Here is a 57464-nt window from a genome sequence, read left to right as displayed (position 1 = left end):
GTCGGGTACGGGCTCGATAGGGGCGAACCGGTGACGTTCACGTTGACTGTGCCGGACAGGCGGCTGAAGTCGACCGTGTTGCCGGTGGTTCCCGTGGCGTTGATCGTCGCGCTTCCCGTGCCCGGCTTGAACGTGCTGTTGTTCCCCGTGGCGGTGAAGGTGTCCGCGCCGGACCCACCGGTGAACGTGTTACCGGACCCCGCCGCTGTGAAGGCGTACGACGTGGGCCCCGGCCCGGCAGTGAAGGTGTTGCCCCCGGCTGACGATCCCGTGATGGACGTGATGCCGGAGACGTTGTCGGTGCCGCTCGGGACAGTGACTTGGGCCGGGGAGCCGACCGTGCCGGGCCCTGCGTGCATGTCGACGTTGACCCCGGACGTCGCTGCGAAGAAATCGGCCGTGTTGCCGCTGCCGTTTCCTAAAAAGGTGTATCCCCCTGCATTGCCTGCGGCAAAAGTGGTGGATCCGCCGGACAGCCCGGTGAAGCTCGTGAAGTCGGCGCCGGTGCCGGTGAAGTCATAGGTGTAGCTGACGGCTGCGCCCGAGTCGGTGAACACCGCCGTCGAGGCAGCGACGGACGGCGACGAGCCGAACGAGGATCCTGTGGTGTTGACGATCAGGGAGCACGGGCCCGTCGCGCAAGTGACGTTTGACAGGTCGATCGCTGTGTTGGCCGTCGCGGACCGGAACGTCTCGCCACCGGTGCCGGCGACGAAGATGACCGAACCTGTGACCGGGTTGGTCCCCGATCCGCCCTCGGCGGAGAGCACGGTACTGCCACCGGTACCCTCCAGTTTCCACGTGCCGATCCCTGTCAGACTTCCTTGCGCGGCCGTGCAGGCGTCGAGGTTGATTCCGTCCGAGCCGACGGTCACTCCGGGCCCGTTGGCGGCGAGGATGTCGAGCAGTCCGCTGCTACCCGATGAGACCAGCGATCCCGACAGGGAGGCGGTGCAGGGGATTGCTCCGCCGGCCTGGGTCATGTCGAAGATGACCGTCTGGGTCGTGGCGCTGCCGGTGAAGGTGATCTGGGTAACCGTGGGGAAGCTGCCACAGGCGGTGGGGGTGCCGGTGCCGGTCGCAACCTGGAGGTTGTTGCTCCCATCGACGCTCAGGGTCACGGTCGTCCCGTTGAGGCTCACATTGGCTGTTGCGCCCGCGTTGCTCGTCGTACAGGTCGTCACCGGAGCCGCGGAGGCTGCCCTCATACCGAGCACCGAGCTGCCGGCCATCGCGGCAAGTAGGGCGAAGACCCCGCCGGCGACAACCATTAGGAGGAGCCGGACTGCACGGATGATCAACCGCTGGCTCATCGGCTCATCCCCACGATCGGTTGGTTCAGCGGCGAACCGCCGTGCGAGCCCTGGTAGGTGGCGTCACCGAAGTTGAATATCCCGCCGTCTGAGGCGACCAACCAGTAGCCGCCCCCGTCTGACGACGGCGCCATGCCGACCACCGGCTTGTTTAAGTGGGCTCCCCCCTCGGACCCCGCGAACGGGGCATTCCCGTAGGTGAAGATCCCCCCGTCGGACCCGACCAGCCAGTAGCCCTGCGCAACCGGGTTGGCGGCCATGCCGACGATCGGCGCGTTCAGGGGACTGCCGCCGTGGGAGCCGAGGTAGGCGGCGTCACCGAAATTGAATATCCCGCCGTCAGAGGCGACCAGCCAGTAGCCACCCCCATCCGGCGTCGACGCCATACCGACGATCGGTTTGTTGAGCACCCGCCCCCCGGTCGATCCGAAGTACGGTGCGTTGTAGTTGAAGATGCCCCCGTCGGAGGCAACCAGCCAGTAGCCACCAGTAGCTGGATCCATCGCCATCCCTACGATGGGCTTGTTCAGCGGCTGACCTCCGTGCGAACCGTAGAACGGCACGGGGCCGAACGTGAACACACCACCGTCAGAGGCGACGAGGTAATAGCCGTAGTCGCCGAACAGGGCGGATGCCATTCCGACGATGGGTGCGTTGAGGTGTTGGCCCCCTTCAGAGCCATAGAATGGAGCACCTCCATAGTTGAAGATACCGCCGTCGCTCGCAACCAACTCGTAGCCGGGGTAGGAAGGAACGGGTCGGACAATGGCGGTCGCTGATCCGTTGGTGAGGCTAGGAGCCAGGCCGTTGACATCCTGGGCCGACAGAGTGTCGAACGTCTCGCCATACGGGTTCGTGACGTAGACGTTGACTGGGACGTTCACCACCTGAGCGCCCGCCGGAATCTGGACGATGTTGCACATACCACCGCCGTTAACCGAGTCCGAGACCGACTGCAGGCAGAACCCGGCGTTGACCGGCCCTGGAAGCGGCTCGTCAATGGTGGCGGTGAAGTTCACCGGAACCGGCCCGCCGTGGGACGTCTCCACTATCGCCGGGGTCTGGACTGAGAGCGACGGTCCGTACACCCGTACGACCGCCGCCTGGGTGTTGCCCTGGGTCTGGTACGGGATGCCGCCCGCCGCGAGGACCTTTCCGTCTCCCTGCGGGGCCAGCCCGGCAACGAAGGATGGGCCGGCGAAGCCAATCCTCATTACACCTGCGCTACCGAACGCCCCGATGATCGCTCCTGTCGCGGCGTTGAACTGCTCGATGAACATCTGCTCCGCAACGCCGCTACCAGAGGTGCCTCCGACATAGATGAGCCCTCCGAATGGCTGGTACGCAACTGCGTTGGCCCACGCGGCAGTGGGCTGCTGCCAGACAAGCATTCCCGCCGAGGTCAGCTCGGCGAGGTGCGTGTTGCTGACAGCCACCAGGTTCCCCGACGGGCCGATCGTCAGGCCGGTGATCTGTTGGCCCGAAACAGCCGAGGTGAAGCCGGCGGAACCAAAACCGGTGTCGACACCTCCGGTCCCGAAGGCGCCGAGCTTCGCGGCGCCGCCGCTGCTCCCACCGACGATGGCGTCCGTGCCGGAGAGGGTCACGGCATTGACACCAGCGAGGACGCTCGATGTCTGGGTGGCGGTTACGGTGCCGCTCGAGCCCGAGGCGTCTATCCAGTCGACTATCGCCTGCGTGGCGCCGACGTTCCCGGCGGCGACGACGGTGTTGGGTGCCGAGACTGCGACGGCTGTGAACTGCGAGATCCCGGTGGCGTCGCTCGGGCACGAGCCCCGGTAGCTCGACACCAGGCCCCCGCTCTGCGTGTACTCGACTGCCACCGGCACCTGGTACGAGCATCCCGACGGAAACTCGTAGCCCACCGCGACGACGTTGCCGCCGCTACGGACCGCGACGGTGTTGGCAGATCCGCTCAGCGTCGAGTCAACCGTTTGGGACCAGACGAGGTTCCCCCCGACGCCGTAGACGCTGACGGCGAACCTCGAAGTCGACCCACCCCCACCCAAGGACACTGCGAAGTCCCCATTGGGCATCACAGCAACGCCCGTGGCTTCGGTATCGGGGATCGCCTGACCGTCAGGAGTCAAGATGGCCCCACCGGATCCGAAGGTCGGGTCGAGTGACCCTGGTGATGCGGATGCCACTCCGGCGGGGAATCCCGCCAGCACCAACAGGGGCGCGACTAATGCAACCGCTCCGCCTGCTGCCGCCAATGCGCGCCCGCGGCGGCGAAAGCCCCTCGCCCCCGGTAAACCCATCATTGCCCCTGGCCACGCCCCAAGGTGCCCCTCGTGATCACGTCGTGCGGTTCTAGTTCACGCCCTGGGGTCGCTCAACGAATGCGGGCAAAGCTTGCACGTTCGTGCATCAAGTTGGCCTTTAGAGGCAGGCAGCCGCTCCGAGACCGAGGTTGGAGTAGATCTCTCGCGTCGCCCGTGAACTGTTGAGCGTGTAGAAGTGCAGCCCGGGCGCGCCCGCGTCCAGAAGGTCCTGGCACAGGCGCGTGGCCATCTCAATGCCAACGGCACGTACCGATTGCGCGTCGCCCGCGGCCTCGAGGTGGGCGATCATGTCGTCAGGAACGGCTGCGCCCATCTGGGCGCGGCGAGGAATCGCCTCGAGGCTCGTGACCGGCATGATGCCTGGAAGGACCGGTTTGTCGATGCCGCGCGCTGCGAGGTCCTCCACCAGACCGAGGTACTCCTCGATTCTGAAGAAGAACTGCGTCGCCGCGAAGTCCGCAATTCTCATCTTCTCCGCGAGCCGGTCGCGGTCGAACTGCAGATCCGGCGAGCGCGGGTGGCCGGCCGGGTGTGCCGCAACACCGATGGAGAAACCCCCGATCGCACGAGCGAGTTCGACGAGTTCGATTGCGTGGGCGAGTTCGCCCTCGGGCGCGTCGGGATCGGTCGGTGGATCCCCGCCCAGCGCCATGAGGTTCTCCACCCCGGCCTTGCGGAACTCGACGAGAATCTCGGCAAGCTCGAGACGGGTGTGCGCCACGCAGATCAGATGCGCCATCGGGTTGAGCGTCGTGGTCCGGAGCATGCCGACCACCAGGTCGTGGGTCCGCTGGCGCGACGACCGCCCACCGCGGTAGGTGACCGAGACGAACGACGGCCGCAGCGGCTGGAGGTCCGCCAGCGTCTGCACGAGCCGGGCGTGCTCGGCGTCGTTCTTCGGGGGGAAGAACTCGAACGAATATGTCCGGCCCGCGGCGAGCAGGTCGGCGATGCGTGCCATACGAGAAGGTTACGGCCTTTCGGCTAGCGTCATCTTGTGATTGACGGATCGCCCCGCCTCGGGGTCCTGGCGTCGGGGGCAGGCACGATCCTGGCGGCGATCCTCGCGGCCGGCGTGCCGGTCGACCTCGTGGTGCTGGACCGCGACTGCGCCGCTGAGCGCCTGGCGATCGACGCCGGGGTGGAAGTCGAGGTGGTGGCCCGGGAAAGCTTCGGGCCCGACTTCGACAGGGAGGCATACACAGCCCGGATAGTCGACGCGCTGAAAAGACACCAGATCGACGTGGTTGCGATGGCGGGTTTCGGCACGGTCCTCGCCGGACCCATCTTCGACGTCTATCCGGGGCGCATCCTCAACACGCACCCCGCCCTCCTGCCGGCGTTCAAGGGTTGGCGCGCGGTGCGAGACGCGCTGGAGGCGGGCGTGAAGGTCACCGGCACCACGGTGCACGTCGCCACAGAGGAGGTCGATGCCGGCCCGATCCTCGCCCAAGAAGCGGTTCGGGTCGAGCCCGGCGATACGGAGGATTCTCTCCACGAGCGGATCAAGTCCGTCGAACGACGGCTCTACCCCGAGACGATCCGTCTTTTCCTCCAGAACCTGCCTACCGAATCGAGCAATGGAGCCACCCGATGAGGGTCCTGCTGTCCGTGTACGACAAGACCGGTCTCGCAGACTTCGCCCGCGACCTGGTGGCTCTGGGCCACCAGCTGATCGCAAGCGGCGGCACGGCCGCGGCGCTGGAGGCCGCCGGGATCGCTCACTCGACCGTCGAGTCGGTGACCGACGCACCAGAGATGCTCGGTGGGAGGGTCAAGACGCTCCACCCGCGGCTGCACGGCGGGATCCTCGCCGACCTCTCCAAGCCGGAGCACGTCGCTGATCTCGAGGGACAGGGCATAGAGCCGATCGGTATGGTCGTGTGCAACCTGTACCCCTTCCGGTCGAAACCCTCGATCGAGCTCATCGACGTCGGGGGCCCGACGATGGTGAGGGCCGCGGCGAAGAACTGGGCGCACGTCGCTTCTGTCGTCGACCCCGCCTATTACGAGGAAGTCTTGGACGACCTGCGGCGTGACGGTGCGGTGTCGGAAAGCCTCCGGCGGCGGCTGGCCGCTGCCGCGTTCGCCCACACCGCCGCCTACGACGCGGCGATCGCCAACTGGTTCGCGGAGAACGAAGCGGGCGACGACCTTCCGTCGACCGTTCACATATCGCTCGAGAAGGCGCAGCCTTTGCGCTACGGAGAAAACCCGCATCAGCGGGGGGCCCGCTACCGCGAGACGGGCCGCCCGAGCTGGTGGGACGAGGTCGTCCAGCACGGAGGGATGGCCCTCTCCTACTTGAACCTCTACGACGCCGACGCGGCTTGGCGCCTGGCCCACCAGCTCGCCGACCTCGACACGGCCGCCGCCGTGGTGGTCAAGCACGCCAATCCGTGCGGGGCCGCCGTCGCCGGGGACCCGCTCACCGCCTACGACCGGGCCTTCGAATGCGACCCGATGTCGGCGTTCGGTGGCATCGTCGCGCTGACGTCGCCCGTCACCGAAGCGGTCGCCGCCGAGATGGTCGGCAACGCCAAGGCCGACGTCCTCATCGCTCCCTCGTACGAAGAGGCCGCTCTGGAGCTGTTCGCCGCGAAGCGCAAGAACATGCGCGTCCTTTCAGCTCCTCCGCCCGGCGACGTTCAATGGCACGTCCGCCAGATCAGCGGCGGCTGGCTGGTGCAGGATCCCTATGTGTTCGCCGCGACCCGAGAGAGCTGGAGGGTCGTCACCCGGGCACAACCGACGGACGACAACTGGCGTGACATGGAGCTCGCATGGCGCGTGTGCGCCTGGGTCAAGTCCAACGCGATCGTCCTCGCCGCCGGTGGTATGGCTGTCGGAATAGGCGGCGGCCAGCAGAACCGGGTCACCCCGGGTGAGATCGCCACAGCCAGGGCCGCCGGACGGGCAAAGGGAGGTGCCGCCGCCAGCGATGCCTTCTTCCCATTCCGCGACGGGCTCGACGCGTGCGCCGCGGCGGGCGTCGCCGCTGTGATCCAGCCTGGTGGCTCGATGCGTGACGAGGAGGTCGTCGCCGCCGCGGACGAGCACGGCCTGGTCATGGTCTTCACAGGGGAGAGGCAGTTCCAGCATTGAGCGCCATAGTCATGTCCGGTGCCCCCGTCGCGGACGCCATCATCGCGGACGTGCGGAACAGGGTGGAGAAGCTGGCCGCGGAGGGTCGTTCGGTGGGCCTGGCCACGGTGCTGGTCGGGGACGACCCGGCGAGCGCCGGTTACGTGGCCAAGAAGCACCAAGCGTGCGAGGCCGTCGGGATCACGTCCGTGGACGTCCGCATCTCAGCAGACGCTTCCCAGTCCGAACTGCTCGCGGCCGTCCGGCAGCTGAACTCGGACCCGGGCGTCGACGGATACCTGATCCAGCATCCCGTCCCACCCGGGTTCGACTTCAACGAAGCGGTCGCCGCGATCGACCCAAGGAAGGATGCCGACGGACTCCACCCGACGAACCTGGGTCTGCTCGCACTGGGCGACACCGAAGCCCCGCGGCCCTGCACCCCCTTGGGCATCACGGCGATGCTCTCCCACTACGACGTCCCCGTCGCCGGGCGAAACGTGGTGATCGTCGGCCGAGGACCGACACTCGGCCGGCCGCTGTCGATGCTCCTGTCGCTCAAGGAACCCGGCGCCAACGCCGCCGTGACCACCGTCCATACGGGCGTGCCGGACTGGGCCGAGTACACCCGAAGAGCCGACATCGTCGTGGGCGCTGCCGGTGTCCCGTCGATGATCACCCCCGGCGTGATCCGTCCGGGAGCATGCGTGATCGGGGGAGGCATGAGCTGGGAGGGGCGCCGCGTCCTGTCCGACGTGGAAGAATCGTGCGCCGAGGTTGCGGGATGGATCACCCCGAGGCTTGGCGGCGTCGGGGTCACCACCGTGGCGATGCTCCTGCGCAACACCGTCGCCGCGGCGGAGCGCAGAGCCCGCTGAACCCCCGCGCTCTGTAGAAATGCCCGTTCGGGAAAGCCCGACGGAGTTACATTCGTCGGTGACATCGTCAGGGGGTATGCGGTGCCTTCGCTTAGCTGGCTCGAGGGACAGGAACGCGGAGGAGCCCGCGGGGGGATAAAGCGGTGAGCCGAGAGCGCGCGAGGGTCTCCGTCGGAGCGCCGACAACGACGACTCAGTCGACCCGAGCGTCGGCCAAAGACCCCGGACCTCAGGTTTCTCACGCCGAACCCATACTCCAACTCCAGCGCACCGCCGGCAACCGGGCGGTGTCCGGGCTCATCTCCTCGGGCCACGCCCCGTCGACGACGGGCGCGTTGGCACTCCAGCGCGGGATCGGCGACCTCTTCAAGAAGAAGCCCAAGCCTCCCAAGCAGACCTGGGAGAAGACCAAGGCCAAGCACATGACCTCGGAAGAGGGCACCACAGAGATGGGCAGGGTCAAAGACCAGGTTCAAGGCTGGCTGGACCTCAGGGACAAGCTCATCTCCAAGGGGATGTCTCCCGAAGTGGCCGCCAAGACCGCTTTCTCGCAGGCGCCACCCGACATCCAGCGGTATCTCCCCCTCTTCAGCGAGTTCGACGTGGTGAAGAGGGAGATCGACCAGACCAGGAACACAGAGGGCGGCGAGAAGCAGTCGAAGATCTCGGAGGCGCTGACCAAGCGCTCGGAGGAGCTCGGCTTCAAGCCGGGTGTCGGCGACCCGATGGAACTGTCCCCCAAGGACATCGTCGACGAATTGGAGAAAGACGTCGCCTTCAAGCGCCAGATGCAGCGGCGCGCCGAGCGTCTGATCTCGGGCGAGGTCGAGGCTGCGAACGCCGAGCTGGAAACCGCCAAGGAGTCGAACAACGAGGAGGGGATCCGCAAGGCGGAACAGAAGCTCACCGACCTCAAAGGCCCCGGCGCCCTGCAGCGCAAGCTGTTCGAGATGGCCATGGACGCCAAGATCGCTATCGACGAGTCCTACCAGAAGAAGCTGGAGGAGGTGAAGGCAACCCTCGGCGTGGACCGGGTCAGCGACGCCGAGAAGTGGCGCCTGCGCGAGGAGGCCAAGAAGTCGGTCCGCAAGAACATGGAGAGCAAGTTCGACTCCCACCTGAGGGACGCGGGGACCGCGGTCGGCGTGGTCGGCACCGTCGGGAGCATCGGAACCAAGGCCGGCACGCTGATCGGCAACAAGGCGGACAAGAACACGCTCAACACTGGTCAGAAGTCACTGTTCAAGGGGATCATGGGAAGCATCGGTGGCGGTCTGAAAGCCGTCGGCGGCATCTTTTCCAAGGCGGTCAAGATCGCTCGCCTCGTCAACGACCGTGACAACGACAAGCTGGACAAGGACGCGAACGTCAAGATCGCTCTGCAGTCGGTCGGCCTCGTCAAGCAAGCCGTGACCGCTGCTCGCAACACACTGAAGGTCATCACCAAGTTCAACGAGACGCTTTCGCACGACCCGGGTTTCGCCAATGCCATCCCGGGCGTCGCCATCGCTGCCGGGATCGCCGGCTACGTCGGCAACGTCATCGCGGTCGACCCGCCGACGGAGCGCCTGGCCAACACGGCCGCCGCGGAAAAGGACGCTTCGGAAGCAGGCAACCAGCCCTTGGCGCTCGCGCTGACACGCACCACTGTCGAGAACAAGATCCAGATCAGCACAGAAGTCGTGGGGGCGACCGCGAACGGAATCCGCATCGGGGCGAGCATCGCCGAGATCGCCACCGCCGGCGGCATGGGCATCCCCGCCGCCATACGCAGCGGTGCATCAGCACTCACGATCGCCAACAAGGTCGCGAACTTCGTCGCATTGGATGTCTACCGATCGAAGACCCAGGATGCCCGCAAGGAGGGCGCGCTCCAGGTCGAAGGATCAGGCAAGAAGCTGATCAAGACCGACATCGGCTACTCCGTCGACACGGTGATCCTCGCAGCGAAGAGGGCTCTCGAGAGACTGGCCGGAGGCGAGAAGCTCACCGAACCCGAGAAGGGAGTGCTGAATGTGCTGGCGGCCTACGGCATCCCCTTGGGGGAGGCACAGCGGCTGTCGATGGCGGAGATCCACGAGCGGATGCTCGACAAGCTCGGCCAGGACGACGAGCAGCAGACGGCTCGTATGAAGCTCGCCAACGGGGTCCAATCCGTTGGCGACGCCCTGGCATCGCTCGGGGGGGGCGAGAAGGACGAGACATACCAGGATCTCGATACGTACGCCCGCCAGCAGGAATCCAATGCGCAGGCGGAGGCCAACCAGACGACCGGGGACAAGATCAAGGGCGGTTTCGAGAAGTTCGGGGGTTATGTCAAGAAGGCCGTCACCGCACCGTTGAAGCTCGCCAAGCTCGGGCAGATGGCAAGCGAGAAGACCGAGAAGCTGCGCCGGTTACGGGAGATCAAGAACCTCGTCAATTACAAAGAGCGCGGTGACCGGGGCCGCGGCTTCCTTGTCAGTCAGTTCGGCGCCGACCTGACCCCGAGCATCGAGAAGTTGCGCCGCTTCATAGTCGCCACCCAGCCCAAGGACAAGGCGTCGCTGTACCTGAAGGAGCTCAACACTCTCTCCGAGCAGACCAAGGTCACCAAGAAGGTCGGCGAGAAGAACGCCCAGAAGGAACGAATGGACGAGAGCATCACCGACCGCGTCATCACGCCGGCCTTGTACGAGGCCGGCAAGACCATGACGTTCGAAGAGGTCCGGGAGCGCCTGGCGCAGGGTGGCCTCGGCAAAGCGGACCGTGAGTATCTCAAGATGCTGCTCGCGGAGAAGTCCCCGCTTAGAGCTTCCTAGAGATCAGAGACCTTTGACGATCTCCGCCATCTTCTCGCCGGCCTCGGTCGGATTGTGGACGACGTGCACGCCGGCAGCGGCGAGGGCTTCCATCTTCGCCTGAGCCGTCCCTTTCGACCCGGAGATGATGGCGCCGGCGTGGCCCATCTTCTTGCCGGGAGGAGCAGTGACGCCGGCGATGTAAGCCACCACGGGCTTCGTGACCTCCTTGGCGATGAAGTCCGCTGCCTTCTCCTCTTCGGAGCCGCCGATCTCCCCGAACATGGCGATCGCCTTCGTCTCCGGATCGGACTCGAACGCTGCGAGGCAGTCGACGAAGTTGGTACCGGGAACCGGGTCGCCGCCGATGCCGACGCAAGTAGTTACACCGATGCCGAGCTGCTTCAGTTCGTACAACGCCTGGTAGGTCAACGTTCCCGAGCGTGAGACGATCCCCACGGGGCCGCCGGGCAGCGCGATCTCGCCGGCGGTGATCCCTATGTTGCACTTGCCGGGGCTGATGATCCCAGGGCAGTTGGGCCCGAGGAGCCTCGTAGCGGGATACGACTCGACCAGCGTGTTGAACACGCGCGCCTCGTCGTGGGCCGGGATGCCCTCGGTGATGCACACGACGAACGGGATGCCAGCTTCAGCAGCCTCGAGGATCGCTGCCGCCGCCCCCTTGGGCGGCACCGATACGAACGAGGCGTTCGCCCCCGTGGCCGCAACGGCTTCGGCCACGGTGTCGAAGACCGGTATTCCCTCGACGTCCTGACCACCCTTTCCGGGGGTGACGCCGGCGACTACCTGCGTCCCGTACGCCTTGTTGCGCAACCCGTGAAAGCGGCCCTGCCCGCCCGTGAGGCCCTGCACCACGACCTTGGTCTTCTCGTCAACAAAAACACTCATTGCACAGCTCCCGCGAGCTCGACGGCCTTGCGGGCCGCATCCAACATCGTCGGCGACGAAAGCACCGTGTCCGAGAGCACGGACTGCAGTATCTGCCGGCCCTCCTCCGCGTTGGTCCCGTCGAGGCGGATCACCATCGGCGCTTTGATCTCTACTCGTCCCAGAGCCTGCACGATTCCGGTGGCGACCTCCTCCCCCCGGGTTATGCCTCCAAAGATGTTTACGAATATCGACCGGACCTTTGCGTCCGAGCTGATCACCTCCAGGGCGTTGGCCATCACCTCGGCGTTGGCACCGCCGCCGATGTCGAGGAAGTTCGCCGGGGATCCGCCGACCTGGTTGACGACGTCGCAGGTGCTCATCGCAAGACCGGCCCCGTTCGCGATGATGCCGACGTAGCCGTCTAGCCCTACGTACTGCAGACCCTTGCTGCGGGCGAGCCGCTCACGCTCGTCGAACTCGTCGATGTCGCGGAACTCGTCCCACTCGGGATGGCGGAACGACGCGTTGTCGTCGAGGGTCACCTTCGCGTCGAGCGCGTGCACCTTCCCCTCAGGAGTGAGGATGAGCGGGTTGATCTCGACGAGATCCGCGTCGCCTTCGACGTAGCAGCGGTAGAGGTCGACCAGGATCTTCGCCGCGCCTTCGCGTGCCTCGGGATCAAGTCCGGCTTCCTCGACGAGCTTCGCGGCCGCACCCTCGCTGAAACCCGATGCCGGATCGATGTACAGGCGCGCTATCGCGGTCGGGTCCTCCTCTGCGACCGTCTCGACCTCGACGCCTCCCTTCGCCGAGACCATCGCCAGGTACTTCTTCGCACCGCGGTCGAGAGTGAAGCTGGCGTAGTACTCCTTGGCGATGTCCGAAGCGTGCTCGACCCACAGCCTCCGGACGACGTGGCCCTTGATGTCCAGGCCGAGGATGTTGGAGGCGTGGGTGCGGACCTCGGCTTTGTCGTTGGCGAGCTTCACGCCGCCGGCCTTGCCGCGCCCACCCACCTGCACCTGCGCCTTGACGACGACCGGATAGCCGGCCTTGTTCGCCGCGGCGACGGCCTCCTCGACCGTGTCGGCAACGCCACCGGCTGAGACGGGTATGCCGAACCGGGCGAAGTACTGCTTGCCCTGGTACTCGAAGAGATCCACTCTTGCTCCTGTTTGATTTCGGTATTGGGGGGAAAGGGGGGGCCGGGCGCCGCGGACTAGGTGACGCTCTTCTCCCGCTCGTCGAGGGCCTGCTCGAGCCAGCCTGTGATGTCGCCCAAGGGAGCACCGGGCGTGAATATCCGCGCCACCCCCGCCTCGGCGAGCCGCTGTATGTCGGTGGCCGGGATGATCCCGCCGGCGAAGACGAGCACATCGCCCGCTCCCCGGCCGGACAACTCGGCGATGATCCGGGGGAACAGCGTCATGTGGGCCCCCGACAGGATCGACAGGCCGACCGCGTCGGCGTCCTCTTGGATCACGGTCTCGGCGATCTGCTCCGGAGTCTGGTGCAGGCCCGTGTAGATGACCTCGAACCCGGCCTCGCGCAAGGCGCGGGCGATCACGCGTGCACCTCGGTCGTGACCGTCGAGTCCGGGCTTGGCGACCACCACCCGGTAGGGCCGTTGCATCGACACCGATGATCGCAGGTCACCGCCTGGGCGGGCCAACCCGAGTCCCGCCTGGTGGGGCCGCCCTGAAGCCAACGCTGACATCATCACAGGTAAAATCGTGGCATCGGATCCTCCGACGACAAATCCCCCCGCACCGTCTACCGTCGGCCGCCCGTCGATGAAAGTTGGGGCCAGCGAGAGCGCCCACGACGTGGGCGGCACGCGCCCCAAACAAGGCGACCGCCGTCTCTGCCGCCGCGCCTCGCCGCAGGCGGCGAGCTGATCAGGCCCAGGCGGTGGCCGCGGCGTGTCCTTGTCTTGGCCAACGTCCTCGTCGCTCTGACGGTCGTCGGGGTGGCGGGCGCCTACGGGTACGTGCAGTGGCGCTTCGGCCAGATCAAGACCAAGACCATCCCGACGCTGACGGGCACCGACACCAGCAACGGGAAGCCGTTCACGCTCCTGATAGTGGGAAGCGACAGCCGCGCCGCGATCGCGGCCGGCGGTGACAACACCCAGTTCGGAGGCGCCTCGCAGGTAGGGGGCCAACGTTCGGACACGATCATCCTCGTCAGGGTCGTGCCGTCAACGCGTCAGCTGATGATGCTGTCGATACCGCGCGACCTCTGGGGGCCGATCCCCGGCCACGGTTCCAACCGGATCAACTCCGCGTTCGACACAGGGGCCTCGCTGCTGGTCCAGACGATCACCCAGGATCTCGGCATCCCGGTCGACCACTACGCCGAGATCAACTTCGACACCTTCCGCGATATCAGCAACGCCGTTGGCGGCGTCAAGTTCTACTTCCCGACGCCCGCCCGTGACCCGTACTCGCTGCTCAACATCCCGACCCCCGGTTGCTACACGCTCGTCGGCGACCAGGCACTCGCGTTCGTCCGGTCACGCCACTACCAGTACAAGCTGGACGGCTACTGGCACTCCGAGGGCCTCAGTGACCTCGCTCGAATCCAGCGCCAGCAAGCTTTCATCAAGAAGATGATCAAAAAGGCGGAGAGCGAGTTCACCAACCCGATCGCGCTCAACAACGTGATCGGCGGTGTCACCAAGAACCTCACGGTGGACAGCAAGTTCAGCACCAGCCTGATGCTCGACCTCGCCAAGGACTTCCGCACGATGAACACGTCGGCGATACCGAACATCACGTTGCCGACGTACAGCTACGTGACGGCCGGCGGCGCGGACGTGCTCGGATTGCAGCAGCCGCAGGCGAAGGAAGCGATCGCGGCTTTCAACGCGTTCGGCACCACCCCGCCACCGGCCGGCAAGCCCTCGTCATCTGCACCGGCGTCCAAGACCCCCAAGATCAACATGCCGTCGGTCACAGTCGCCCCGTCCTCGGTGAACATCGAGGTCGCCAACGGCACCGGGGTAGGCGGCCAGGCGGGGCAGATGAGTCAGTGGCTCTCGGGGCTCGGCTACTACACCAAGGTGGACTCGGCGTCGCCCGGCTACAACCACTCCACCACCGAGATCCACTACGCGCCGGACTCGCTGACCGCCGCTCAGCAGGTAGGAGCGAAGATGCCGGGAGGCGCCACTCTGGTCGAGGACTCGAGCCTGACCCCCACCCCTTACAACCTCGAGGTCATCACCGGGTCGTCTTACACCGCTGCCTCCGGGACCGGCGGCCAGTCGTCCTCATCGGCCGGCTCGACGGCCGGATCTACCGGTGGGTCGACGACCACCGCCACCACGGTCCCCGGGACCAACAGCTCGGTCTACGAGCTACCGGGAGCCAGCGGCCCCCCGCCGGCCAACTGCTGACGCTCTCGCAGGTCGCCGACATCCCAGCGGCGAACAAATAGGTCGTGGCCGGACACAAGAGAAATCTCCGAAGGCTGGCTGCGGGCGCTGCAGCGCTCATCACAGTCGCCCTCACGGGACCGGTGGCCCGGGCGACCGAGTCGAACTCCGGCGCCTGGGTTCCGGAAGCGGCGACCTTCGGCTACGCAGTCCAGACCGACCAGCCCGTGAAGGCCCACGACGGCACCGTCCTCCGTGCCGACGTCTACTACCCCACAAACCCCTCGACCGGTAAAGCGGCATCCGGTTCGTTTCCCGTTCTCCTCCAGCAGACGCCGTACGGCAAGGAGTCGTTCGCGCCCGGCAACTCTTCGTCGGTCGGGGCGTCCATCGCCAACACCGACATCCCCTACCTGGTCGATCGGGGATACATCGTGGTCATCGCCGACGTGCGCGGCACGGGCGATTCGGGCGGAACATTCGGCTTGTTCGACCCGGTCCAGGCAACTGACGGCGCGACCCTCGTCAACTGGGCAGCGCACCTGCCGGACTCCGGCGGCGACGTCGGGCTGTTCGGTGAGTCCTACATGGGCATCGACCAGTTCCTCACCGTGAGCGCCCTGCCTCAGAACTCGCCGGTCAAGGCCATGTTCCCGATCATCTCCGGCCACGACATCTACTCCGACACTGTCACCCAGGGCGGGATCCCCGACATCGAGTTCAGCGCGTTCTACCTCGCCCTCGTCGCCGGACTCAACGCAGCCAATCCTGCCCTCGAACCGCTCTCAGAGTCCGGCCAGTCGGCCTCGCCCGCACCGATAGCCGGCGGGCTGCAGAATCTCGCCCCGCTCGAAGTGGCACACAACCAGGCGCTCGCCAGCTACGACGCCGCGACTCTCGCCAACGTCGAGACGGGGGGCGACGAGTCCTACGACGGCAGCTACTGGCAGGCGCGCAGTCCGGCGACCTACCTGCAGGATGTCGTGGGCGACAACATCCCCGCCTTCCTCGTCGGCGGCTGGAACGACCTATTCCAGCAGGGTGAGCTCCAGAACTACGCAGCTCTCCAGAACCTCGCCAGCGGCCGGCCCGCAGATGCTGCGATGCTCGCCGGCCAGCCCGCCACGCCGAGGTACCAGCTGATGATGGGACCGTGGCAGCACGTCACAACGGGCACCGGAGTCAACCTTGCTGCGATCGAACTGGAATGGTTCGACACCTGGTTGCGCGGCGAGCAGACGCCGCTCGCCACCACGACCACGCCGCTCCATCTCGAGCAGCTCCACTCCGGCAAGTGGATCGACACCGCCGACTGGCCTCTGCAGGAGGCGTCCACCTCCACCTACTACTTCGGACCTGGCCGCACCGGCACGGCGCAGACTTCGACGAACGACGGCGTTCTCAGCTCCACCGCGCCGAACACCGCCGGCGCAGACCCGGTCGTGTGGACCTCCGCAACGAGCCCGTGCAGCGTGCAATCCGACCAGTGGAGCGGAGGTTTCCTCGCGCTCGCGGCCCAAGCACTCCACACCACCAACCCGTGCGACACCAACGACGCCACCCTCGAAGCAGGCCCCGGTGCGCTGACCTACACGACCGCGCCGTTCACGCACGATGAGGTGATCGGCGGGCCGATCGACGCGACCGTCTACGCCACGTCCACCACCAAGGACACGGAGTTCGTCGCCACGATCGAGGAGGTATCGCCAACCGGCCAGTCCGTGCCGTTGACCTCCGGGGCGCTGCTGGGATCCTTCCGCAAGCTGGACCCCGGCAAGACGTGGACCGATGGCAACGGCAACCTGCTGATGCCCGTCCACCCCTTCACCCAGGCGTCTAGCGAGCCGGTGACGCCGGGCCAGGTCACCCGCTACGACATCGCCGTGTTCCCGACGTTCGCCGAGATCCCGGCCGGCTGGGCACTGCGTGTCACCCTCACGACAGGCGACTCCCCGCACCTCGGACCTACGGCGGTGCAGACAACCGGTCTCGTCGGCGGCGTCTACCAGGTGCAGCGAGGCGGCGCGACCCCTTCGCACATCAACGTGCCGGTGGCTCCGGCGCCGGCATTCGCCGTCCCCTGTGGGGTGCTCTGCAGCACGGCCGGACCCTGAAGAGGTTCGCAGAACCCCTTCAGGCCCTCTTGAGCGGGGCCAACGACAGCGCCAGGTGCTTCTCCCCCACCGACGGGAACCGCACCTTCGCCTCCGCCTTGTCGCCTTCACCACGGACCGAGATCACCACACCCTCGCCCCACTTGGCGTGGACCACCGTCTCGCCGGCGCGCAGCCCGAGCTGATCCGCGCCGCTGCCGTGCACCGGGCCCGCCTTGGCGCGCCGCATCGCCGCCTCGACTATCTGGTCCCGGGTCCGCAGCCCGCCGGCGCCCGCTCTGACCGCGGATCGCCTGCCCCCTTCCGCTGCATGTAGCAGCACCTCGGGAATCTCTTTTATGAACCTGCTGGGAGGGTTGTACTGCGTCTGCCCCCAGAGCGTCCTGCACCAAGCGTTCGACAGGTACAGCCTCTCGCGTGCACGGGTGATGCCCACGTACGCGAGCCGGCGCTCCTCCTCGAGTTCGTCGGGCTCGCCCAGCGACCGCAGGTGCGGGAAAACCCCCTCTTCCATGCCGATCAGGAACACGACCGGGTACTCGAGTCCCTTCGCCGTGTGCAGCGTCATCAGCGTGACCTTCGACCCGTCGCCGTCCACTTCGTCCGCGTCGGCGACGAGGCTCACCTGCTCGAGGAACTCGTCGAGGTCGTCGGCTTCCCCCGCGGCACCGATCAGCTCCTCGATGTTCTCGACTCGCCCCGCCGCCTCGACCGTGTTCTCCGCCATCACCTCGGCGAGGTAGCCGGTGCGGTCGAGTACCGCCTCGAGCAGCCGAGCGGGCGTCGCCTTCGGCTCGCCACGCGCTTCGTCTCTCAGCTCTTCCAGCAGCTCCTGCAGCGTGCGGACCCCGCCGAGCGCCTTGCCGCTGACTCCGGCCTCCTCGGCGTGGGGGAGCGCCTCGGCAAACGAGACGCCGTGCCCCTTCGCCCACCTGTCCATCCTGTCGACGCTGGTGTCGCCGACACCACGCCTCGGAGTGTTGACGATCCGCTTCAACGACACCTCGTCATCCGGGTTGGCGACCGCCCGCAGGTAGGCGAGCAGATCCTTGACCTCCTTGCGGTCATAGAAGCGCGTACCTCCGACGACCTTGTACGGGATGTCGCGCCGTACGAGTTCCTCCTCGACCGCGCGGCTCTGCGCGTTCGCCCGGTAGAAGACGGCAATGTCACCCCACGCGTAACCCCCGGCGCCCTCGGCGCGGTGCAGCCGCGTCACCTCTGAAGCCAGCCACGACCCCTCGTCGTGCTCGTCCTCCGCGTGGTAGTGCACCACCAACTCGCCGCCAACCTGCTCGGTCCACAAAGCTTTCGGCTTGCGGATGGCGTTGTTGGCGATGACCGCGTTGGCCGCGTCCAGGATCGTCTGCGTCGAGCGGTAGTTCTGTTCGAGCACGACGACGGTCGCGTCGGGGAAGGCCTCCTCGAACTGCAGGATGTTGCGGATGTCCGCACCGCGCCAGCCGTAGACGGACTGGTCCGAGTCTCCGACGACGGTGACCTGGCGGTGCTCGCCGGCGAGGAGGAGAACGAGCTCGTTTTGCGCCCGGTTGGTGTCCTGGTACTCGTCGACCAGGACGTGGCGGAAGCGGTGACGGTAGTGCTCCAGCACATCTGGGCACGCCTGGAAAAGACTGACCGTCACGAGGAGCAGGTCGTCGAAGTCCATGGCGTTCGCCGCAAGAAGGCGCTGCTGGTACTCGCGGTAGACCTCCGCGACCTTGCGTTCCATGAGGGTGCGGGCCTGGCCCGAGAACGTCTCGAAGTCGACGAGCTCGTTCTTGGCATTCGAGATGTAGGCGTGGATCGCTCTGGGTGCGAATTTCTTCGAGTCGAGCCCGAGGTCGCGTACCACATATCCGACGAGGCGAACCGAGTCGGCCTGGTCGTAGATGGTGAAGTTGCTCTTGTACCCGAGCCTGGCTGCGTCGCGACGCAGTATCCGGACGCACGCCGAGTGGAACGTGGACACCCACATGCGCTGAGCCACGGGGCCGACGAGCGCCTGCACCCGCTCACGCATCTCGCCGGCCGCCTTGTTCGTGAAGGTGATCGCCAGGATCTCGTAAGGAGAGACGCCCTTCTCAGCGATCAGCCAGGCGACCCGCTGGGTGAGCACCCGTGTCTTGCCGGAGCCGGCGCCGGCGACGATCAGCAGCGGCCCTTCCGGGTGGGTTACCGCGGCCTCCTGCGCCGGATTCAGGCCGGCGAGCAGCGCGGAGGGGGCTCCGTCGAAGGGCCCCGCCCCGCCGGCGGTGGTTGGTTCCTCGATCACCATTGCCCGATCCACGGTACTGGTTACATGTGACCCGGCCGCCGTTGGCGTGGACTGGACCCGGTACGGCAGGCTTACCCGGCACGCATACACGGAGGAATAAATGATCGGGATCTGCCAGGACCGGGTTGTCGTAATCACGGGCGCCGGCCGGGGAATCGGCCGTGAGCACGCGCTCGAGTTCGCCCACCAGGGCGCCAAGGTTGTCGTCAACGACCTCGGTGCCGAGGTCGACGGCACCGGCAGCTCCGAAGGCCCCGCCGGCGAGGTAGTCGAAACCATCCGCTCCATGGGGGGCGAGGCCGTCGCCAACGGGGACGACATCTCGGACTTCGAAGGCGCCACCCGGCTGATCAAGACGGCCGTCGACACGTTCGGCGGCCTCGACGTCGTCGTCAACAACGCCGGCATCCTTCGCGACCGGATGCTCGTCAATATGACCGTCGACGAGTGGGACGCGGTCATCAAGGTCCACCTGCGCGGCACCTTCGCAACCAGCAAGGTCGCCGCGGAGTACTGGCGGGAGCGCTCGAAGGCAGGCCAGGACAACGACGCCCGCATCATCAACACCTCCTCCCCCTCGGGCATCTACGGCAACGTGGGCCAGACCAACTACGGGGCTGCCAAGGCGGGGATCGCGTCGTTCAGCATCATCGCTGCCATGGAGCTCGAGCGCTACGGCGTGACCGTGAACGCGATCGCTCCCGTCGCCCTCACCCGCATGACCGAGAACCTGGGAATGGGCGCCGCCATGAAGGAGCGCCAGCCGGACCAGTTCGACTCGGGCTCGCCGGCGAACATCTCACCGCTCGTGGTCTGGCTGGGCAGCCCCGAGTCGCGCGGCATCACTGGCCGGGTGTTCAACGTCCACGGCGGGCACATCAGCGTCGCGGAGGGCTGGGCCGCCGGTCCGGCGATCGACAAGGGCGAGCGCTGGGACCCGGCGGAGCTCGGGACGGTCATCCCGGACCTGGTCGAGCGGGCTGCGCCGAACGCCAACATGAGCGGCCGGCGCAGCTAGTCGCCGGCCCGGTGGCGCCGGCCCGAGCGGGTGGCGCCAGCTGCCTGCCGGGCGCCGGCCTGCGGACCTCGTGGGTAGCCTAAATGTTCTCTGGGGATACCTAAGTTACCCAGTTGCGGGTGCAATGACCCCGGGCTTTCAGGCCGGCTGCCGGGCAACCGCGCCGGCCGCCTACTCCCATTCAATGGTGCCGGGTGGCTTGGACGTGATGTCGAAGGCGACGCGGTTGACGCCGGGAACCTCGTTGATGATCCGGCTCGACAGCCGTTCCAGCACGTCGTATGGAAGCCGCGCCCAGTCGGCGGTCATGGCGTCGTCCGAGGTGACCGCCCGGATGACGATGGGGTACGCGTAGGTGCGCTCGTCGCCCATCACCCCGACGGTGCGCACCACCGGCAGCACGGCGAAGCTCTGCCAGAGCTCCCGGTACAGACCGGCCCGGCGGATCTCCTCTGTGACGATCGCGTCGGCCGCCTGGAGTATCGCCACCCGCTCGGCGGTCACCCCACCGACGATGCGCACCGCCAACCCGGGTCCCGGGAACGGCTGGCGCCACACGATCTCCTCGGGCAACCCGAGCTCCTCGCCGACGGCGCGCACCTCGTCCTTGAACAGGTTGCGCAGCGGCTCCACCAGCTCGAACTGCATGTCGTCGGGCAACCCGCCGACGTTGTGGTGCGACTTGATCTTCGCCGCGTCCTTGGTGCCCGACTCGATGATGTCCGGGTACAGGGTTCCCTGGACCAAAAAGCGTGCGTCGCCGAGGTCCGCGGCCGCCTCCTCGAAGACCCGGATGAATGTCTCGCCGATGATCTTCCGCTTGCGCTCCGGGTCGATCACGTCGTCCAGCGCGGCCAGAAAACGATCCCCCGCCTTCACGTGCACCAGGTCCACGTTGAACTGCTCGCGGAACGTTGCCTCCACTTGCGAAGCCTCGCCCGCTCGCAACAACCCCGTGTCGACGAATACGCAAGTCAGCTGCGAACCGACCGCCTTGTGCACGAGCGCCGCGGCGACTGCCGAGTCGACGCCGCCCGACAGCCCGCATATGACGTGCTCCGCACCGACCTGCGCCCTTACGGCCTCGACGGACGACTCGATGACCGATGTCATCGTCCACGACGGCCGGCAGCCGCACACGTCGTAGAGGAACGCCTTGAGGATCTCCTGGCCGCCGTGGGTGTGCACCACCTCGGGGTGGAACTGCACGCCGTAGATGCCACGCGAAGGATCCTCCAGCGCGGCTACAGGAACGTCGGCGGTCGAGGCGGTCGGGCGGAATCCCGCCGGCGCAGCCGTGATCCCGTCGAAGTGGCTCATCCACACGTCGAACGCCGGCGGCACGCCGGCGAACAGAACCGAGGGGGCCGGACCGTCCGACGCGACGTTCAACGCGGTGCGCCCGTACTCGCCGCGGCCCGTCCGCTCGACGACACCCCCCAACTGGCGTGCGATCAGTTGCGCGCCGTAGCAGATGCCCAATACCGGGACGCCGGCGTCGTACACGCCCGGATCCAACAAGGGCGCGCCGTCGACGTTGACCGACTTGGGCCCGCCCGACAGGATCACACCTGCAGGGCGGCGTGCAACGATCTCGGCGGCGGTGATCGTGTGCGGGACTATCTCGCTGTACACGTGAGCCTCGCGCACGCGCCGCGCGATCAGCTGCGCGTACTGCGCCCCGAAGTCGACGACGAGAACGGGCCCGTCGGCGGACAACGAAAGCCCCGAACCAGTGAAGCTCAAAGCGCTAGTGGCCCATCCCGACGCCCTGCGAGCGCTGCAGGTTCTTGCCTTCGGTCTGAAGCGCCGGCGCCACCATCACCTCGGCCTTCTGGAACTCCTTGACCGACTCGTAACCGCACGTCGCCATGGAGGTGCGGAGGGCGCCGAAGAGGTTGAGGCGGCCGTCGTTTTCGTGGGCGGGCCCGACGAGGATCTCCTGCAACGTCCCGCGCACCGTGGTCTTGACCCGGGCGCCGCGGGGCAGCGTCGGGTGGAACGTCGCCATTCCCCAGTGGTAGCCCTTGCCCGGCGCCTCGAGAGCGGCGGCGAGGGGGGAACCGATCATCACGGCGTCCGCGCCGCAAACGATCGCCTTGGCGATGTCACCGCCGGTGCCCATCCCTCCGTCCGCGATCACCTGAACGTAGACACCCGTCTCGTCCAGGTGCTGCGCGCGAGCCGCACGCGCATCGGCGATAGCAGTCGCCTGCGGGACACCGATGCCGAGGACTCCGCGGGTCGTGCACGCGTGGCCGGGGCCTACACCGACCAGGACGCCGACTGCGCCGGTGCGCATCAGGTGCAGGGCCGCCTGATACGACGCGCAACCGCCGACGATCACGGGGATGTCGAACTCGCGGATGAAACGCTTGAGGTTCAGCGGCTCCACGGTCTTCGACACGTGCTCGGCCGAGACGACCGTTCCCTGGATTACAAACAGGTCCAGCTCGGCGTCGACCAACGCCTTCGCGAACTGCTCGGTCCTCTGCGGTGTAAGCGACGCACAGGACACGACGCCGGCGTCTTTTATCTCCCTGATCCTCTGTGTGACGAGCTCGGGCTTGATCGGCTCGGTGTAGATCTGCTGCATCCGGGCCGTCGCCTTCTCCGTGTCGAGCTGGGCGATCTCCTCGAACAGCGTCTCGGGGTCCTCGTAGCGGGTCCAAAGCCCTTCGAGGTTCAGCACGCCGACACCGCCCAGGCGGCCGATCTCGATAGCCGTCGCCGGGCTCACCACGCCGTCCATCGCCGATGCCATCAGCGGCAACTCGAAGCGGTAGGCGTCTATCTCCCAGCTGATGTCGACGTCCTCGGGATCCCGGGTCCGCCGGCTCGGCACGATGGCGATGTCGTCGAACCCGTACGCCCGCCGCCCTGACTTGCCCCGTCCGATCTCTACCTCGGCCACCTCATCTCCCTCGTGCGCGTCCCTGTGTTGCGCACCAGCCTAGTGGCCGGGGCGGCGGCTCAGACCGGCATCCCCGCGGCGGCAGCGAGTATCAGCACGGTGAAAGACGCCAGCGACGCGAGGCACCAGGTTCTCGCCAGCCTGCTGGCCTTCGCGGCCCCTGTCCGGTCCCCGGCCTGCTCGCGGCGGGACACCAGGAACGAGTACCCGACCGCCACCGCGGCAGTGGGCAGAAAGAGGAACAGGCAGGCGAGCGACTGCCAGAAATAGGTGGGGGGCGGCTCCTGGGTGGATGTGCGCTGCTGCCACGGCAACGTGTTCGAGATGCGGCTGCGCAGCGCGGCGGTCCCGGTCCAGTTCCTCGACGAGCTCGGTGCGGGTGAGGGCTGGCTGGTCGCGGGTCCCGGAGGAGGAGGAGGCGCCCAGCGACCCGGTCCCGCGGGTTCCCACTGCGCCGGCGGCGGCGGCCAGTTCTCCGGCGGCACGGGCGCCGGGTTGCCGCCGCTCGACGGGGGCGCCGGCGGCGGGGGGTGCGGCGGGGTCCACGCCGGCCGGGGCTTGGGCCGGGCGAGGACCTGCGGGGTGACTCCGGCTGCCCTCTGCGCCATCTCGCCCCGAAGGGTGGGCGCCCTGGGCACCGGCGGTTCGGGGTGGTCGGTGTTCTCGGGGCGTGCGAGACCGCCGCCGCACCGAGCGCACTGTGTGGGCGGCTGTCCTGCCGCTACCGTTCCACAGCGGGGGCAAAACATCTCATATAAACGGTACCGGTTGGGCTTGTGCCGACGGTAGCGGTTCCGGGTTACTTATCCCATTATCAGGTCGAGCAGCTCGGTGAGCATCCGTGCGGTGGCGCCCCAGACGGTGTCGCCGACGAGCTCGAAGAAGCTCATCGGGCGCTCCACCCCGTCCGGGAACATCCAGAGCTCCTCGCGGTAGACCTCCGGCAAGGTGAGCTCGACGAGCCGGACCGAGAACGCCCTTTCGACCTCAGCCGGGTTGGGGCGGAGTTGAGGCCTGCCCGGGAGCTGCCCGACGAAGGGGGTGATGGGCACCGGGTTCGACACGGTTTGCAGCTTCGACAGCTCGCCGAACACCTCGACGGTCGCCGGGTCGATCCCGACCTCCTCGTGCGCCTCCCTCAGAGCGGCCTGCACCGGCTCCTCGCCCGGGTCGATCCTCCCCCCGGGAAACGACACCTGATGCGCATGCGACCTCAACTTCGACGACCTCCGGGTCAGCACAACCTCGCACTGGCCGTCCTCGTCGTCGTACAGGGCGCACAGGACGGCTGCCGGCCGGCGCAACTCCCCGGGGATGACCGGCAGGGTGATGCCCGGCAGCGTCGAGGGCAGCGGAGGCGGGGCCGGAGCTTCGCCCAGCGCGCGGCGGACATCGGCGACGGCGATCCTGCCGGGCCGGCTCGCACCTGCGCGACCCCACGGGGAGCCGCGGCCGGGTCTGGTCCGGGCCGGTCGCGGGATGATCTGCAGCCCGCCGCGCATCTCGGGCGACGGCGGCGACGCGGGTGCCGGCGCCTCAGACAACGGGCGTCCAGGCCTCCGCCGGCGGTGGTTCGCTATCGCCGGCTGGCTCGGCCGCCGGCGCCGCCTTGGCCGCGAGTTCCTCGAGCAGTTCCCGCATGCCAGCCGTCTTAAGGTTGGACATCACCCGGCCGGGCGGGTTATCGCCGCGCTCCCACTCCATCCAGGCGTTGAGGAGCTTGGCGGGGTCGGGCGGCGGCTTCTCCATGGCCTTCAATGTACGGGACGCTGCGGCGGGTCCTGTCGGGCATGCGGTCCCTCCCGCCGCCTGAGGCGTCGGGCCCTCCCATGCCCGCCACCCGTTTCCGCGCGACGAGAGCCCGATCCGGCATCCTCGATGCGGACCGGGCCCTCTGCCGTACGTCTGATTGGCGGGCTTTAGAAGCCCATCCCTCCCATGCCGCCCATCCCGCCGGCGGCGGCTGCCGCTGCGGCGGCGGCCGGGTTCGCCTTCTCGGGCTTGTCGGCGACCAGCGCCTCGGTCGTCAGCAGCAGGCCGGCGATCGAAGCCGCGTTCTGCAGCGCTGAGCGGGTCACCTTGGCGGGATCGATGACGCCGGCCTTCACCAGGTCGACGAATTCGCCGGTCAGCGCGTTGAGACCCGTGTTCCCGGTCTCGTGCTCTGCCTGCTGGATGATCACCGAGCCCTCGAGGCCGGCGTTGAAGGCGATCCACTTGAGCGGCTCCTCGAGCGCCTTGCGCACGATCGTCGCGCCGGTCGCCTCGTCGCCGGTCAGGCTGGACACCACGTTGTCGACGGCGCCGCGGCTGCGGAGCAGGGCGGTGCCGCCACCGGGAACGATCCCCTCCTCGATGGCCGCCCGCGTCGCGGACAGCGCGTCCTCGATGCGGTGCTTCTTCTCCTTGAGCTCGACCTCGGTCGCCGCACCGACCTTGACCACTGCAACACCACCGGAGAGCTTGGCCAGCCGCTCCTGCAGCTTCTCGCGGTCCCAGTCGGAGTCGGTCTCGTCGATCTCGCGCTTGATCTGAGCGATCCGGCCCTTGACGTCGGCCTCGGTGCCGGCGCCCTCCACGATGGTCGTGTTGTCCTTGTCGACCACGACCTTGCGGGCCCGGCCGAGCAGGTCGAGGGTCGTGTTCTCGAGCTTGAGGCCGACCTCCTCGGAGATGACCTGGCCTCCGGTGAGGGTCGCCATGTCGCCGAGCATCGCCTTGCGGCGGTCGCCGAAGCCGGGGGCCTTGACCGCGACCGAGGTGAAGGTGCCGCGGATCTTGTTGACCACCAGGGTGGCGAGGGCCTCACCCTCGACATCCTCCGCGATGATCAGCAACGGCTTGCCGCCCTGCATGACCCGCTCGAGAACCGGCACCAGGTCGTGCACGGCGCTGATCTTCGAGTTGGCGATCAGGATGTACGGCTCGTCGAGAACGGCTTCCTGGCGCTCGGGATCGGTGACGAAGTACGGCGACAGGTAGCCCTTGTCGAACTGCATACCTTCGGTGAAGTCGAGCTCCAATCCGAAGGTGTTGGACTCCTCGACGGTGACCACGCCGTCCTTGCCGACCTTGTCGATGGCGTCGGCGAGCACTTCTCCGATGGAGGCGTCGGCGGCGGAGATGGAGGCAACCTGGGCGATCTCGCTCTTGTCGTCTATCTCCTTCGCCTGGCCCTTGATGGCCTCGACCACCGCAGCGACAGCCTTCTCCATGCCCCGCTTGAGAGCGGTCGGGCTGGCGCCGGCCGCCACGTTGCGAAGGCCCTCTCGTACAAGCGCCTGGGCCAGGACGGTGGCGGTGGTCGTTCCGTCACCGGCGACGTCGTTGGTCTTCGTCGCGACTTCCTTGACCAGCTGGGCACCCATGTTCTCGAAGGCGTCCTCGAGCTCCACCTCGCGGGCGATGGTCACGCCGTCGTTGGTGATGGTCGGGGCGCCGAACTTCTTCTCGATCACCACGTTGCGGCCCTTGGGACCCAGGGTGACCTTGACCGTGTCGGCCAGCTTGTTGACCCCGGCCTCAAGGCCGCGACGTGCGCTCTCGTCGAATTTGAGCTGCTTGGGCACTGCCTACTTCACCTTTGCCAGTACGTCGCGGCTGGTGAGGATGAGGAGGTCCTCCCCGTCCACGGTGATCTCCGTCCCGCCGTACTTGGAGTAGACGACCTTGTCGCCCACGGCGATGTCGAGGGGGATCAGCTCGCCGGTGTTCTCGGCCCGGCGGCCGGGACCGACCGCGAGAACCTCACCCTGCTGGGGCTTCTCCTTGGCGGTGTCGGGTATGACCAGCCCCGAGGCGGTCTTCTCCTCCGCCTCGCTCGGGCGGACGACAATGCGATCGTCGAGCGGCTGCAGACTCATTTCTTTGTGCCTCCGTTGGCTGTTAGCACTCTCAGGTGACGAGTGCTAAGGATACCGGCCGCCCGGCTCTAGTTCAAACAGAGTCGTCAAACCCGGCCGTCAGTCCTCGAAGGTCAGGCGGAGGTTGGGGTCCGCCGGGGCATCGAGGGGGGTGGGCCCGTCCAGCCCGAGCCGGTACCAGGCCGTCGCCCCGACCATGGCGGCGTTGTCCGTGCACATCGCCCGGCTGGGAATGAACGCCGCCCGCCCGTCCTCGGCGGCAGCCGCGACGACCCGCTCCCGCAGCGCCGAGTTCGCCGCCACGCCACCGCCTATGCATATAGACCGGGCGTCCACCGAGGCCGCCGCCCGGCGGGTCTTCTCCACCAGCACGTCGACCACCGCCTCCTGAAACGACGCCGCCACATCCGCCGTCCCCACCTCCGGGTGCGCACGCACGTAGCGCACGACCGAGGTCTTCAACCCGCTGAACGAGAAGTCGAACCCCTCGCCCCGCAGGCCCCGCGGGAAGGCCACCGCCGACGGATCGCCCGACGCCGACAGCCGGTCGATCGCCGGCCCTCCCGGGTAGCCCAGCCCGAGGAAGCGCGCCACCTTGTCGAACGCCTCCCCCGCCGCGTCGTCGATCGTCTGGCCGAGCAACCGGTACCGGCCTCCGCCGATCATGTGCACGAGCATGGTGTGGCCGCCGGACACGAGCAGCACCACCGCCGGCAGTGCCATCGAAGGGTCCTCGAGGAACGCGGCGTGGAGGTGGCCCTCGAGGTGATTGACCCCGACGAACGGCACCTCCCATGCCATCGAGTAGGCCTTCGCCGCGCTCACGCCCACCAGCAACGACCCGATCAACCCCGGCCCGATCGTCGCTCCCACCGCATCGAGGTCCGCGCCGCTCACGCCGGCCTGCGCGAGTGCCTCGTCGACTACCGGCGTCAGCAGGTCGACGTGCGCGCGGCCCGCGACCTCGGGCACCACGCCGCCGAAGCGGGCGTGCAGATCGACCTGGCTCGATACGACCGAACTGCGCACGACCCGACCATCCTCGACGACCGCGGCCGCGGTCTCGTCGCACGACGTCTCGATCGCCAGGATCATCATCGCCGCAGCAGCCCCTCTGTGTCGTCGACCGTCTCGCCGGCGATGCCGGCCTCGATCTCGTCGAGGCGCTCCACGTACTCGGGCGAGTCGACGTCGTGTGCCCACATGATGAGCGCGTCCTCGTTGGATTCGGCGTAGTAGTTCTTGCGCAGCCCCTCGGTGCGGAAGCCGAAACGACCGTAGAGAGCCTGCGCCGCAGCGTTCGACACGCGCACCTCGAGCGTGAGGTGCCTGGCTCCGAAGCGCGGCGCGCTGCGGGCGAGGTTGAGGAGGAGGCGGCTGCCGATGTGATGTCGTTGCCACGCGGGGTCGACGGCGATGTTGGTGATGTGCGCCTCATCGGCGGCGTACATCAGCCCGGCGTAACCCACCACGGACGAGCCAACACGCGCGGCGATGTAAAAGCGCGACGTCCGCAGGTTGAGTTCGCTCATGAACAACGTCAGAGTCCACGGTCTCGGGTAGACCTGACCCTCGATCTTCAACACGGACCGCAGGTGCCGCCGCCGCAGCGGAACCAGGTGGACCGAGAGCGGCACCGGCTCAACGGGATCAGGCATCGCGCTGCTCCCATCCGATGCGAACGTCGGCGCCGCGCATGTACTCGGGTGTGATCTTCTCAGGAGAAAGACCGGGCCGGGTGGCTGCTAGCTCCACCAGGACTGCGGCCGAGGGGTGGTCGTGCTCGGGCCCGGCGATTGCCACGCCCTCAACCTGTTCGAGCAGAGGCGCGTAACGGCGCGCCCCATCCCCCGCGACAATCACCGGCCCACCGGCGTCTTCTAACGCTGCAACCAGCACCTCTGGCGGCGTGACCTGAGCATCGCCGACAGGTTCGGGATGGAAGGACTGCCAGAACACCTCGCCGCGCCGCGCGTCGACCACCGACACGACTGCCAGGCCGGCAGCCGCGTGAGGCGCGGCGAGGAGCTCCAGCGAGGAGCAAGCGGCAACCGGAACGCCGAGCGCGCTCGCCAGAGCCTTCGCAGTCGCCACACCGACGCGCAGCCCGGTGAACAGACCCGGCCCGGTGTCGACTGCGATCAGCTCCACCTCACGCAGTGTCGTATGCGACAACCTCATCAACGACTGGATCGCCGGCGCCAGCACCTCCCCGTGCCTCCGCCCCTGTTGCAGGTGCAGAGAAGAGACTGGTCCGCCGGCGCGGCCGATCGCGACGCCGACTTGTTCGGTGGCTGTCGCTATCGCAAGTGTCAGCACTTGAGGGCTTCCTCGAGTTGGTTCCATCGGTCATCCCAGGCCCCGCCGTGGTTGACGATGCTCAGCCGCCTCGCCTCTTCCCCTCCTTCGTCGTGGGAGATCTGAATGCTCAGGTGCGCGGGGTCCAGCGCGGGGCTGCCTCTTTCTCCCCATTCGACGACCGCTACGCCGCCATCCTCGAGAACCTCCGGCAGAGCGAGATCGATCACCTCGGACAGATGCTCGAGCCGGTACAGGTCCGCGTGGTAGAGGTCGAACCCTGCGTTCGTCGGGTAGCTCCGCACCAGGGTGAAGGTGGGACTGGTCACCGTCTCCGATACACCCAACCGGCGCGCGAACCCCTGCGTGAACGTGGTCTTGCCCGCGCCGAGGTCGCCGTCGAGGAGGATGACGTCGCCGGGTCGCGCCAGTTCTGCGACCGCGCCTGCGACCGCCTGCGTGCCGGCAGGGCCACACGTGACGACGGTGATCATGCGGGCACGAGGAACTGGTGGGCACGCACGAAGTCCGCTCGCATCTGCGAGAGGACCTCACCACCTCCTCTCAGGGCCGCTGCCGGATGGAATGTGGGCACGAGCATCCCCCTGCGGTAGGGGTACGAGCGGCCGCGCAGTTTGGTGATCCCTTCCTTGGTGCCCAGCAGCACCCTCGTCGCGAAGTTGCCGAGCGTCAGTACGAGCTTCGGGTCGATGAGGTCGACCTGCTGCTCGAGGAACGGCCTGCACGCGTCGATCTCCGCAGGCTCCGGATCACGGTTTCCGGGCGGCCGGCACTTGACGACGTTGGCGATGTAGACCTGCTTGCGGTCCAGCCCCATCTCCTCGGCCAGGAGACGGTCGAGCAGCTGGCCGGACCTGCCGACGAAGGGCCTGCCCTGAAGATCCTCGTCGCGGCCGGGGCCTTCGCCCACGACCATCAGCGACGCACGGGGATCGCCTTCGCCGAAGACGACCGTGGTACGGCCGCCGGCGAGCGGGCATTTGGTACACGACGAGGCGATCAACTCCAGATCAGCGAGGCCGGGCACGGAGGGCCATGGTACCGGCGGGTCATTGATCCCCGCCCCCGTGACGACGGTTGACTACCGTCGCGCGCGAGGACGGGAGCGGGATCTTCGTTCCCGGCAAGGAGGCAGCGCGACGTGAGCACTACCCCCCCGCCCCAAGACCCTTGGGCCGGATCCGGTTCAGGAGAGGAACCGCCTCCGCCGCCCGGCGGCGGTTACCCTCCCCCGCCACCTTCCTGGCAGCAGCCCCCTCCGAGCGGCGGCTACCCACCTCCTCCGCCGGCCTGGCAGCAGCCCCCCGGCGCGTACGGCACCCCGGGCGCCGGCTACGAGCCACCCGGCGTTTACGGCGGGACGCCCGGCGGAACACTCGCCGGCTGGTGGCTGCGAGTCGGCGCCACGATCATCGACGGGCTCGTCCTCATCATCCCCAACTACATCCTGCGGATCGCTGGCGGTTCTGTGGGCGGCCCGCTCCTTTCGCTCATCCTCGACGCGGCGTACATCACCTTGATGCTCAGCCGGCGCGGCCAGACGGTCGGCAACATGGCCGTGCGCACACGTGTGGTCGACTCGCGCACCGGCGGTCCCATCAGCGGGGGCAAGGCGCTCGGGCGCTGGGCGGCGGAGTTCGTGCTGGTGATCCTCTTCTTCATCCCGTGGGTCCTCGACGTCCTCTGGCCCCTGTGGGACCGGGAGAACCAGACCCTGCACGACAAGATGGCCGGGACCGTCGTGCTGAGGGATCCTTACTAAGGAGGACAGGCGTCGAGGATCGCCTCCTCGACGACCCAAGCCGCCATGGCTCGCACCGCTTCGACGCGAGCCGGGACCGACCCGGTCGCTGCCGCGACGATCGCGTCGCCGTCAGCGGCGGTGTGAGCCGGCTCGAGGGCGCGAGCCAACCCGTCGTGTGCCGATTCGGCTACCAACCTGCAGGCAGGCTTGTCGATCGCCGCGTTCGTGACGACGACGCCGATCGTTGTGGCTTCGCGGTGGCCGATTCCGGCCCCTCCGCTGGGCACCCTCGGTCCTTCGCTCCTGGCACGGCGTGGCTCCCCTAGTCCGTTGACGACCATCAGCGCCGCGACCACGAGGTCACCGTCGCGCGTGACGGCCGAACCGATCCCGCCGGGGCGGGCAGCTTCGCTGCCCCGCCACTTGGCGATCGTCGCTCCCGTTCCCGCCCCGATTCTTCCTCTAAGGGCGGCGCCGGGACCGCCGGTCTGCGCCGCGACGCACGCTGCGTAGCCGTCGGCGGCCCCCGGGCGGACCGACGGATCGCCGACGGCGAGGTCGTAGATCACCATCCCGACCACGATCGGCACAGGTCCCGCGGGCGCGGGAAACCCGATACCCCGCTCCTCGCACCACCGCATGACGCCGTCGCAAGCCGCCAGCCCGAAAGCCGACCCGCCGGTGAGGACCACGGCGTTCACGCCTGGGACCGTCCGCCTGGGGTCGAGCAGAGCCCACTCGCGGGTTCCCGGCGCCCCACCCCTCACCTCTCCAGATGCCACCGTCGCCGCCGGGAGCAACACGACCGTGCATCCCGTGACCGCAACCGGATCGCTCCAGTGCCCCACCCGAACCCCGGCGACGTCGGTGATCCCGCCGCCGGCGCCGGCAACACCGGACTCGCTCATCCGCCGAGATACAACCTGGGGACCCTGCCGCTCACCCCGCACACGACCTCGTACGCGATCGTCCCCACCCTCTCCGCCCACTCCCACGCGGTGATCGCCTGGTCACCCTGCGAACCGAGCAGCACCACCTCGTCGCCACGTCGGACAGTCGCTCCCGGCCCGCAGTCAACGAGGATCTGGTCCATCGTCACCGTCCCCGCGACGGGGCATCGCCGACCGCCGACGAGAACCTGCCCTCCCTTCGCCGACAGCATCCGGGTCACGCCGTCCGCGTAACCGACCGGGACGGTAGCGATGACCGAGTCGCGGTCGAGGCGGTAGCGCAGACCGTAGGAGAGCCGCTCGCCGGCGGCGACCTCCTTGACGTACGACACCCGCGCCTTGAGGGCCATCGCCGGCCTCAAGCCGGTGGCCGGTTCGCGGCCGGCGAGCTCACCAGCCGGCGCCAACCCGTACAGCGAGATACCGCATCGGACCATCCCGTACCGGCTGCGCGGGTGCCACAGCGCGGCCGCCGAGTTCGCCGCGTGGAGAAGCGGGGGTTCGACCCCGCGTTGATGCAACCGGCCACAGGCGCCGTCGAACCGGTCGAGTTGCGCCCCGGTGTAGGGGTTCTCGAGCTCGTCCGACACGGCAAGGTGGGTCCAGAACCCCTCGAGCCTGAGCCCCCGCGTGGACGCCACCGACGCCGCCAGCTCCACAGCCTCCGCCGGCGCCGCACCGACGCGGTGCATTCCGGTGTCGACCTTCACGTGGACCGGAAGACCCTCCGGCGACGCGCCCGCACCGGTACCGCGACGTGATGCGGCGGCCGCGGTCAGCGCGTTGAGACCTTCACGCGTGTAGACGGTAGGGGTCAACCGTGACGCGACGACCTCGGGCATCGCAACGGCTACCGGTTCGGACAGCAGCAGGATCGGTGCGTCGATCCCCGCCGCGCGTAGCTCCATCCCCTCCTCGACCAACGCCACGGCGAGCCAGCTGGCGCCGCCGTCGAGAGCAGCCCTCGCGGCGTCAGCGGCCCCGTGCCCGTACCCTCCGGCCTTGACGACAGCGCAAAGCTGCGCGGGGGCGGCAACGCGCGACAGAAGAGAAGCGTTCTGGCGGATGGCCCCGAGGTCGATCTCGGCCCAGGTGGGCCGAAGGCGCCCAGCGGCGACTTCGGTCTCCATCGTCGAGGTCATTGCCTCACGACCCCCGACAGCCAGAACGACACCAGCCGCGGCAGGTCGGACGCGACCAGCCCCTCTGGCGACCCGAGCGAAGCCGCCCTCCCGTGACAGTGCGCCGCGTAGGCAGCCGCCTCGAATGCCGGAAGCCCTCTCGCGATGAAAGCTCCGATGACACCCGACAGGACGTCGCCGGTTCCCGCGGTTGCGAGCCGTGACGACCCGGCGGCCGCGATCAGAACCCGGCCGTCCGGCGACGCAACGACGGTCGTGGATCCCTTGAGCAGCACCACCGCCCCGCTGGAGCGCGCCGCATCTCGGACGTCTTCGAGACGGTCGTCCGGCACCGCCCGCCCGCGCAGCCGGCTGTACTCCCCCTCGTGGGGCGTCAGCACGATTGCCGCGGCCCGGGATGCGGTCACTTCCCGGACCTCGTCCAGGCTGCCGACACCCGTGAGGCCGTCGGCGTCCACCACCGCAGGCACGGAGGTGGCTCGGAGCAGCTGTGCTACCTCGACGCGAGCGCCCCCGAGACCGGGCCCGACGACCAGTGCCTGCACGCGCTCGCTCGACTTCGCGGCTTCGGATGCCCAACCCTGCGCCGGCAGGCCGCTGGCGACGTACTCGCCAGGGGGCAGCCCACCGCCCGGGGGTCCTGCGGGAACTCCGACCAGCGCGTAACCGGCGCCGGCGCGCATCGCCGACGTCGCGACCAGCACGGCGGCGCCCGGCATCCCCGGCGATCCCGCGATCACCTGCACAGCGGATTTCCACTTGTGCGTTTCGCGAGGGCGCGGCAACAGCGAAGCGGCGATGTCATCGTCGGTGACCAGCCAGGCGTTCGCCGACGAGGCTGCGAGGGCACCGAGCCCGAGGCCGGCGATCTGGACCTCGCCGGCCAGCTCCGGTCCCCGCCCGAGGAGCAGGCCCGGCTTGTAAGCCGCGAAGGTGACCGTCGCGTCGGCGGCGACGGCCCCGCCGTCGCCCACAGCCTTCCCGGTGAGGCCGGACAGGCCCGACGGAATGTCAACTGCCATGACGCGCGCTCCCCCCGGATCAGGTGGCGAGTAGGCGCGGCTCAGACCGGTTCCGAACGCGGCGTCGACGACCAGATCGCATCCGGGCAGGATCTTCATCCGGGCGGCGCCGACGGCGTCGAGAACCTCCACGGACGCGCCCCACCGGGACAGGACGCGGGCTGCGACCCGTCCGTCGGCTCCGTTGTTTCCGGGTCCCGCGACGACGACCACCCGCCGCCCGTAGGTGCCGGCCATGAGAGTGCGGGCGGCGCGGGCCACCGCAAAGCCGGCTCTTTCTACGAGCACCCCGACCGGTTCGGGCGCCGATCGGTCGACGCCGGACATCTCGGTCGGCGTGAGGACCGGTATCACGTCAGCGCTGCCACTACGGCGGACGCGACCGTGTCCGTGTGGGTCAACGAGACCTGCCACCCCGACACTCCCATGGCCTCGGCCAGCACGGCTGCTCGGCCGGTTACCGACAGGAACGGTGCCTCGCCGGCGTTGCGGACCACTTCCACGTCGGTCCAGTCGATCGACCCGAGGCCCACCCCGAGCGCCTTCATGGCGGCTTCCTTGGCCGCGAAGCGGGCCGCGAGAGACGGCACGGGGTTCGCGAGGCGGTTCGCGAACGCCTGCTCCCCAGGGGTGAACACGCGGCCGGCAATCGACGGCCGGCGCTTCAAGACGGCAGCGAAGCGCGGGAGATCTACCGAGTCGATGCCAATTCCCACGAGCGCTCCACTCAGAGAGGTTCGCGCCTTCAAGCGACTCCCGAGCCTCTCCATCTCGCCGCCAGCGCGTACACAGGTTCGGTGAGCAGATCGACGATCGGCTCGTGTCCGAGACGCTCGTCGTCGAACGCCGGCTCTGTCTCGGTGACGGCGTCAGCGAGCGCGGAGTAGCGGGTGCGGTATCCGGAAAGGACCCGCTTTGCCGCATCGGCCGGGAGCACGTCGGCGAACCGGACATGCAGCAGGGTCATGCCGGTCACCTGGGCGCCCTTTACCTCCGGGATGAGGATGACGGTCCTGCCGTCGCTGGCGCCCCGCGCGACGGTGACCTCCCGCTCCTCAGCGGCGCGGTGCTTGGTGCCTCGCAACCGGGGATCCGTCGCCGTGCGCGAGGGCAGGCTCGTTGCTATGCCGCCCTGGTCGATCACCGACGCGGTTGGGGCGACCGGCGCCCTCCACTCCACCCGGTACCGGGTGTAGCCGAGCACCTCTTCGACAGCCTCGTCGAGAGCCCCGAGCGTGCGCAGGGCGCGGTAGCCGAGGGTGTCGGGTGCGGCGCCGGCGGACAGCGTTGCCTTCACCAGGGGGACACCGAACAGGGCGTCCTCGCTTCGCGAGATGCCGACGGTGACGGTCTTGGCCTGGTGTTTGATTGCGTCGACCGGACGGGTGAGCTCGTCCACGCCGGCGTTCAGCGCGTCGAGCAGGTCCGACACCAACGCTTCGGGTGTGCCGATCTTCCCTGTCTCGTGCTCGTAACCCTCGAGCGGCAGCAGCCCTGTCGCATAACGAAGCAGCGACACGAGACGCACGGCGGTGGAGGCCTCGAGGTTGCCGTTGTAGCTGCCGTCACGAAGACCCCGCATGAACGGCTGCACGGCCTGCTCCAACTCCGCGGCGAGCCGATCGAGAAGCCGGTCTTCATGTCCGGCCGGCATCTTCTCGATGGCATGCTCGATCGCGGCGCGCGCGGCGCGCAGCGGGCGTGCCTGGCCGTCGATCGAAAGGGCCGCCTCGTACCCGAAGATATGGCCCGCCATCGCCGCCAGCACGAATGACAGGTTCGGGTCCACCTTCGGCACCGTGATCAGGTCGCGCGCGAAAGCCTCGAAGCGTTTGGCTTCGCCGTCGGCGACCACCACCACAGGAGCGGCCTTGTGCGCCTGGTAGATCGCAACCTCCTTCGCGACGTCGTCCGCATTGGAGCCGCGCAGCCCTGGCGCGCATACCAGGATCATCGGCTCGCACGAGAGGTCGATGTGTTTCTTGTCCTCGGTGGCGTCGCTGGAGATGGACCGGTAGCAGAGCTCCGAGAGCTTGATACGGACCTCGGCTGCTGCGATCCTGTCGGGCCCGCTCCCCACCACGGCCCAGTAACGGCGCGGAGGCGCCACCGACGCCGCTATGCGACCGATGTCCTCGCGCCTCGCCAGCACCTTCTCCATCGCCGACGGCAGGTCCCTGAGGCTCTCCAGGACCGGGGCAAGACCGTCGCCGGCAACGCCGGCCGCCTGTGCGAATGCGCCTGCGAGCAACCAGCCCGCCGCGACCTGCGCGTAGAAGGCCTTGGTCGATGCAACGCTCATCTCCACGTCACGCCCATCTGACGTGTACAACACGCCGTGCGACTTGGAGACGAGATCGCTGTTGCGCCGATTCACCACGCACACGACGTGTGCGCCGCGCGTCCGCGCCAGGTCGACCGTGCGGTTGGTGTCTGTCGTGGTCCCCGACTGGCTGATCGCTATGACGACCGTTCGGCTCATGTCGTCCTGAAGCCCGAAACCGGACAGCTCCGTCGCCGGTTGGGCCGAGACCGGCATCCCCGGGAGGCACCGCGAGATCGCGGCAGCGACGGCCTGACCGGCGACCGCGGCGGTTCCCTGCCCGACGACGACGATCCTGTCGATTCGCCCGTCTGCCAAGGCGTCCGCCAACTCTGGCGGCATCGTCACCGGGCCTAGCCGGACGCACAGCTTCCCGTCCGGGCCGGTCGCGATCCGTCCCCGGAGGGTCTTGCGGAACGAAGCCGGGGCCTCCGTCAGCTCTTTCAACAAGAAGTGCTGGAATCCGCCACGGTCGACGTCCCGGGTGGTGATCTCGGCGACGGTCACGTCGGCCTCCGATACCGGCAGCTCCCGGCCGTCGTATCGGTAGCGCCTCATACCCCCGATGCGGCCCGCCTCGGAACGGCCGAGGACGACCACCTGCCCGCGAGATGACTCCCCGTCCATGCGGACGTAGCGATCCGTCTCCTCGACCAGCCCGTAGGGTTCGCTCGCGATCACGTAGGCGTCCTCGGCCAGCCCGACGTAGAGCGACTGCCCCGACCCGCAGAGCGCCAGGTGCAGCGAGTCCGGCTCCGAGGCCACCGATGCTGCGATCGCCACCGACCCGTCGAATCGTCCCACCGTCGAGCGGAAGCCGGCGTCAATGCCCGCGCCGGCGGATATCGCCCTGGCGAATAGGACCGGGATCACTTTCGCGTCGGTCGTCACCTCGGGCGCGACGCACACCGAGTCGGTCACCCTGAGGTCCGCGTGATTGTCCACGTCGCCGTTGAGCACAGCCGCCACGTACGGGTTACCCGGCCGGTCGAGCTCCTCGGAGTTGACCGGGTGGGCGTTGGGCTGCGAGATGATGCCGACGCTCGCCCAGCGGGTGTGCCCGAGTACCGTCACCCGTGCCCCGGGCGCGCTGATCGCGGCCGCAAGCAGCCTGTCGCCGCGTATGGCTGCGCGTATGGCCCTGACGTTGTCCCCGAGCTCACCGATCTCTGCCGCAGCCTTGTACACGAAGGCGAGGCTGTCCTGCACCACTCTCAACGAGCCGGACGTGAAAAGCGAGTCCGCCGACCTGGACTCGACGGCGAGGCGCACGCCTGGGTCCTCGAGGTCCAGACCGTGGCCGGCCACCAGCACCTGCACCCCGGCGGAGTCACGACCCCTGACTTCGAGCCTGTCGATCGACGCGAGCGCGACCTGGATCGCCCACCAGCCGTCAAGGTTCTGCGGCGGTCCGTCGAGCTCGGCGATCAGGTCGGCGACGGCTCGGGCGGCGCCGAGCCGGTCGTTGCTTATTGACCACCAGGCATCCTTCAGGCCGACCAGGGCCGAGTTGACCCGCTCCTGATCGCTCGGCTCGAAGTTCACCGACGCGCCGTCGAGGGCGGCTTCGAGCTCCCGTGTGCGCATCCCGATCCGCTCCGCGAGACCGTCGACAGCGTCGATGAGGCCCGGAGACGACAGCAGGCTCCTCAGGCCGGGCGTCGAACGCAGCGAGGAGTCGACCTCCCGCAGACTCCGCGTGACCTCCTCGACCGCCGTGATGTCGCCGCCGGAGATATCGACCGATGCCAGCGCGCCCGCAGCCTGCTCCAGCACTGACAGAACCACCTCGGGGTCCGGCGCGGGACGGCTCGACGACCGGGCGAGGACGGCGACGATCCCGCACATGACGCTCAAGGGTACTGGTAGGGGGCGGCTCCCCAGGGCCTGCCCTCCCGTCTCCATCCCGCCATACCGCCACCCCGCCTTAAACTGCACGCTGTGCGTTTTTGCACAGCGTGCAGTTTTTTGCGGTACCTTGTCCGGGTGTCCACGATGGAGCTGGCGCCCTCGCACCGGGAACGCAAGAAGCAAGCCACGAAGAGAGCGATCCACCTCGCCGCGATCGACCTCGTCGAGAAGCACGGCCTCTCCGGGGCGACGGTGGACGCGATCAGCGAGCGAGCGGGCGTGGCGCCGCGAACCTTCTGGTCCTACTTCGCCTCGAAGGAGGAGGCGATCGTCGACCACGACCCTGATCGCCCGGAGGCGATACGGCTGGCCCTCCTGGCGCGTCCCGCCGGCGAGCACCCGCTCACCGCTCTGCAGGCGGTGCTCGAAGAGGACGCGGCACGCCGCACGGTCGATGACGAAGAGCGTCTCCGGCGCTTCGACCTGATCCGCAGCGACCCCCACCTGATGTCCAGCGTCGCGGCGAGCTTCGAGCAGATCGAGCGGGCTCTGGTCTCTGCGGTCGCCGAGCGCACCGGGCTCGACCCGGAAGCCGACCTCTACCCGGGCGTCGTCGTGGCCGCGGCCTGCAGCGCCTGCAGGGTCGCCTATTTCCGCTGGAGCGCCAAGCACGGTGAGGCGTCGCTGGCCGCTCTGATAGAGGAGGCATTCGCGCAGCTAGCCGGCGGGCTCGCCGCGCCACCGCGCCGCGGGGGAACCGCGAGGGGCCGGCGTTGACGGTCACCCAAGCACGGCCCGAGGCTGCGCCGGGCTACTCGCACCGCCAGATTCTCTTGATCATGTCCGGGCTCATGCTCGGTCTCCTTCTGGCCAGCCTCGACCAGACGATCGTGTCGACCGCGCTGACCACTATCAGCCGCGACTTCCACCGTCTCGACCTCTACAGCTGGGTCGTCACCGCCTACCTTCTCACCTCCACTGCAAGCACTCCCCTGTACGGCAAGATCAGCGATCAGTTCGGGCGCAAGAGGATCTTCCAGGTGGCGATAGTCATCTTCTTGATCGGCAGCGCGCTCTCCGGCCTGTCGCAGAACATGTACGAGCTGATCATCTTCCGCGGCGTTCAGGGCGTCGGCGCCGGCGGGCTGATGACGCTCGCTATGGCGATCATCGGCGACGTGATCGCGCCGCGCGATCGCGGACGGTACCAGGGCTACTTCGGAGCAGTGTTCGGCGTTTCAAGCGTCATTGGCCCCCTCATCGGGGGCTTCCTGGTCGACCAGGCGTCATGGCGTTGGGTCTTCTACGTGAACCTGCCGATCGGGGCCGTCGCGCTGCTTGTCGTCAACCGGTTCCTGCACCTCGACCCTGTGACACGGAGCTCGAAGGTGGACATCCTCGGTGCGCTACTGATCGTGGGCGGCGTGTCGCTGTTCCTCGTCGGCGTTCAGGATGCAGGCAGCAAGGCCAAGTTGACCACCTCGTCGATGGCCTTCGGGATAGTCGGCATCCTGCTGATAGCCGCCTTCGGCTGGTGGGAGTCCAAGGCGCCCGAACCGATCATCCCGCTCCAGCTGTTCAAGGACCGTGTCTTCACAGTCGCGAACGTGCTCGGTTTCGTGACCGGATCGGTGATGTTCGGGTCGTTGATCTTCCTGCCTCTCTATTTCCAGACTGTTCGGGGCGTGAGCCCGACGATGTCGGGCATGCGGATGCTTCCGATGATGGTCGGGATGCTCAGCACGTCGATCATTTCGGGGCGACTGATCTCGCGTATCGGTCGGTACAAGTGGTTCGTGGTCTCGGGTACCGCCATCCTCGCCGCCGCGATCGGGATCATGACCACCATCACGACCTCGACCGACGCGTGGGCGCTCGCGGGCATGCTGCTCATGGTCGGTATGGGCCTCGGGCTCTTCATGCAGGTGCTGATCCTGGCGGTGCAGAACTCGATCCCCTTCGAGTTCATGGGAACCGGCACCGCGTCGGTGACGTTCTTCCGGACCCTCGGCGGCGCGATCGGTGCAGCCGTTCTCGGGGCGGTCCTGATACTGCAGGAGAAGACCAACGGCCCGCACTACGTGAAGCTGTACGGGCTGGTGAAGGGAACCGGCGAGTCGTTTACTCACGGCATGGACCAGGCGTTCATGTACGCGCTGCCGGTAGCGGTGCTCGCTTTTCTGTTGTCCTTCTTGATGCGCGAGGTGAAGCTTCGGTCGGTCCCGGGGGTCGACAACAGCGACGCAATGGGTATCGGCTGACGACTAGCCCGAAAGGCCGAACGCGGGCGCCATGCTCGATGCGCTGGCCGCTTGGCCGAGCGCCGGCAGGCCCAGAAGGTCCTCGGCGGTACGGAGCAGCGAGTAGTGGTTGAAGAGACCGCCGTTGGCGGTCCCCGGCCGCGTGCTGGCACTCAGGACCAGCGCCGGCACGTGGCACCCGACGTCGGTTGTGTTGGTCGCGCAGTCCGACACGCTTCCTCCCTCGCCTTCGTCCCACACCACGAACACCGCCACCGTCCCGCTCCTGTACTGCTGGCTGGTTGTGATCGCGTGGATCGCCGTACGCAGCCAGTTGTCACCGTCAGCCACGCTCCCGTTGTGGGTGTCGTCGATGAGGTTCGGCGTGACGAACGCGAACGCCGGCAACGTCCCGGCGCTGAGGTCGTGGTAGAGGTTGCCGATCGCCACGTCGTCGGAGCCGCACGCCGGCGCGAGCGACGGGTAGTACACGGGCGGGTTGTGCCTGGCCGCGTAGTCGTCCGAACTGCCTTTGGTGCAAGGGGCAGGCATCGACTCTTCGTAGGCCCGCCAGCTCGGCGCCTGCGAGAAGATGCTCGCCGTTCCCGGCGAGGCAGTGCAGGACGGGCTCGGGTCGCAGTCCGACGAGAAGCGGCCCAGCTCGCTCCGCCCCAGCCCCGATGTGGCCGCGATGTAGTTGGGAAGGCTCGGGTGGGTGACGTTGTGATAGTTGGTCGCCAACCCGCATTGCGCCGCCACCTGGTTCTCGAAGGGCGCTGACGGCGAGCCGATCACCGACTGGAACGGGTGGTTCTCCATCCAGATCCAGACGACGTGGGAGTAGTGCGCCTGCGAGGTCTGCAGGAAGCCGCAGAATCCCGCCCCAGCCGCGGGCGCGGTCGTGGACGCGGCCCCCGTGGTCGACGTGCCCGCTGTCGGGCTTGTGGTGCTTCGCGCTGCTGTCGTGGTGGTACGCGCCGCGTTGTGGGCCGGACCGCTCGAACATGACGCCAACGTGAGGGCGGCGGAGAGCGCCACGGCAACCGATGACGCCCTGACCGCCGAACTGCGGCGAGGCTTCAACCTCGTGCCGCCTCCTCGACCGCGTCGACCAGGCGCTGGGCAGCGGATGCCGCAGCGTGCTCAGTCTGCGCCTCGACCATGACCCTGACGAGCGGCTCGGTGCCCGACGCCCTCAGGACCACCCGGCCTCCCGTTCCGAGCTCGTCCTCTACCGCACGGATCTCGTTCGACAACCGCGCCGAGTCCGAAATCGGAGGCGAGCCCGGCGGGATCTCCACGTTGCGCAACACCTGCGGCATGCTGACCATCGACTCCGCTGCCAACTCCGAGAGCTTGCGCCCCGACCGCCTCAGCAGGTCCAGCAGAAGCAGGCCCGACAGCACACCGTCGCCGGTGGTGGCGAGCTCGCGGAAGATGATGTGACCCGACTGTTCACCGCCGAGAGACCAACCATTGCCGTCGAGAGCCTCGAGCACGTTGCGGTCGCCCACCGCCGTGCGGTGCACGCGTACTCCGGCGTCCTCCATCGCCTTCTGCAAGCCGAGGTTCGACATCACGGTAACCACCAGCGTGTTACCCGCCAACCGGTCCCGCTCACGGAGATCGACGGCGAACATCGCAAGCAACCTGTCCCCGTCGACGATTTCGCCGTGCTCGTCCACCGCGAGCACCCGGTCTGCGTCCCCGTCGAGCGCCAAGCCCACATCGGCCCCGTGAGCCCTCACCGACTCGGCCAGCAACGACGGGTCCGTCGACCCGCAACGCTCGTTGATGTTGGTTCCGTCCGGTTGCGCGGCGATCACATGCACGACGTCCGCCCCCGCCTGAGCCAGTATGCGCTCGGCGGTGGGAGTAGCGGCTCCATTGGCGCAGTCGACCACCACCCGGATCCCGTCCACCCTGCGCCCTCCTAGCGAGTCGACCACCCGCCGGCAGTACCACGGGATCGCTTCGTCGTCAGAGCGCAGTCGCCCGATCGCCGGCGGTGCGCCGGATGCAACCGCTGACCGGGCGGCGACGGCGCGCTCGATCTGCTGCTCCTCGTCGTCGTTGAGCTTGAGGCCGCCGGGTGCCAGAAGCTTGATGCCGTTGTCGTGGTAGGGGTTGTGCGAGGCGGATATCACCGCCGCAGCAACGCCCCGGGCGGCGGCGACGGCGGCGACGGCGGGTGTCGGGGCGACCCCGATGTCCACGACGTCCAGGCCCTCCGCCGCGATGCCCGCCGACAGGGCTGCCTGGAGCATCGGTCCGGACAGCCGCGTATCCCGACCGACTACGAACTCGCTACCTCCGAGGACCGCCGCCGCGGCGCGCCCTAGAGCGAGCACCAACTCCGGCGACAACTCGGAGCCCGCCGCCCCGCGGACCCCGTCCGTGCCGAAGCGCAACGACACGGGCGCTCAGCGTTTCGAGTACTGCGGCGCCTTGCGGGCCTTCTTGAGGCCGTACTTCTTGGACTCCTTCTCCCGGGCGTCGCGGGTGAGGAACCCGGCCCGCTTCAGCGGGGCACGGAGGTCGGTCTCGACCCCGGCGATCGCCCGTGCGATCCCGAGTCGCAGGGCGCCGGCCTGGCCGGACACTCCGCCGCCGTCGAGCGTGCAGTCGACGTCGTAGGACTCCGCCTTCTCGACCACTCGCAGCGGCTCAGTGATGAGCATCCGGTGCGTCGCCGACGGGAAGTACTCCTCCAGCGGGCGGCGGTTGACTGTCACGACCCCGGTGCCGGGACGCAGGCGCACCCGCGCTACAGCAGCCTTGCGGCGTCCGGTGGACTGGATGAGCGGCTTCGGCACGGCGGTTTCGACTTTCCTCAGGAGGCCCGGCGAGCGCGTGGGTCGACGGGAAGTGGCTGGGGGCCCTGGGCGGCGTGGGGGTGCGACGGGCCGGCGTACACCTTCAGCTTGCGCAGCATGTGGCGTCCGAGGGGGCCCTTTGGGAGCATCCCCTTGACGGCGAGGCGGAAGGTGCCCTCCGGGTCCTTGGCGAGCATGTCGGCGTAGGTGCGGGAACTGAGCCCGCCGGGGTAGCCCGAGTGGCGGTAGTGCACCTTCTTCTCCGACTTGCCCGCCGTCATGACGACCTTGCTGGCGTTCCCCACGATCACGTGGTCGCCGGTGTCGACGTGAGGGGCGAAGATCGGCTTGTGCTTGCCTCGAAGGACCCGGGCGACCTCCGTGGCGAGCCGCCCGAGGACCGCGCCTTCGGCGTCGACCTCGTACCAGACTCGCTGGATGTCGGAGGGCTTGGGCGTGAAAGTGCGCACTGTCGGGTCGTCCTCGAGGTTTCTGCAGGGGAAAAAGACGTGGCGTCCCCGCGCCAGGGCGCGTGGGACCGGCTCACCAGAATAGATGCTCACGGCGGTGTCCGGCAATCGGGCGGAACCGCACGTCACCGGGGTATCGGCCGGGTTGGTGCCGTCGCGCCCGCCTGCTTATTGTTAGGCGAAGTTATGGATCTAGCGACCCGACTGCTGGGCACCGACCTCGGTTCCCCCCACGGCGTGACCACCCAGGACCAATGGACCCGGCAGCTGTGGCACACCACGTACTGGTTTGCGGTGCCCATAGGGCTCATCGTGCTATTTGGCATCTTCTGGTGTGTGTTGCGGTACCGCCACCGCCCGGGCAGCAGCCGTCAGGCCTCCCAGTTCCAGTACCACATCCCCATCGAGGCTGCCTACACGATCATCCCCCTCCTGATCGTGGCAGTCGTGTTCGGGTTCATGTACAACGCGGAGAACAAGGTGAACGCAGTCTCCAAGACCCCGGCGGTCAAGATCACCGTCGACGGGTTCCAGTGGGGCTGGCGCTTCATCTACCCGAACGGCCACCAGGAGGTCGGCACAGTCGCCAACGCTCTGGACATCAACTCCGAGGCCAACCTGCCGGTGCTGTACATGCCCGCCGGTGAGACGGTACAGCTTCACTTCGTCAGCGAGGACGTGGTCCACACCTTCTACGTCAAGGAGTTCCTCTTCAACCGTGACCTGATCCCCGGCATCGACAACACCGCCGACTTCAACGTCACGCGAACTGGCACCTTCGAGGGCCAGTGCAACAACATCTGCGGCCAGTACCACGCCTATATGCGGTTCATGGTCCGGGTGATGCCCAAGGACGCCTACGACGCCTGGTATGCCAGCCAGGCTCCGTGCTCGGTGTCGACCGCCGGCCAGTCGAACCAAACCACGCTCCCGCCGAACAGTTGCCCGACCTCCCTGTCGACCGAGAGGCAAGTATGACCCTGATCCAGGATCGTCCCTCCGAACAGCCGCCCCGGCTCGAAGAGCCGGCGCTGATGGAGATCGTCCCCGGGCCTCGGCCCCACGGGCTTGTCAAGTACATCACCAGCACCGACCACAAGCAGATCGGCCTCAACTACCTGGTCACGTCGTTCATCGGGTTCCTTTTCGCCGGCGGCCTGGCCGAGGGGATCCGCACCCAGCTGATCAAGCCCGACAACCACTTCGTGACCGAGAACGTGTTCAACCAGTTGTTCACGATGCACGGCACGATCATGCTGTTCGTCTTCCTGGGCCCGTTCGCGTTCGCCGGTCTCGGCAACTACTTCGTGCCCCTGATGATCGGGGCGCCGGACATGGCGTTCCCCCGCTTCAACAACCTCTCCTACTGGCTCTACCTCGGCGGCTTCCTCATGCTCGCCGGCGGCTTCTTGACCAACAATGGCGCTGCCAACTTCGGCTGGTTCGGCTACGCACCCATCACCGAGGCCATCCACTCACCCGGCCCAGGCGCGGACATGTGGATAGTCGGTATCGCCTTGACCGGCTTCTCCGGGATCTTCACCGCGGTCAACATCATCACGACGATCTTCACCTTGCGCGCGCCCGGAATGGTGATGTTCCGAATGCCCATATTCGTGTGGAACCAGCTGGTGACGATGTTCCTCATCCTGCTGGCCTTCCCCGTGCTCACCGCAGCCTTCGCGCTGCTGTGGCTCGACAGGCACCTGAACACCCACTTCTACGACCCGACCCACGGGGGCCAACCGATCCTGTGGCAGAACCTGTTCTGGTTCTTCGGCCACCCGGAGGTGTACATCCTCGCCCTGCCGTACTTCGGCATCGTCACCGAGGTGCTGGCGACGAATTCCAAGAAGCCGGTTTTCGGCTACAAGGGCATGGTCGGCGCGACCCTGTCGATCGGCGCCCTGTCGATGGGTGTGTGGGCGCACCACATGTACACGACGGGGGCGGTGCTGCTCCCGTTCTTCGCTGCCCTTTCGCTCTTGATCGCCGTCCCGACCGGGATCAAGTTCTTCAACTGGCTCGGCACGATGTGGCGGGGGACCCTGGTCGTCAACACCGCCACGTTGTTCTGCCTGGGGTTCTTGGCCTGCTTCCTCTTCGGAGGTATCACCGGCGTCATCCTCGCCCAGCCGGTGCTCGACTTCCAGCTGCACAACACCTACTTCGTCGTCGCCCACTTCCACTACGTGATGTTCGGCGGCTCGGCATTCGCCGGTTTCGCGGGGATCTACTACTGGTATCCGAAGATGACCGGCCGCAAGCTGGACGAGCGGCTCGGCGTGCTGAGCTTCGTGATCCTGTTCATCGGGTTCAACCTGACGTTCTTCCCCCAGCACGACCTCGGCCTGCGGGGGATGCCCCGCCGTATCGAGACCTACGACGGCCACCTCGGCTGGAACTTCCTGAACCTCCTGTCGAGCTTGGGTGCGTACATCGCTGGCTTCGGTGTGCTGATAAGCGTGTGGAACTTCTTCCACTCCTACCGCCACGGGGAGCTCGCCGGCGACAATCCCTGGGACGGTCAGACCCTCGAGTGGGCCTGCTCCTCGCCGCCGCCGGAGCACAACTTCGAGGCCCTGCCCCCGATCCGCTCGGAGCGCCCGGTCTGGGACGCCAACCACCCTGACATGCTCACGAAGGTCGGTCACTAGTGAAAGTCGAATGGAGGACCATCCTCGGCGCATCCATCTTCCTGGGTGCCACCGGTGTGATCTACGTCGCGTACAAGAACCACCCGACCGAGGCAGCCGGCGTCGTGATGCTGGTGTTCGGTTTCGCCGCCTACTTCATGCTGTTCGGGTTCCTGCTGCTGCAGTACTTCCGGCGCCGGCGGATCCCGCGGCCTGAGGACCGCTTCGACGCCACTCACGCCGACGGGGAGGGGGAAATCGCCTACTTCCCGAACGCCTCCATTTGGCCGGCAGGCATGGGTCTCGGCATGGTGGTCGCCAGCGTCGGCCTCGTCTGGGGCCTCTGGTACGCGATCATCGGGTTGACGATCTTCTTCGGTGCCATCTTCGGGTACATGACCGAGTCCGATGCCGAAACCGCCGCCGTAGAAGCAGCCGAGGCTCGCGCCGCCGAGGAGGCTTCACTGCGCCACTCGCGCACCGAGTAGCGGTTATTCAGGGTCGCCCGAAATGGCGGCGTAGGCGGCGTCCTGCAGGTCCTCGTGAACCGCAGGGGTGTCGAGTGCGCAGGACCTCGGGGAAGGACAAACCGGTGGCCCGGGAAGCCAAGACTCCGAGAACCGAGGCTCCGGTGTTGTACATCCATTTCTCGCCCGGCTGGCCTAACAGCGGTAGCGAGCCCAAGGCGGCGATCCAGGTGTCAGGATCGGGCGGTGTCGTCGAGGGGGCCGGCGGGGCTGCGAAGCACACGGCGGTCCGCAAGCTCGGGAAGCCACTTGTCGACGCGGTCGTCCAAGCCGAGGGACCTTGTCGGGCCCTACGTGGCCCGCGGCGACTTCGGTGAATTTATCCAGGCCGCACGGGGAAAGCGGATCAGCCATGCTCGGGCACCTTATTCAGTTCGCTGACGTCTGGGCGCGGCACCGTTGTTGGGCTGTTGTGCGTACCCTGGGATTGGTGCGTGGAGCGTCGGTGAGTCTGGGGAATATGTCTGAAGCTGTTCTGTACCAAGGCGGGATGTTTCATACCGATGGTGGGGGCTGGAGGACCGAGTTACGCCTGGTTGATCTCCAAGCTGAGCTCTCCCGCACCCGCGAGGAGCTTGCCACCCTTCGCGCCACGACTGCCCAGCTCATCTCGGCCATCCTGGGAGAGCTGCACTCCCGCACCGTTCCCGTCGCAAGCGAGATCCAGAAACTCGCCGACCTGATGGATGCCCCCCAGGAAGGGGCTGACGACCCGCTCGGCACCGACGCCGAGGCGATCGATGCCGGCAACGAGGAGTCACTGTCCTACCTGGATCGCCGTTTCCGCTGGCTTCCGTCGAGCCGGCAGGACCACTAGCCATCCGCTCCGCCGGGCCCTTCCGGGGTTCTACGACCCGATAACAGGCTCGACAGGCTCGTCGGTGCCCGCCTCAACCGCGTGCCCGTTGCCCCGAGCGGGCGCGTCCTCCCCGGCATGATCACCGTGCCCGTTGTGGGCCGCGTGGATGTCCCCGAGGGTGTGGTAGGCGCCGGCGGCGTCGCGGACGATGATGCCGCCGACGGGCCTCTGGATCGGATGCGCGTCGGAGCGCTGCAGCGCCTTGCAGGCCTTGTAGGCGATGGCGAACCCGGCGATCGGCCCGACGAACACCCCGTACTGCAGGATCTCGATGAGACGCTCGAACGCGATGTGGGTGTCGTTGGCGAGCAGGTCCGTCGCGCAGGCGAGGGTCAAGTCCAGGAAGAACATGATCGCCGCGACGCCGACGCCCGTACGGAACGGCTTGTCGCGGGGACGGTCAAGGAGGTTGTGCGCTCCGTAGTCGTTGTAGATCTTCTTGTCGATCCACGGCCACAGGTACATGACGGTGAAGACGATGCCGGGCACCACCAAACCGGGGAACACCGGGTTGGCGATTTCGTGCCCGAACGACCTGAACTCCCAGTGCGGCCACAACCTCACGCCGCCGTCGAGCCAGCCGAGGTACCAGTCGGGCTGCGCACCTGCCGACACCGTGTACGGGTTGTACGGGCCGTAGAGCCACACCGGGTTGATCTGGACGAGCCCGGCCAGCCCGAAGATGACGCCTGAAACAATCATCGCCAGGCCGGCGGCCTTGAAGGTGTACTGCGGCCAGATCCGGCTTCCCTTGATGTTGGTCTCGGTCTTACCGGCACCGGGGAAGTCGGTGTGCTTCTGGCGCCACAGGATCATCAGGTGCGCGGTGAGCAACCCGACTATCAGCGCCGGGAAGACGAACTCATGGATGATGAACAACCTCGGGATGAAGAGGTTCCCCGGGAAGCGACCGCCCCACGCGTCATACGCGATCCACGTCCCCACGAACGGGATCCCCTGGAGTATGGAGTAGATGACCCGTATACCGGTGCCCGACAGGAGGTCGTCCGGGAGCGAGTAACCAGTGAATCCCTCGAGCATGACGACCATCCACAGCGTCAGCCCGATGATCCAGTTGATCTCGCGCGGCTTGCGGAACGCACCGGTGAAGAAGATCCGGCACATGTGGAACACCACGGCGGCGAGGAAGATCAGCGCAGCCCAGTGGTGTGCCTGGCGCATCAGCAGCCCCAGGCGAACGTTGAACGAGATGTCGATGACCGACTGGTAGGCCTCGCTCATGTGCTGGCCGACGAGCGGGGCGTACACGTGGCCGTGCGTCGGCGCGTAGACGACGTCGGTCTGCGACGGAACGAAGAAGAGCGTCAGGTAGACGCCGGTCGCGATCAGCACGATCAGCGAGTCCATCGCGACCTCGCCGACCATGAAGGACCAGTGGTCGGGGAAGATCTTGTCCAAGACGCTGGTCAGGAACTTCGACGAGCCGAACCGCTCGTCGACGGTGTCGGACACCGACTTACCGACGCCGTAACGCTTCTGCGCGGCCGCTCGCTCTTTGGTCGTGCTCATCTATCCACGGTTCCAGAATCCGGGGCCGACGGCCTCGTGGTAGTCGCTCTGGCTGACAAGGTACCCCTCCGAGTCCACCGCCAGGGGCAACTGGGGCAGCGAACGCGGAGCGGGGCCGAACACCGGCTTGCACTCCTCGAGCACGTCGAAGGTCGATTGGTGGCAGGGGCAGATGAGCTGGTGCGTCTGCACGTTGTAGAGGCTGGCGGGGCAGCCGGCGTGGGTGCAGATCTTGGAGAAGGCGTAGAGGCTCCCGACGTTCCAGCCGACTGTCGACGGTGACCCGTGGAACTGGGCGTTACCGATGTTGATCAGCAGCGAGGGGCTCAGCGCGTCCTCTAGGTCACCATTCGGGAAGACGGTGAGGATCCCGTTGGGCGGCAGGTCCCCTGGCCGGATCGGTTTGCCGTCCTCGGTGGTGAGGCGCACGCCTCGACCCCATTTCGTGTGGTACAGGTTCTCGTGGGGCCGGTCGCCGAGCGACGCGAGGGGGAAGAGGACGGCCAGTCCGAACACCCCGCCGACCGCGCCGAGCATCTTGAACAGGAACGGCCGGCGTGCCATCGGCTCGACACCGCGGGACAAAGACTCCACGACTGCGTGACGATCGCCCGGTGGGCAGACGTGGTGGTGGCCGCGGCTTGCGATCACCTCGTTGCCGGGAAGCATGTCACGCGCCCAAAGTACGAATCCGACCCCGAGGCCGAGGAAGGCGACGGCCCACAGCGCTCCCTCCGCCTGATTCTGCGCCCCGTCGACATACGCCCAGGTCAGTCCGATGCAGGCGAGGAGCGTGAGGCTCCAGCAGAAGGCGATCCGCAGTTCGGCCCGGCGCGCTCCCCGAGGGTCGCCCTCGTAGCGCCAGTGGCTGTCGTCCTGCCCGTGGGGGACGTCGTCAGGCCAGGGCTCGTCCGGTTCGATGCCGAAGTGGCGCGGGTTTTCGGTGGGATCCGGCTCTGTGTAGCTCATCCTCGAGTCCCAATCATGCGTGCGGCGAATAGGAGAAGGACCCCCCCGACGAGGATCGCCACGAAGCCTTCCGCTACCGGGCCGAAGTGGGAGATCCCAAGACCACCCGGGTTCGCCGGCTTGTGCAGATACTGCACGTACTGGGCGATCGCAGACATCTGCTGCTGGTCGACCACGTTAGGCCCGAAGACGGGCATCGGCTTCGGGCCGACCCGCATGGCCTCGGCTACCTGCGTGATGTTGGCGTTGTGCAGCGAGGGGACCACGTTGCCCTTCGACAGCATGCCGCCGGATCCGGCGGCTTGGTGACACTGCGCGCAGTTGATGGCGAACAGCTGCTGGCCCTGCGACAGCGTCACGCATCCCGGTTGCTTCGGGTTGGGTGTCGACGTCGTGCAGAGAGGGCTGACTGTGGGGATGCTCGGCCCTTGTACGTAGGTGCCGGTGATCACCGGTAGCGCCGCTATGTAAGCGTCCAGTTGGCGTATCTGCGTCTCGTCGAAATAGGGGTGGTGCCGCAGGGCCTGGTTGGCCGGGTTGTTGAGGGGCATGCGGCCCGTCGTAAGGTAGAAGTCGGCCGCCGCGGCTCCCACGCTCACGAGAGCCGGGGCGCCGGTCTGCCCTCCGCGCCCCTGGTAGCCGTGGCAGCTTTCGCAATGGGCGTTGAAGAGCTGCTGCCCTGCGGCGATGTCTGCAGGGTTGGTGCTCACGAGGTTCTGTTGCCCGTGCGCCGATCCTCCAGCGGTGAACAACAGGGCGAATGCCAGCATGCCGAGCGCGGCGAGCGCCAGCGGGGCCGCCAGCCTCCGGCGGTTGCGGTCGGTGATCATGCGGCTCACTTGAGAACGAAGATTGCTAGGAACAGTGCGATCCAGACCACGTCGACGAAGTGCCAGTAGTAGGACAGGAATTCGATCGCAGGGACGGTCCTGTGCCCGAAGTGCCTCGTCCTGATCACCCGTCCGGCTACGAGGATCATGCCGACCAGGCCGCCGGCTACGTGCAGGAAGTGGAAGCCGGTGAGGGTGTAGAAGGCCGAGCTGTAGGCGTCCTTGTCGATCGGGAACGGGCGGCCGATGTAGTCGGAGATCTGCATCCCCTCGAACAAGCCGCCGAGGACGAAGGTGAGCGCGAGCCACCCGAGGAACCCCCACCGGGACCCTCTGATCGCTCGGTGCACCCCGTACTGCATGGTGAACGACGAAAGGAGCAGCAGGATGGTCGCGACCAGAACCGGCGGAACGTCGAGTACGTCGCCCTTGGGGGGCCAGGGGTGGGTGCCGGCGCGGAGGCTGAAGAACGCGGCGAAAAGGCCGGAGAAGAACATCAGCTCCGACGCCAGCCAGACCATCACCCCGACGTTCAGCAGCGCTGGTCGGTAGCTGGCTGGATCCACCGGTTTGACCGCCGGCGCCGGCGCGGCCAGGGCGCCCGATGTCGAGATCGCAGTCACTGGGCCTTATTTCTACACAACGTCGCGGTCAGGATCCCAATCCGGCCCGGAAGCGCCCGGGACTATCCTGTAGGTCGCGATGACACCCGCAGAAGTGGTCACCCAGGCGACCTTCGATCCGATACCTACGGTGGTCATTGCGCTCACCCTGGGCTGGTACCTGTGGTCGGTCCGGCGGCTGGCCCGCAGGGGGCGCCGGTGGCCGCTGGGGCGGACGGTGGCGTTCGTGCTCGGGGAGCTGTTCCTCGCTGTCGGGCTGATCTCGGGCATGGATGCCCACGACGGCATCTTCGAGATCCACACGATCCAGCACATCTTCATCAGCATGCTGGCGCCGGTCTTGTTCGCCTTCTCGGCGCCGATCACCCTGGCCCTTCAGGCGAGCCACCGGAGCGTGCAGACGGCGATCCTGAAGGTGCTGCACAGCCCGGTCGGCCGGATCGCGTCCAACCCGATCTTCACATGGGCCTTCTACGGGGCCTCCATCTTCGGCCTCTATTTCACCAGCCTCTACGCGATCACGCTCCGTAACCAGACGGTCCACGACCTGGTCCACCTGCACCTGATAGTCGCCGGGTGCCTGTTCTGGTGGCCCGCAGTGGCGGTCGACCCTCTCCCGAAGAGGATGAGCTACGGCGTTCGCATCGCCTACCTGATGCTGGCCATGCCGTTCCACACGATCCTTGGGATGGCTCTCGACAGCCAGACGACCCGCATAGCGCCGACGACAACCCTGGGCGACCTGCACGCCGGCGGTGGTCTCATGTGGATCGCCGGTGAGGCGCTGGGGCTGATCGGGACGATCGCGGTGTTCCTCCAGTGGCTCCGGGCAGACGAGCGCGCCGCCAGGCGCAACGACCGGACCTCCGAAGAAGTGGCCGCCCTCCAGCTGGCCCACTGGCGCGCTACCCGAGAAGCGGCCGCCCGCGCCGTATCGAGCTGAGCCGGGCTTGAACCTCGTCACCCTCGAGGACCTCCAGTCCGCCCGCGAGCGGGTGAAGGAGGTCCTCCGGCCAACACCGGTCGACCGGTCGGACTCTCTTTCCCGCCTAGCGGGGCGGACGGTCCTGTTGAAGCCGGAGCACCGGCAGAGGACCGGGTCGTTCAAGATCCGCGGCGCGTACAACCGGATCTCTCAGCTTCCTCCCGGCGTCGCGGTCGTGGCCGCCTCTGCCGGCAACCACGCGCAGGGCGTCGCCCTGGCCGCGTCGCTTACCGGGCGGGAGTCGACGATCTTCATGCCGAAGAACGCCTCACTGCCCAAGGTCGCCGCGACGCGTGAATACGGCGCTACCGTCCGTTTGGAGGGCGACGTGGTCGACGACTGCTTCGCGTTGGCGCAGGAGTTCGCCGCCAGCACCGGTGCGGTGTTCGTGCCCCCCTTCGACGACCTCGACGTGATCGCCGGCCAGGGGACCATCGGCCTCGAGCTAGCCGAAGAGGCGCCCGAAGCAGAGGTGGTGGTGGTCCCGGTCGGCGGCGGCGGACTCGTCGCAGGGGTCGCGGCGGCGTTGAAGCTCGGGCCGAGGGCCGGCGGGAGGCCCCGTGTCATCGGCGCTGAAGCTGCGGGAGCCCCGACGATGAGTGCAGCGCTCGAGGCGGGCCATCCGGTCACGCTGGAGCGGATGGCAACGATGGCGGACGGCATCTCGGTCGCTCGTTGCAGCAACCTGACTCTGGCGCACGCCCAGGAGTTCGTCGACAAGGTGGTCACCGTCGACGAGGAGGAGATCAGCAGGGCGATGCTGCTGCTCGTCGAGCGTGCCAAGGCCGTCGTCGAACCGTCCGGGGCCGCCTCGCTCGCAGCAATCCTCGCCGGCCACGTCCCTGGCGACGGGCCGGTCGTTGCGCTGATCTCCGGTGGCAACGTCGATCCCCTCCTGCTCACGAAGCTGATCGAGCACGGCCTCGCCGCCGCCGGCCGGTACTTGACCCTGCGGGTCGTCATGGCCGACCGCGTCGGCGCTCTCGCCGGGCTCACCACCGCCCTCGCCGGCCTCGGGCTCAATGTCCTGGGCGTCGAGCACCATCGCAGCAGCCGCAGCCTCGCCGTCGCAGAGGTCGAGGTCCAGGTCACCGTGGAGACCCGCGACCTCGAGCATCACGGTGAGGTCGTCGCCGCCCTCACCGCTGCCGGCTACCGGGTCGAACCTGGATAGGTCCCGCCCGGACAGGAGCGATTGAATCCCGCTCCGCCTGCAGCTCCAATCACCCAAACGGACAAGGTTCGACTGACCTGTCGCCAACCTCGTCCCCCAAGGGCGCATTCCGAGCGTGGCGAGTGGACAGAGAACGCGACATCGGGGCCGTCCGCCGACACGAAACGGCGAACCCCGTCCACTTGCGATCAGTCCGCCCCGCCAGCAACCCGCCCCGCCAGCAACCCGCCCCGCCAGACCATGGTGACTAATAGGTGACTTCCCAGAGGCAAAGCCCGTGGGGCGGGGCGAGCTGGCCGGCGCCCTGGCGCGAGCGGGATCGAAGGATTTGCGCCACGTCTCCCGCCCTTTTCTTCCCGATCCCTATCTCGACCATCATCCCCACGATCGAACGAACCATCTGGTGGCAGAACGACGACGCCTCGATCTCGAACCGCAGCATGGAGTCGCTCAGGTCCACCCAGCGTGCGTCGCGCACCTTGCGGATGAGCGACCCCTCCCCCGGCGGGCGCCGGCAAAACGCCGAGAAGTCGTGCTCTCCTATGAGCGGGTCACAAGCCAGCCGCATCGCCGGCAGGTCCAACCGCTCGGTGACGTGCCAGGCCGTCCGGGCGGTGAACGGGTCGGCGACGGGGTCGTTGCGGATCGTGTAGTGGTAGCGCCGTCCTGTGGCGGACCGGCGGGCGTCGAAGCCGTCCTCCGCCACACAGGACTCTCGGATCACGATCGCCGGCCGCAACGCCTTGTTCAGGGCCCGCTGCAACGCGACAGGCTCGGCGTCGTAGCGGGCTTCGAAGTTGATCACCTGCCCCCACGCATGCACGCCGGCGTCGGTGCGCCCGGCGCAGGTCAGTTCTACCGTGTGGCGAAGAGCACGTTCGAGCGCGGCGCATATCGCGCCGGCGACGGTGGTGACCCCCGGCTGGAGCGCGAACCCGTGAAAGTCTGATCCGTCGTAGGCGACCACCATACGCAGGCGGCGGGTCGGGTCGCTCGTGACCGACGCCACGGCCTGCGCGCCGGCGTCTTCAGAGAAGAGGGTCAGGGCGCGCCCCGGTGACGAAAGGGCTACACGAACTCGATGCGAGCCATCGGGGCGTTGTCCCCGTGGCGAGGCCCGAGCTTGAGGATGCGGGTGTATCCGCCGGCGCGATCCGCGTACCGGGGGCCGATCTCTTCGAAGAGCTTGTGGGCCATGTCCTTGTCGCGGATGAAGGCGACGACCTGGCGATGGAGGTGCACCGACTTGTCGCTGTCGGCATTGGCCTTCTTCGCCTTGGTCACGCACTTCTCGACGACGGGCCGCAGCGCCTTCGCCTTGGCCTCGGTGGTCACGATGGCCTCGGCAGCTATCAGAGACGCCACCAGGTTCCCCATCATCGCCTTCTGGTGCTCGGCGTCACCGCCGAAACGAGCGCCCTTCTTCGGGCGTCCGGGGATCGTCGCCATGGCGTCTACTCCTTGGTGCGCAGGGAGAGGCCGCGCTCGTCGAGCTTCTGCAGGACCTCGTCGAGGGACTTCTGCCCGAAGTTGGTGATCGCCAGCAGATCGTCCTCGGTCTTCTGCACGAGCTCGCCGACGGTGTTGATCTGGGCGCGCTTGAGGCAGTTGCGGGGGCGCTCGGAGAGATCGAGCTCCTCGATGAGCAGGTCGAGGTCGGGCGACCCGCTCGTGACCGAGCCGACGTCGCCGAGCTCGAGACCCTGGGGGCTGTCGCTCATGTCGGCCACAAGGCTCACGAGCGAGCGCAGCGTGTCGCCGGCGGAGGCCAGGGCCTCGCGTGGGGAGATCGATCCGTCGGTGGTGATGTCGAGGACGAGGCGGTCGTAGTTGGTCGACTGCTCGACGCGGGTCGGCTCTACGGAGAATGCCGCGACACGGATCGGCGAGAAGATCGAGTCCACCGGGATCACGCCGATTGTCGAGGACTTCTTGTTGCGGTCCGCCGAGACGTAACCGCGGCCGCGCTCGACGGTGATGTCGGCGGCGAAGCGGCCTTTGGAGTTGACGGTCGCGATCACGAGATCGGGGTTGAGGATCTCGACGTCGGACGTGGTGACGATGTCGCCGCCGGTGACGGTGGCGGGGCCGCGCACGTCGACGCGCAGGGTCACCGGATCGTCGCTCTCCAAGGTCAGGACGATGTCCTTGAGGTTGAGGATGATGTCGGTGACGTCTTCTTTGACGCCGGGCAGGGTCGTGAACTCGTGGAGCGCTTCGTCGAAGCGGACCTGGGTCACTGCGGCGCCTGGGATCGACGAGAGCAGCGTGCGGCGCAGCGCCACGCCCAGGGTATGGCCGAAGCCCGGCTCCAGCGGCCCGATCGAGAAGCGCTGGCGGTTGCCCTCCTGCTCCCCTACGGGCTCGACGTTCGGACGTTGGATGATCAGCATTTGGACCTGTACCTGGTGGTTGGGGGGATGGCCTACTTGGAGTAGAGCTCGACGATGAGAGACTCGCGCACGGGCACGTCGATGTGCTCGCGCAGCGGATGGTCTCGGACGGTTACCTCGAAGCCCTCGGAGCCGGACTCCAGCCAGGGCGGTACGGTCCGGTCGATGGTGTCGAGGTTGTGGCGCACGATGATCATGGAGCGCGCCTTGTCCTTGAGGGAGACGACGTCACCCTTGCGGAGGCGGTAGCTGGGAATGGTGACCCGCTTGCCGTTGACGAGGACGTGGCCGTGGCGAACGAACTGGCGGGCCTGAGCCCGGCTCGCACCCCACCCGGCCCGGTACGCGACGTTGTCGAGGCGCATCTCGAGCATCCGCAGCAGGTTCTCACCCGTGATCCCCTGCTGGCGGTTCGCCTCCTGGTAGAGGTTGTGGAACTGCTTCTCGAGTACCCCGTAGATGCGGCGGGCCTTCTGCTTCTCCCGCAGCTGGGTGAGGTACTCGGACCCCTGGCGCATGCGGTCGCGGCCGTGCTCGCCGGGGGGGTAGGGCCGGCGCTCGATGGGGCACTTCATCGAGTCGCACTTGGGGCCCTTGAGAAAGAGCTTCATCTTCTCCCGCCGGCATAGCCGGCATACCGGGCCTGTGTATCGCGCCATGACTTGCTTAGTGCTCCTGCTTGCTGCCTAGACCCGGCGCCGCTTCTTGGGGCGGCAACCGTTGTGGGGTATGGGGGTGATGTCCTTGATCCCGGCGACCTCGATGCCGGTGTTCATCAGCGAACGGATTGCGGTCTCGCGGCCCGAGCCCGGGCCCTTCACGAGGACCTCGACCTTGCGGACGCCGTGCTCCATCGCGCGCCGGGCGCATGCCTCCGCGGCGAGTTGGGCGGCGAAGGGGGTGGACTTGCGCGAGCCCTTGTAGCCGACGTTGCCGGCGGACGCCCAAGCGAGGACGTTGCCCTCGGGGTCGCTGATCGAGACGATGGTGTTGTTGAAGGAACTCTTGATGTGAGCGACGCCGTAAGTGACGTTCTTGCGCTCGCGACGACGGGGCCGGCGACCGCCGGGCTTGGGCTTTGCCATCATCGACCGCCGAAGGTGCCCGCGGCCATGTTCGATTCGTTGTTCATATTCGTGTGAATTCTGCCTCGTAGTCGGGTGCCGACGACCGAACATGGCCGCGGGCACCTTGGGATCGGTGTTAGTGCTTGCGGACCTTTTTCTTGCCGGCGACGGTCTTC

General features: G+C 67.6%; 54 protein-coding genes (1 of these 54 cut by a window edge). 16 read left to right on the top strand and 38 right to left on the bottom strand.

Features of this window, described 5'->3' with window-relative positions:
• The 3 genes from VNF71_12080 to VNF71_12070 all read right to left on the bottom strand — a co-directional run.
• Positions 1–1313: hypothetical protein (locus VNF71_12080; protein HVA75290.1), on the bottom strand; the 1313-nt coding region annotated here is incomplete at its 3' end.
• Positions 1310–3508 carry a hypothetical protein gene (locus VNF71_12075; protein HVA75289.1) on the bottom strand — a complete coding sequence of 733 codons (2199 nt, stop codon included), beginning with the start codon at positions 3506–3508 and terminating at the stop codon, positions 1310–1312. The genes VNF71_12080 and VNF71_12075, both read right to left, overlap by 4 nt.
• Positions 3509–3716: 208 nt before the next feature.
• A complete protein-coding gene (locus VNF71_12070) occupies positions 3717–4580 on the bottom strand; it encodes a methylenetetrahydrofolate reductase (protein HVA75288.1) in 864 nt (287 codons plus the stop codon).
• A gap of 36 nt (positions 4581–4616) precedes the next feature.
• On the opposite strand from VNF71_12070, the gene purN reads away from it, so the two are divergent.
• From purN to VNF71_12050, 4 genes are all read left to right on the top strand, one after another.
• Complete coding sequence (purN, locus tag VNF71_12065) at positions 4617–5216, top strand: phosphoribosylglycinamide formyltransferase (protein HVA75287.1); 600 nt, start codon at positions 4617–4619, stop codon at positions 5214–5216.
• A complete protein-coding gene (purH, locus tag VNF71_12060; protein ID HVA75286.1) occupies positions 5213–6724 on the top strand; it encodes a bifunctional phosphoribosylaminoimidazolecarboxamide formyltransferase/IMP cyclohydrolase in 1512 nt (503 codons plus the stop codon). The genes purN and purH overlap by 4 nt, the downstream gene beginning before the upstream one ends.
• Complete coding sequence (locus VNF71_12055; GenBank protein HVA75285.1) at positions 6721–7581, top strand: tetrahydrofolate dehydrogenase/cyclohydrolase catalytic domain-containing protein; 861 nt, start codon at positions 6721–6723, stop codon at positions 7579–7581. Before purH ends, VNF71_12055 begins: the two co-directional genes overlap by 4 nt.
• 143 nt (positions 7582–7724) lie before the next feature.
• Complete coding sequence (locus VNF71_12050) at positions 7725–10382, top strand: hypothetical protein (protein HVA75284.1); 2658 nt, start codon at positions 7725–7727, stop codon at positions 10380–10382.
• A 3-nt stretch (positions 10383–10385) separates the two neighbouring features.
• Here the strand turns inward: VNF71_12050 and sucD are convergent, their stop codons facing one another.
• From sucD to VNF71_12035, 3 genes are read right to left on the bottom strand one after another with little or no spacing between them, the layout of a single operon-like run.
• Positions 10386–11270 carry a succinate--CoA ligase subunit alpha gene (gene sucD / locus VNF71_12045; protein ID HVA75283.1) on the bottom strand — a complete coding sequence of 295 codons (885 nt, stop codon included), beginning with the start codon at positions 11268–11270 and terminating at the stop codon, positions 10386–10388.
• The gene (sucC, locus tag VNF71_12040) at positions 11267–12415 is read right to left on the bottom strand and encodes an ADP-forming succinate--CoA ligase subunit beta (GenBank protein HVA75282.1); all 1149 of its coding nucleotides are present in this window, start codon (positions 12413–12415) and stop codon (positions 11267–11269) included. The genes sucD and sucC overlap by 4 nt, the downstream gene beginning before the upstream one ends.
• Positions 12416–12471: 56 nt before the next feature.
• Complete coding sequence (locus tag VNF71_12035) at positions 12472–12885, bottom strand: cobalamin B12-binding domain-containing protein (protein HVA75281.1); 414 nt, start codon at positions 12883–12885, stop codon at positions 12472–12474.
• Between the two features lie 300 nt (positions 12886–13185).
• Here VNF71_12035 and VNF71_12030 point away from each other — a divergent pair, with 300 nt between their 5' ends.
• Complete coding sequence (locus VNF71_12030; protein HVA75280.1) at positions 13186–14652, top strand: LCP family protein; 1467 nt, start codon at positions 13186–13188, stop codon at positions 14650–14652.
• A gap of 44 nt (positions 14653–14696) precedes the next feature.
• Positions 14697–16745: a CocE/NonD family hydrolase gene (locus VNF71_12025; GenBank protein HVA75279.1), complete on the top strand. Its 2049-nt coding sequence runs from the start codon at positions 14697–14699 to the stop codon at positions 16743–16745.
• A 19-nt stretch (positions 16746–16764) separates the two neighbouring features.
• Here the strand turns inward: VNF71_12025 and pcrA are convergent, their stop codons facing one another.
• Positions 16765–19023: a DNA helicase PcrA gene (gene pcrA, locus VNF71_12020; protein ID HVA75278.1), complete on the bottom strand. Its 2259-nt coding sequence runs from the start codon at positions 19021–19023 to the stop codon at positions 16765–16767.
• 100 nt (positions 19024–19123) lie between these two features.
• Between pcrA and VNF71_12015 the strand changes: the two genes are divergently transcribed.
• Positions 19124–20041 (top strand): SDR family oxidoreductase, encoded by a 918-nt coding sequence (locus tag VNF71_12015; protein ID HVA75277.1) that lies wholly within the window; start codon positions 19124–19126, stop codon positions 20039–20041.
• 171 nt (positions 20042–20212) lie between these two features.
• Here the strand turns inward: VNF71_12015 and guaA are convergent, their stop codons facing one another.
• The 12 genes from guaA to VNF71_11955 all read right to left on the bottom strand — a co-directional run bounded on the left by guaA (position 20213) and on the right by VNF71_11955 (position 30164).
• On the bottom strand, positions 20213–21787 hold the full coding sequence (gene guaA / locus VNF71_12010; protein HVA75276.1) for a glutamine-hydrolyzing GMP synthase: 1575 nt from the start codon (positions 21785–21787) through the stop codon (positions 20213–20215).
• A gap of 4 nt (positions 21788–21791) precedes the next feature.
• On the bottom strand, positions 21792–22955 hold the full coding sequence (locus VNF71_12005) for a GuaB3 family IMP dehydrogenase-related protein (protein HVA75275.1): 1164 nt from the start codon (positions 22953–22955) through the stop codon (positions 21792–21794).
• A 59-nt stretch (positions 22956–23014) separates the two neighbouring features.
• A complete protein-coding gene (locus tag VNF71_12000) occupies positions 23015–23563 on the bottom strand; it encodes a CD225/dispanin family protein (protein ID HVA75274.1) in 549 nt (182 codons plus the stop codon).
• A 195-nt stretch (positions 23564–23758) separates the two neighbouring features.
• Positions 23759–24499 (bottom strand): CoA pyrophosphatase, encoded by a 741-nt coding sequence (locus VNF71_11995; GenBank protein HVA75273.1) that lies wholly within the window; start codon positions 24497–24499, stop codon positions 23759–23761.
• Complete coding sequence (locus VNF71_11990; GenBank protein HVA75272.1) at positions 24492–24704, bottom strand: hypothetical protein; 213 nt, start codon at positions 24702–24704, stop codon at positions 24492–24494. The genes VNF71_11995 and VNF71_11990 overlap by 8 nt, the downstream gene beginning before the upstream one ends.
• Positions 24705–24874: 170 nt before the next feature.
• A complete protein-coding gene (gene groL, locus VNF71_11985) occupies positions 24875–26524 on the bottom strand; it encodes a chaperonin GroEL (GenBank protein HVA75271.1) in 1650 nt (549 codons plus the stop codon).
• Positions 26525–26527: 3 nt separating this feature from the next.
• Positions 26528–26818: a co-chaperone GroES gene (groES, locus tag VNF71_11980; GenBank protein ID HVA75270.1), complete on the bottom strand. Its 291-nt coding sequence runs from the start codon at positions 26816–26818 to the stop codon at positions 26528–26530.
• A gap of 99 nt (positions 26819–26917) precedes the next feature.
• Complete coding sequence (gene tsaD / locus VNF71_11975) at positions 26918–27916, bottom strand: tRNA (adenosine(37)-N6)-threonylcarbamoyltransferase complex transferase subunit TsaD (GenBank protein ID HVA75269.1); 999 nt, start codon at positions 27914–27916, stop codon at positions 26918–26920.
• Positions 27913–28476 (bottom strand): ribosomal protein S18-alanine N-acetyltransferase, encoded by a 564-nt coding sequence (rimI, locus tag VNF71_11970; protein ID HVA75268.1) that lies wholly within the window; start codon positions 28474–28476, stop codon positions 27913–27915. The genes tsaD and rimI overlap by 4 nt, the downstream gene beginning before the upstream one ends.
• Complete coding sequence (gene tsaB / locus VNF71_11965) at positions 28469–29137, bottom strand: tRNA (adenosine(37)-N6)-threonylcarbamoyltransferase complex dimerization subunit type 1 TsaB (GenBank protein HVA75267.1); 669 nt, start codon at positions 29135–29137, stop codon at positions 28469–28471. The genes rimI and tsaB overlap by 8 nt, the downstream gene beginning before the upstream one ends.
• Positions 29131–29610, bottom strand: coding sequence for a tRNA (adenosine(37)-N6)-threonylcarbamoyltransferase complex ATPase subunit type 1 TsaE (gene tsaE / locus VNF71_11960; GenBank protein HVA75266.1), 480 nt, complete (start codon positions 29608–29610; stop codon positions 29131–29133). The genes tsaB and tsaE overlap by 7 nt, the downstream gene beginning before the upstream one ends.
• Positions 29607–30164 (bottom strand): uracil-DNA glycosylase, encoded by a 558-nt coding sequence (locus tag VNF71_11955; protein ID HVA75265.1) that lies wholly within the window; start codon positions 30162–30164, stop codon positions 29607–29609. The genes tsaE and VNF71_11955 overlap by 4 nt, the downstream gene beginning before the upstream one ends.
• Before the next feature lie 114 nt (positions 30165–30278).
• On the opposite strand from VNF71_11955, the gene VNF71_11950 reads away from it, so the two are divergent.
• On the top strand, positions 30279–30899 hold the full coding sequence (locus tag VNF71_11950) for an RDD family protein (GenBank protein ID HVA75264.1): 621 nt from the start codon (positions 30279–30281) through the stop codon (positions 30897–30899).
• Here the strand turns inward: VNF71_11950 and VNF71_11945 are convergent.
• The 5 genes from VNF71_11945 to VNF71_11925 are packed head-to-tail and all read right to left on the bottom strand — an operon-like array spanning position 30896 to position 38166.
• Positions 30896–31789, bottom strand: coding sequence for a P1 family peptidase (locus VNF71_11945; GenBank protein ID HVA75263.1), 894 nt, complete (start codon positions 31787–31789; stop codon positions 30896–30898). The genes VNF71_11950 and VNF71_11945 overlap by 4 nt on opposite strands.
• Entirely contained in the window at positions 31786–32961 is a 1176-nt protein-coding gene (alr, locus tag VNF71_11940; protein HVA75262.1) for an alanine racemase, read from the bottom strand. The genes VNF71_11945 and alr overlap by 4 nt, the downstream gene beginning before the upstream one ends.
• An 8-nt stretch (positions 32962–32969) precedes the next feature.
• The gene (locus VNF71_11935; protein HVA75261.1) at positions 32970–34349 is read right to left on the bottom strand and encodes an NAD(P)H-hydrate dehydratase; all 1380 of its coding nucleotides are present in this window, start codon (positions 34347–34349) and stop codon (positions 32970–32972) included.
• Positions 34346–34744: a holo-ACP synthase gene (locus VNF71_11930; protein HVA75260.1), complete on the bottom strand. Its 399-nt coding sequence runs from the start codon at positions 34742–34744 to the stop codon at positions 34346–34348. The genes VNF71_11935 and VNF71_11930 overlap by 4 nt, the downstream gene beginning before the upstream one ends.
• Positions 34741–38166 (bottom strand): SIS domain-containing protein, encoded by a 3426-nt coding sequence (locus tag VNF71_11925; protein HVA75259.1) that lies wholly within the window; start codon positions 38164–38166, stop codon positions 34741–34743. Before VNF71_11925 ends, VNF71_11930 begins: the two co-directional genes overlap by 4 nt.
• Before the next feature lie 147 nt (positions 38167–38313).
• On the opposite strand from VNF71_11925, the gene VNF71_11920 reads away from it, so the two are divergent.
• Entirely contained in the window at positions 38314–38946 is a 633-nt protein-coding gene (locus VNF71_11920; protein ID HVA75258.1) for a TetR family transcriptional regulator, read from the top strand.
• Positions 38943–40430 carry an MDR family MFS transporter gene (locus VNF71_11915; protein HVA75257.1) on the top strand — a complete coding sequence of 496 codons (1488 nt, stop codon included), beginning with the start codon at positions 38943–38945 and terminating at the stop codon, positions 40428–40430. The genes VNF71_11920 and VNF71_11915 overlap by 4 nt, the downstream gene beginning before the upstream one ends.
• A 3-nt stretch (positions 40431–40433) precedes the next feature.
• Here VNF71_11915 and VNF71_11910 read toward each other — a convergent pair whose 3' ends face one another.
• The 4 genes from VNF71_11910 to rplM are packed head-to-tail and all read right to left on the bottom strand — an operon-like array spanning position 40434 to position 43695.
• Entirely contained in the window at positions 40434–41492 is a 1059-nt protein-coding gene (locus tag VNF71_11910; GenBank protein ID HVA75256.1) for an alkaline phosphatase family protein, read from the bottom strand.
• A complete protein-coding gene (gene glmM, locus VNF71_11905) occupies positions 41489–42826 on the bottom strand; it encodes a phosphoglucosamine mutase (protein HVA75255.1) in 1338 nt (445 codons plus the stop codon). Before glmM ends, VNF71_11910 begins: the two co-directional genes overlap by 4 nt.
• Positions 42827–42832: 6 nt before the next feature.
• A complete protein-coding gene (rpsI, locus tag VNF71_11900) occupies positions 42833–43225 on the bottom strand; it encodes a 30S ribosomal protein S9 (GenBank protein HVA75254.1) in 393 nt (130 codons plus the stop codon).
• Between the two features lie 17 nt (positions 43226–43242).
• A complete protein-coding gene (gene rplM, locus VNF71_11895) occupies positions 43243–43695 on the bottom strand; it encodes a 50S ribosomal protein L13 (protein ID HVA75253.1) in 453 nt (150 codons plus the stop codon).
• A 186-nt stretch (positions 43696–43881) separates the two neighbouring features.
• Between rplM and coxB the strand changes: the two genes are divergently transcribed.
• The 4 genes from coxB to VNF71_11875 all read left to right on the top strand — a co-directional run bounded on the left by coxB (position 43882) and on the right by VNF71_11875 (position 47675).
• Positions 43882–44673, top strand: coding sequence for a cytochrome c oxidase subunit II (gene coxB, locus VNF71_11890; protein ID HVA75252.1), 792 nt, complete (start codon positions 43882–43884; stop codon positions 44671–44673).
• Positions 44670–46352 carry a cytochrome c oxidase subunit I gene (gene ctaD / locus VNF71_11885; protein HVA75251.1) on the top strand — a complete coding sequence of 561 codons (1683 nt, stop codon included), beginning with the start codon at positions 44670–44672 and terminating at the stop codon, positions 46350–46352. The genes coxB and ctaD overlap by 4 nt, the downstream gene beginning before the upstream one ends.
• Entirely contained in the window at positions 46352–46819 is a 468-nt protein-coding gene (locus VNF71_11880; protein HVA75250.1) for a cytochrome c oxidase subunit 4, read from the top strand. The genes ctaD and VNF71_11880 overlap by 1 nt, the downstream gene beginning before the upstream one ends.
• Before the next feature lie 499 nt (positions 46820–47318).
• The gene (locus tag VNF71_11875; protein ID HVA75249.1) at positions 47319–47675 is read left to right on the top strand and encodes a hypothetical protein; all 357 of its coding nucleotides are present in this window, start codon (positions 47319–47321) and stop codon (positions 47673–47675) included.
• Between the two features lie 30 nt (positions 47676–47705).
• Here the strand turns inward: VNF71_11875 and VNF71_11870 are convergent, their stop codons facing one another.
• Genes VNF71_11870 through VNF71_11855 form a run of 4 tightly spaced genes read right to left on the bottom strand, consistent with a single transcriptional unit; the run spans position 47706 to position 51669 of the window.
• Positions 47706–49247: a cytochrome bc complex cytochrome b subunit gene (locus VNF71_11870; protein ID HVA75248.1), complete on the bottom strand. Its 1542-nt coding sequence runs from the start codon at positions 49245–49247 to the stop codon at positions 47706–47708.
• Entirely contained in the window at positions 49248–50216 is a 969-nt protein-coding gene (locus VNF71_11865) for a Rieske 2Fe-2S domain-containing protein (GenBank protein HVA75247.1), read from the bottom strand.
• Positions 50213–51046, bottom strand: coding sequence for a c-type cytochrome (locus VNF71_11860; GenBank protein ID HVA75246.1), 834 nt, complete (start codon positions 51044–51046; stop codon positions 50213–50215). The genes VNF71_11865 and VNF71_11860 overlap by 4 nt, the downstream gene beginning before the upstream one ends.
• 5 nt (positions 51047–51051) lie before the next feature.
• The gene (locus VNF71_11855) at positions 51052–51669 is read right to left on the bottom strand and encodes a heme-copper oxidase subunit III (GenBank protein ID HVA75245.1); all 618 of its coding nucleotides are present in this window, start codon (positions 51667–51669) and stop codon (positions 51052–51054) included.
• Between the two features lie 79 nt (positions 51670–51748).
• On the opposite strand from VNF71_11855, the gene VNF71_11850 reads away from it, so the two are divergent.
• Both VNF71_11850 and ilvA read left to right on the top strand, forming a co-directional pair.
• Positions 51749–52612, top strand: a complete 864-nt coding sequence (locus VNF71_11850) for a cytochrome c oxidase assembly protein (protein ID HVA75244.1) — start codon at positions 51749–51751, stop codon at positions 52610–52612.
• Positions 52613–52619: 7 nt separating this feature from the next.
• Positions 52620–53828 carry a threonine ammonia-lyase gene (gene ilvA / locus VNF71_11845; GenBank protein ID HVA75243.1) on the top strand — a complete coding sequence of 403 codons (1209 nt, stop codon included), beginning with the start codon at positions 52620–52622 and terminating at the stop codon, positions 53826–53828.
• Between the two features lie 247 nt (positions 53829–54075).
• On the opposite strand, the gene truA is transcribed toward ilvA, so the two are convergent.
• The 6 genes from truA to rpsM all read right to left on the bottom strand — a co-directional run.
• The gene (gene truA, locus VNF71_11840) at positions 54076–54837 is read right to left on the bottom strand and encodes a tRNA pseudouridine(38-40) synthase TruA (protein HVA75242.1); all 762 of its coding nucleotides are present in this window, start codon (positions 54835–54837) and stop codon (positions 54076–54078) included.
• Positions 54838–54896: 59 nt separating this feature from the next.
• On the bottom strand, positions 54897–55277 hold the full coding sequence (gene rplQ, locus VNF71_11835) for a 50S ribosomal protein L17 (GenBank protein HVA75241.1): 381 nt from the start codon (positions 55275–55277) through the stop codon (positions 54897–54899).
• Between the two features lie 5 nt (positions 55278–55282).
• Positions 55283–56221: a DNA-directed RNA polymerase subunit alpha gene (locus tag VNF71_11830; protein ID HVA75240.1), complete on the bottom strand. Its 939-nt coding sequence runs from the start codon at positions 56219–56221 to the stop codon at positions 55283–55285.
• Positions 56222–56253: 32 nt separating this feature from the next.
• On the bottom strand, positions 56254–56880 hold the full coding sequence (gene rpsD, locus VNF71_11825) for a 30S ribosomal protein S4 (GenBank protein ID HVA75239.1): 627 nt from the start codon (positions 56878–56880) through the stop codon (positions 56254–56256).
• 27 nt (positions 56881–56907) lie between these two features.
• The gene (gene rpsK, locus VNF71_11820) at positions 56908–57306 is read right to left on the bottom strand and encodes a 30S ribosomal protein S11 (protein ID HVA75238.1); all 399 of its coding nucleotides are present in this window, start codon (positions 57304–57306) and stop codon (positions 56908–56910) included.
• A 118-nt stretch (positions 57307–57424) separates the two neighbouring features.
• Positions 57425–57464: the end of a 30S ribosomal protein S13 gene (rpsM, locus tag VNF71_11815; GenBank protein HVA75237.1), read on the bottom strand. It continues 341 nt past the right edge of the window; only the last 40 of its 381 coding nucleotides appear in the window; the start codon falls outside the window, past its right edge — the gene reads right to left on this strand; the stop codon is at positions 57425–57427.

Source organism: Acidimicrobiales bacterium (assembly GCA_035533095.1).
Classification (GTDB): domain Bacteria; phylum Actinomycetota; class Acidimicrobiia; order Acidimicrobiales; family Palsa-688; genus DATLUM01.
This window is presented reverse-complemented; position numbering and strand designations above follow the sequence as displayed.

Bases quoted from the DNA above. Each gene is read 5' to 3' on its own strand.
- sucD (HVA75283.1), bottom strand. From the start codon at position 11,270: ATGAGTGTTTTTGTTGACGAGAAGACCAAGGTCGTGGTGCAGGGCCTC.
- rpsD (HVA75239.1), bottom strand. From the start codon at position 56,880: ATGGCGCGATACACAGGCCCGGTATGCCGGCTATGCCGGCGGGAGAAG.
- pcrA (HVA75278.1), bottom strand. From the start codon at position 19,023: ATGGTGATCGAGGAACCAACCACCGCCGGCGGGGCGGGGCCCTTCGAC.
- VNF71_11850 (HVA75244.1), top strand. From the start codon at position 51,749: ATGACACCCGCAGAAGTGGTCACCCAGGCGACCTTCGATCCGATACCT.
- tsaE (HVA75266.1), bottom strand. From the start codon at position 29,610: ATGATCACCGTCGTCACGTGTGGCCCTGCCGGCACGCAGGCGGTCGCA.
- rplQ (HVA75241.1), bottom strand. From the start codon at position 55,277: ATGGCGACGATCCCCGGACGCCCGAAGAAGGGCGCTCGTTTCGGCGGT.
- VNF71_11830 (HVA75240.1), bottom strand. From the start codon at position 56,221: ATGCTGATCATCCAACGTCCGAACGTCGAGCCCGTAGGGGAGCAGGAG.
- VNF71_11945 (HVA75263.1), bottom strand. From the start codon at position 31,789: ATGAGCGAGTCCGGTGTTGCCGGCGCCGGCGGCGGGATCACCGACGTC.
- VNF71_11870 (HVA75248.1), bottom strand. From the start codon at position 49,247: ATGAGCACGACCAAAGAGCGAGCGGCCGCGCAGAAGCGTTACGGCGTC.
- groES (HVA75270.1), bottom strand. From the start codon at position 26,818: ATGAGTCTGCAGCCGCTCGACGATCGCATTGTCGTCCGCCCGAGCGAG.
- VNF71_12070 (HVA75288.1), bottom strand. From the start codon at position 4,580: ATGGCACGCATCGCCGACCTGCTCGCCGCGGGCCGGACATATTCGTTC.
- VNF71_11865 (HVA75247.1), bottom strand. From the start codon at position 50,216: ATGAGCTACACAGAGCCGGATCCCACCGAAAACCCGCGCCACTTCGGC.
- ctaD (HVA75251.1), top strand. From the start codon at position 44,670: ATGACCCTGATCCAGGATCGTCCCTCCGAACAGCCGCCCCGGCTCGAA.
- VNF71_12015 (HVA75277.1), top strand. From the start codon at position 19,124: ATGATCGGGATCTGCCAGGACCGGGTTGTCGTAATCACGGGCGCCGGC.
- rpsK (HVA75238.1), bottom strand. From the start codon at position 57,306: ATGGCAAAGCCCAAGCCCGGCGGTCGCCGGCCCCGTCGTCGCGAGCGC.
- purH (HVA75286.1), top strand. From the start codon at position 5,213: ATGAGGGTCCTGCTGTCCGTGTACGACAAGACCGGTCTCGCAGACTTC.
- VNF71_11990 (HVA75272.1), bottom strand. From the start codon at position 24,704: ATGGAGAAGCCGCCGCCCGACCCCGCCAAGCTCCTCAACGCCTGGATG.
- alr (HVA75262.1), bottom strand. From the start codon at position 32,961: ATGGAGACCGAAGTCGCCGCTGGGCGCCTTCGGCCCACCTGGGCCGAG.
- VNF71_11860 (HVA75246.1), bottom strand. From the start codon at position 51,046: ATGATCACCGACCGCAACCGCCGGAGGCTGGCGGCCCCGCTGGCGCTC.
- VNF71_11925 (HVA75259.1), bottom strand. From the start codon at position 38,166: ATGTGCGGGATCGTCGCCGTCCTCGCCCGGTCGTCGAGCCGTCCCGCG.
- tsaD (HVA75269.1), bottom strand. From the start codon at position 27,916: ATGATGATCCTGGCGATCGAGACGTCGTGCGACGAGACCGCGGCCGCG.
- VNF71_12035 (HVA75281.1), bottom strand. From the start codon at position 12,885: ATGCAACGGCCCTACCGGGTGGTGGTCGCCAAGCCCGGACTCGACGGT.
- VNF71_11875 (HVA75249.1), top strand. From the start codon at position 47,319: ATGTCTGAAGCTGTTCTGTACCAAGGCGGGATGTTTCATACCGATGGT.
- VNF71_11920 (HVA75258.1), top strand. From the start codon at position 38,314: ATGGAGCTGGCGCCCTCGCACCGGGAACGCAAGAAGCAAGCCACGAAG.
- VNF71_12000 (HVA75274.1), bottom strand. From the start codon at position 23,563: ATGGCGCAGAGGGCAGCCGGAGTCACCCCGCAGGTCCTCGCCCGGCCC.
- rimI (HVA75268.1), bottom strand. From the start codon at position 28,476: ATGCCTGATCCCGTTGAGCCGGTGCCGCTCTCGGTCCACCTGGTTCCG.
- coxB (HVA75252.1), top strand. From the start codon at position 43,882: ATGGATCTAGCGACCCGACTGCTGGGCACCGACCTCGGTTCCCCCCAC.